This is a genomic window from Algoriphagus chordae (assembly GCF_003254055.1).
Classification (GTDB): Bacteria; Bacteroidota; Bacteroidia; order Cytophagales; family Cyclobacteriaceae; genus Algoriphagus; species Algoriphagus chordae.
The window spans coordinates 115,344-173,014 of record NZ_QKZT01000008.1 but is presented as its reverse complement, the minus strand read 5'-3'; the positions used below and the strand labels follow the sequence as shown (position 1 = coordinate 173,014).

General features: G+C 40.6%; 41 protein-coding genes and 1 tRNA gene (2 of these 42 cut by a window edge). 15 read left to right on the top strand and 27 right to left on the bottom strand.

Features of this window, described 5'->3' with window-relative positions:
- Positions 1 to 367 carry the 5' end (the start) of an MGH1-like glycoside hydrolase domain-containing protein gene (locus tag LV85_RS10780; RefSeq protein WP_111319217.1) on the bottom strand. The gene continues 2,309 nt to the left of window position 1, outside the view, so the window shows 367 of its 2,676 coding nt (coding positions 1-367); it begins with the start codon at positions 365 to 367; its stop codon lies off the left edge, out of view.
- A 312-nt stretch (positions 368 to 679) separates the two neighbouring features.
- Between LV85_RS10780 and LV85_RS10775 the strand changes: the two genes are divergently transcribed.
- Both LV85_RS10775 and LV85_RS10770 read left to right on the top strand, forming a co-directional pair.
- Positions 680 to 1,048, top strand: a complete 369-nt coding sequence (locus LV85_RS10775) for a BlaI/MecI/CopY family transcriptional regulator (RefSeq protein WP_111319215.1) — start codon at positions 680 to 682, stop codon at positions 1,046 to 1,048.
- On the top strand, positions 1,045 to 4,104 hold the full coding sequence (locus tag LV85_RS10770) for a M56 family metallopeptidase (RefSeq protein WP_111319213.1): 3,060 nt from the start codon (positions 1,045 to 1,047) through the stop codon (positions 4,102 to 4,104). Before LV85_RS10775 ends, LV85_RS10770 begins: the two co-directional genes overlap by 4 nt.
- A gap of 13 nt (positions 4,105 to 4,117) precedes the next feature.
- On the opposite strand, the gene LV85_RS10765 is transcribed toward LV85_RS10770, so the two are convergent.
- The 5 genes from LV85_RS10765 to nrfH all read right to left on the bottom strand — a co-directional run bounded on the left by LV85_RS10765 (position 4,118) and on the right by nrfH (position 11,695).
- Positions 4,118 to 5,233 (bottom strand): glycosyltransferase family protein, encoded by a 1,116-nt coding sequence (locus tag LV85_RS10765; RefSeq protein WP_111319211.1) that lies wholly within the window; start codon positions 5,231 to 5,233, stop codon positions 4,118 to 4,120.
- Positions 5,230 to 6,105 carry a UDP-2,3-diacylglucosamine diphosphatase gene (locus LV85_RS10760; RefSeq protein WP_111319209.1) on the bottom strand — a complete coding sequence of 292 codons (876 nt, stop codon included), beginning with the start codon at positions 6,103 to 6,105 and terminating at the stop codon, positions 5,230 to 5,232. Before LV85_RS10760 ends, LV85_RS10765 begins: the two co-directional genes overlap by 4 nt.
- A 173-nt stretch (positions 6,106 to 6,278) precedes the next feature.
- On the bottom strand, positions 6,279 to 9,377 hold the full coding sequence (gene ccsA, locus LV85_RS10755) for a cytochrome c biogenesis protein (protein WP_111319207.1): 3,099 nt from the start codon (positions 9,375 to 9,377) through the stop codon (positions 6,279 to 6,281).
- Between the two features lie 84 nt (positions 9,378 to 9,461).
- On the bottom strand, positions 9,462 to 10,958 hold the full coding sequence (gene nrfA, locus LV85_RS10750) for an ammonia-forming cytochrome c nitrite reductase (RefSeq protein WP_111319205.1): 1,497 nt from the start codon (positions 10,956 to 10,958) through the stop codon (positions 9,462 to 9,464).
- Between the two features lie 98 nt (positions 10,959 to 11,056).
- Positions 11,057 to 11,695: a cytochrome c nitrite reductase small subunit gene (gene nrfH / locus LV85_RS10745; protein WP_111319203.1), complete on the bottom strand. Its 639-nt coding sequence runs from the start codon at positions 11,693 to 11,695 to the stop codon at positions 11,057 to 11,059.
- A 245-nt stretch (positions 11,696 to 11,940) separates the two neighbouring features.
- Here nrfH and LV85_RS10740 point away from each other — a divergent pair, with 245 nt between their 5' ends.
- Together LV85_RS10740 and LV85_RS10735 are read left to right on the top strand one after the other, a co-directional pair.
- Complete coding sequence (locus tag LV85_RS10740; RefSeq protein ID WP_111319201.1) at positions 11,941 to 14,418, top strand: S9 family peptidase; 2,478 nt, start codon at positions 11,941 to 11,943, stop codon at positions 14,416 to 14,418.
- A gap of 238 nt (positions 14,419 to 14,656) precedes the next feature.
- Complete coding sequence (locus tag LV85_RS10735) at positions 14,657 to 15,307, top strand: bifunctional 4-hydroxy-2-oxoglutarate aldolase/2-dehydro-3-deoxy-phosphogluconate aldolase (RefSeq protein WP_111319199.1); 651 nt, start codon at positions 14,657 to 14,659, stop codon at positions 15,305 to 15,307.
- Between the two features lie 318 nt (positions 15,308 to 15,625).
- Here LV85_RS10735 and LV85_RS10730 read toward each other — a convergent pair whose 3' ends face one another.
- Entirely contained in the window at positions 15,626 to 16,486 is an 861-nt protein-coding gene (locus tag LV85_RS10730; RefSeq protein ID WP_111319197.1) for an ROK family protein, read from the bottom strand.
- A gap of 87 nt (positions 16,487 to 16,573) precedes the next feature.
- Positions 16,574 to 18,901 carry a PIG-L family deacetylase gene (locus LV85_RS10725; protein ID WP_111319195.1) on the bottom strand — a complete coding sequence of 776 codons (2,328 nt, stop codon included), beginning with the start codon at positions 18,899 to 18,901 and terminating at the stop codon, positions 16,574 to 16,576.
- Between the two features lie 408 nt (positions 18,902 to 19,309).
- On the opposite strand from LV85_RS10725, the gene LV85_RS10720 reads away from it, so the two are divergent.
- The 5 genes from LV85_RS10720 to LV85_RS10700 all read left to right on the top strand — a co-directional run bounded on the left by LV85_RS10720 (position 19,310) and on the right by LV85_RS10700 (position 24,671).
- Positions 19,310 to 19,804: a gluconokinase gene (locus tag LV85_RS10720; RefSeq protein WP_111319193.1), complete on the top strand. Its 495-nt coding sequence runs from the start codon at positions 19,310 to 19,312 to the stop codon at positions 19,802 to 19,804.
- 288 nt (positions 19,805 to 20,092) lie between these two features.
- The gene (locus tag LV85_RS10715) at positions 20,093 to 21,454 is read left to right on the top strand and encodes an amidohydrolase family protein (protein ID WP_111319191.1); all 1,362 of its coding nucleotides are present in this window, start codon (positions 20,093 to 20,095) and stop codon (positions 21,452 to 21,454) included.
- 148 nt (positions 21,455 to 21,602) lie between these two features.
- A complete protein-coding gene (locus tag LV85_RS10710) occupies positions 21,603 to 22,739 on the top strand; it encodes an aldose epimerase family protein (RefSeq protein ID WP_111319189.1) in 1,137 nt (378 codons plus the stop codon).
- 60 nt (positions 22,740 to 22,799) lie between these two features.
- Complete coding sequence (locus tag LV85_RS10705; protein ID WP_111319187.1) at positions 22,800 to 23,930, top strand: hypothetical protein; 1,131 nt, start codon at positions 22,800 to 22,802, stop codon at positions 23,928 to 23,930.
- 150 nt (positions 23,931 to 24,080) lie between these two features.
- Complete coding sequence (locus LV85_RS10700; protein WP_158531168.1) at positions 24,081 to 24,671, top strand: DUF4142 domain-containing protein; 591 nt, start codon at positions 24,081 to 24,083, stop codon at positions 24,669 to 24,671.
- Positions 24,672 to 24,963: 292 nt separating this feature from the next.
- Here the strand turns inward: LV85_RS10700 and LV85_RS10695 are convergent, their stop codons facing one another.
- From LV85_RS10695 to LV85_RS10675, 5 genes are all read right to left on the bottom strand, one after another.
- Positions 24,964 to 26,472, bottom strand: a complete 1,509-nt coding sequence (locus LV85_RS10695) for a glycoside hydrolase family 3 protein (protein WP_111319183.1) — start codon at positions 26,470 to 26,472, stop codon at positions 24,964 to 24,966.
- Between the two features lie 122 nt (positions 26,473 to 26,594).
- Complete coding sequence (locus LV85_RS10690; protein WP_111319181.1) at positions 26,595 to 27,860, bottom strand: MFS transporter; 1,266 nt, start codon at positions 27,858 to 27,860, stop codon at positions 26,595 to 26,597.
- Entirely contained in the window at positions 27,857 to 28,336 is a 480-nt protein-coding gene (locus tag LV85_RS10685; RefSeq protein WP_111319179.1) for a GNAT family N-acetyltransferase, read from the bottom strand. The genes LV85_RS10690 and LV85_RS10685 overlap by 4 nt, the downstream gene beginning before the upstream one ends.
- A 10-nt stretch (positions 28,337 to 28,346) precedes the next feature.
- Positions 28,347 to 29,981: a glycoside hydrolase family 10 protein gene (locus tag LV85_RS10680; protein ID WP_245942258.1), complete on the bottom strand. Its 1,635-nt coding sequence runs from the start codon at positions 29,979 to 29,981 to the stop codon at positions 28,347 to 28,349.
- Between the two features lie 10 nt (positions 29,982 to 29,991).
- Positions 29,992 to 30,675 carry an N-acetylmuramoyl-L-alanine amidase gene (locus tag LV85_RS10675; protein WP_111319177.1) on the bottom strand — a complete coding sequence of 228 codons (684 nt, stop codon included), beginning with the start codon at positions 30,673 to 30,675 and terminating at the stop codon, positions 29,992 to 29,994.
- 187 nt (positions 30,676 to 30,862) lie between these two features.
- Between LV85_RS10675 and LV85_RS10670 the strand changes: the two genes are divergently transcribed.
- A complete protein-coding gene (locus LV85_RS10670; protein WP_111319354.1) occupies positions 30,863 to 31,612 on the top strand; it encodes a DeoR/GlpR family DNA-binding transcription regulator in 750 nt (249 codons plus the stop codon).
- Positions 31,613 to 31,827: 215 nt separating this feature from the next.
- Here the strand turns inward: LV85_RS10670 and LV85_RS10665 are convergent, their stop codons facing one another.
- From LV85_RS10665 to LV85_RS10650, 4 genes are all read right to left on the bottom strand, one after another.
- On the bottom strand, positions 31,828 to 32,184 hold the full coding sequence (locus LV85_RS10665) for a heavy-metal-associated domain-containing protein (RefSeq protein ID WP_111319175.1): 357 nt from the start codon (positions 32,182 to 32,184) through the stop codon (positions 31,828 to 31,830).
- Positions 32,185 to 32,188: 4 nt separating this feature from the next.
- Positions 32,189 to 34,402: a TonB-dependent receptor plug domain-containing protein gene (locus LV85_RS10660; RefSeq protein WP_111319173.1), complete on the bottom strand. Its 2,214-nt coding sequence runs from the start codon at positions 34,400 to 34,402 to the stop codon at positions 32,189 to 32,191.
- Positions 34,403 to 34,561: 159 nt separating this feature from the next.
- The gene (locus tag LV85_RS10655; protein WP_111319171.1) at positions 34,562 to 34,996 is read right to left on the bottom strand and encodes an HYC_CC_PP family protein; all 435 of its coding nucleotides are present in this window, start codon (positions 34,994 to 34,996) and stop codon (positions 34,562 to 34,564) included.
- A 33-nt stretch (positions 34,997 to 35,029) separates the two neighbouring features.
- Positions 35,030 to 36,025 (bottom strand): c-type cytochrome, encoded by a 996-nt coding sequence (locus tag LV85_RS10650; protein WP_111319169.1) that lies wholly within the window; start codon positions 36,023 to 36,025, stop codon positions 35,030 to 35,032.
- A 234-nt stretch (positions 36,026 to 36,259) separates the two neighbouring features.
- Between LV85_RS10650 and LV85_RS10645 the strand changes: the two genes are divergently transcribed.
- A complete protein-coding gene (locus LV85_RS10645; protein ID WP_111319167.1) occupies positions 36,260 to 37,681 on the top strand; it encodes an amidohydrolase in 1,422 nt (473 codons plus the stop codon).
- A gap of 105 nt (positions 37,682 to 37,786) precedes the next feature.
- Positions 37,787 to 40,135 (top strand): patatin-like phospholipase family protein, encoded by a 2,349-nt coding sequence (locus tag LV85_RS10640; protein ID WP_111319165.1) that lies wholly within the window; start codon positions 37,787 to 37,789, stop codon positions 40,133 to 40,135.
- A 119-nt stretch (positions 40,136 to 40,254) separates the two neighbouring features.
- On the opposite strand, the gene LV85_RS10635 is transcribed toward LV85_RS10640, so the two are convergent.
- Positions 40,255 to 42,699 (bottom strand): zinc-dependent metalloprotease, encoded by a 2,445-nt coding sequence (locus LV85_RS10635; protein WP_111319163.1) that lies wholly within the window; start codon positions 42,697 to 42,699, stop codon positions 40,255 to 40,257.
- 293 nt (positions 42,700 to 42,992) lie between these two features.
- Positions 42,993 to 43,081 (bottom strand) — tRNA-Ser (locus tag LV85_RS10630).
- Between the two features lie 384 nt (positions 43,082 to 43,465).
- Here LV85_RS10630 and LV85_RS10625 point away from each other — a divergent pair.
- Positions 43,466 to 43,720 carry a hypothetical protein gene (locus LV85_RS10625; protein ID WP_111319161.1) on the top strand — a complete coding sequence of 85 codons (255 nt, stop codon included), beginning with the start codon at positions 43,466 to 43,468 and terminating at the stop codon, positions 43,718 to 43,720.
- Between the two features lie 30 nt (positions 43,721 to 43,750).
- On the opposite strand, the gene LV85_RS10620 is transcribed toward LV85_RS10625, so the two are convergent.
- Complete coding sequence (locus LV85_RS10620) at positions 43,751 to 44,962, bottom strand: S-adenosylmethionine:tRNA ribosyltransferase-isomerase (RefSeq protein WP_111319159.1); 1,212 nt, start codon at positions 44,960 to 44,962, stop codon at positions 43,751 to 43,753.
- 76 nt (positions 44,963 to 45,038) lie between these two features.
- Here LV85_RS10620 and LV85_RS10615 point away from each other — a divergent pair, with 76 nt between their 5' ends.
- On the top strand, positions 45,039 to 46,115 hold the full coding sequence (locus LV85_RS10615; RefSeq protein WP_245942256.1) for an o-succinylbenzoate synthase: 1,077 nt from the start codon (positions 45,039 to 45,041) through the stop codon (positions 46,113 to 46,115).
- Here LV85_RS10615 and LV85_RS10610 read toward each other — a convergent pair.
- Positions 46,112 to 47,251: a lactonase family protein gene (locus LV85_RS10610; RefSeq protein ID WP_111319155.1), complete on the bottom strand. Its 1,140-nt coding sequence runs from the start codon at positions 47,249 to 47,251 to the stop codon at positions 46,112 to 46,114. The genes LV85_RS10615 and LV85_RS10610 overlap by 4 nt on opposite strands.
- A gap of 291 nt (positions 47,252 to 47,542) precedes the next feature.
- Here LV85_RS10610 and LV85_RS10605 point away from each other — a divergent pair, with 291 nt between their 5' ends.
- Positions 47,543 to 50,077 carry a phosphoenolpyruvate carboxylase gene (locus tag LV85_RS10605; protein ID WP_111319153.1) on the top strand — a complete coding sequence of 845 codons (2,535 nt, stop codon included), beginning with the start codon at positions 47,543 to 47,545 and terminating at the stop codon, positions 50,075 to 50,077.
- A gap of 365 nt (positions 50,078 to 50,442) precedes the next feature.
- Here LV85_RS10605 and LV85_RS10600 read toward each other — a convergent pair whose 3' ends face one another.
- From LV85_RS10600 to LV85_RS10575, 6 genes are all read right to left on the bottom strand, one after another.
- Positions 50,443 to 53,076 (bottom strand): valine--tRNA ligase, encoded by a 2,634-nt coding sequence (locus LV85_RS10600; protein WP_111319151.1) that lies wholly within the window; start codon positions 53,074 to 53,076, stop codon positions 50,443 to 50,445.
- A gap of 182 nt (positions 53,077 to 53,258) precedes the next feature.
- The gene (locus LV85_RS10595; RefSeq protein WP_111319149.1) at positions 53,259 to 54,404 is read right to left on the bottom strand and encodes an ATP-binding protein; all 1,146 of its coding nucleotides are present in this window, start codon (positions 54,402 to 54,404) and stop codon (positions 53,259 to 53,261) included.
- Between the two features lie 160 nt (positions 54,405 to 54,564).
- Complete coding sequence (locus LV85_RS10590) at positions 54,565 to 55,851, bottom strand: alpha/beta hydrolase family protein (protein WP_158531167.1); 1,287 nt, start codon at positions 55,849 to 55,851, stop codon at positions 54,565 to 54,567.
- Positions 55,852 to 55,905: 54 nt separating this feature from the next.
- Positions 55,906 to 56,688 (bottom strand): GNAT family N-acetyltransferase, encoded by a 783-nt coding sequence (locus LV85_RS10585; RefSeq protein WP_111319145.1) that lies wholly within the window; start codon positions 56,686 to 56,688, stop codon positions 55,906 to 55,908.
- Positions 56,685 to 57,227 carry a TetR/AcrR family transcriptional regulator gene (locus tag LV85_RS10580; RefSeq protein WP_111319143.1) on the bottom strand — a complete coding sequence of 181 codons (543 nt, stop codon included), beginning with the start codon at positions 57,225 to 57,227 and terminating at the stop codon, positions 56,685 to 56,687. The genes LV85_RS10585 and LV85_RS10580 overlap by 4 nt, the downstream gene beginning before the upstream one ends.
- Before the next feature lie 113 nt (positions 57,228 to 57,340).
- Positions 57,341 to 57,671 carry the 3' portion of a DUF4260 domain-containing protein gene (locus tag LV85_RS10575; RefSeq protein ID WP_111319141.1) on the bottom strand. The gene runs 29 nt beyond the window's last position, so only the last 331 of its 360 coding nucleotides appear in the window; its start codon lies beyond the right edge, outside the window; its stop codon occupies positions 57,341 to 57,343.

Here is a 57,671-nt window from a genome sequence, read left to right as displayed (position 1 = left end):
TCATGTAGGAATGTGTAGGAGTGGAATCCAGGTAAAAATAAATCTCTTTGACATCCTCACCGTGATTGCCTTGATTTCCGGTCAAGCCATACAAGCGTTCTTTTACAAATGGATCTTTGCCATTCCAAAAAGCCCAAGCCAAACAGAATTTTTGCTTATTATCAGAGATTCCAGCTATTCCTTCTTCACCCCAACGGTATGCTTTACTTCTAGCATCGTCATGGGTGACGTTTTCCCAAGCCGATCCATCCGGGCTGTAATCTTCTCGTACTGTTCCCCATTGTCTATCGGTGAGGTATGGCCCCCATTTCTTCCAATGTTTGGTGTGATCCTTATCTTCTTGTAATCGTATATTTTCAGCTGACATGTAAATTCTTGAATGCGGAATGTCCGTAAAATCAATTCAATGAAGTGTAGCCCAAAAATAGACTTTCATTCAATGAATTGGTATTTATTTTTTTGATTTGGTAATAATAAAGGCCTTATGCTCAATCAATGAACAATAAGAGAGCATGGGTGTCTTTGCTCTCGTTAAAGTAAATGCCTGGGCAAAACTACAAATTGTTACTAGGAAGCAAATAAGGTACTGGTACAAAATATTTAGCTTATTTTTTTTCATCTACACTTGTAGATGTTATTTATTGTTCTACATTTGTAGATGTAATTTAATTCAAAGGTAATGAAACTATCCAGAGCAGAAGAAGAACTTATGAACCATTTGTGGAGGTTGAAGCGGGCTTTTATGAAGGATCTTATGGATGCTTATCCTGAGCCCAAACCAGCTTCTACCACAATCTCTACGCTTTTGAAGCGGATGCAGGATAAGGAATTTGTCTCCTATGAAGCTAATGGGAAGTTGCGGGAATATTATCCCTTGGTGTCCAAAGAAAATTATTTTTCAAAGCATCTAAAAGGCTTGATCAAAAATTTCTTTAATGATTCGCCAGCACAGTTTGCCTCTTTTTTTACTAAAAAGACCGAACTCTCCGAAGAGGAGCTACTACATCTGAAAAGTATTATTGATGACCAGCTAAATCACAAGAAATGATCACTTACTTAGTTAAGTCTATAGCCTGCCTTGTAATCCTTCTATTAGTGCACCGCCTACTTTTACAGCGGGAAGCTATGCATAGATTCAATCGCTTTTTCCTGCTTTTTTCGGTAGTGGTTTCTTTTCTGATTCCTCTATATACGATTGAAGTTCCTCAGGAAATAACAGCTCCAGTGGAGGAGGTGATTTCTGAACCTGTCTTCTATGAAGCTAGCCCATCCGAAGTGATTTCTGAGCCTGTTTATTCTGGAGAGGTAAGTCCGGAATTCAACCAGGAGCAGGTATTTACTGCAGTAGCAGAATCCTCTTTTAATTGGGAATACTTACTATTTGGGCTTTACACGCTGATTTCTCTCGTGTTTTTGTATCGATTTGGGCGCAACATCAAGGTTCTGGTCAATAAGATTCAGAGAAATATTAAGATTAATTACCGAGGTCAAACTCTAGTTTTGCTCAAAGAGGATTCTTTACCTTTTTCATTTTTGAAATACATTTTCGTGGCGGAGTCCGACATGGAAAATGGCAAATTCACAGATGCTGTGTTCGCGCACGAATGCACGCATATCGAGGAAAAACACAGCTGGGATAACCTGTTTATAGAGGCCTTACTTGTGCCACTATGGTTTCACCCTGGACTGCACTGGGCGAAAGCAAGCATCAAGCTCAATCATGAATTTATAGCGGACCAGATAGCTTTGCGGAGCACTCCTATAGAGAAATACGAAAGTCAACTTCTCGCTATGATGCTTTCGGAGCAAAAATTTGGCTTGGCCAGCAGTTTGAATTTTTCATTAACCAAAAAACGATTTGAAATGATGAAAAGAAAATCAAAGAATTCTAGTACCTGGATCAAGGTGTTTGCATTGGTTCCTGTTTTGGGAGCGTTAGTTTACTTTTTCTCTGAGAGAGTGACGGCAAAGTCCGATGAAACTAATCAGGAAAGTGAAGTTTATGTAAATATTTCTAATCAGTCCTATCTGGAAGATATGGACTTTGATTTGACTTTTTCTCTAAAGCCTAATGGAGTAATTGAATATAGAAATGAGATTTATGCCTTGGATGCTGTAAAAGAGTTAATAAGTGAGTCCAAAAAATCCCAAGATGCAGTAAAGATTAATTTAATCACTGAATCGGGACTTTCTATGGGGGATCTAAGTGATTTTCAGGCAGTCTTAAGAGAGCTAAATATTCGAAGGATTTATTACTATGGGACGCAGGATAATGATTCACTTGGAGATAATGCAAGTCATGTACTTGAAAAAGAAAAGTATTTTGGAAATGTAATGTTCTTGATCGAGAATGATCAGCAGGGGTATGCTGAGAAGAAGTACGCACAACTTTCAGAACGCGAGAAAAGTTTGCTTCGTCTTCCTCCAAATGCACCTACAAAAAAGACTCCTTCTGATTCAGTTTATGACGGATTCAGAACAGATAAAGATTTGAAAATATGGTTTGATGGAGAGGAAGTTTCAAAACAGAAATTGGAAGCCATCGAGGTATCTGATATAGCTTATTATAAAAGTACTCCTATTTACGAAAATTTAAAATCTAATAAGTTTCCTCAACTTCCTATAGGCTATAATGTATCCTTATTTACTGATAATTATTACCAGAAAGTATATGGTCCTGATGCTGATATTTGGAAACCTAAGAAGGGAACAATTACTATAACTCCAAGAGGGACTTACGGAGTTGATATGTCAATTTACCCTGATCCGGTAAATGCATACAACGAACATTTAGATGAATACATAAAACTAAGTGATCAAGCGGATAGTAATTTTACTCACATCTTAGAAAAGCAACTCAAAGTTCATGCATCATATTCTCTCTTGGTAGGAATGTATTATCAATTGAATGCTGGGGACAAGTCAAAAGTTGTTCTTCCAGTTGCTCCTCCATCACCAGTTATTACTGTAGGAAAACGGGAGGAAGCTGCAGAACAAATTGAAGAGAATGAAAAGCATTATAGGAATGCTTCATTTTTTGTAATACAAGAATCAGGGGAATTACTAGAGAAGACCTATCAAATGCTTTCCGATCAAGAAAAGAAGATGTTGGTGCCACCCCCACCTCCCACTAAGAAATCTATCCCAACAAGTGAAGAATTTGAGTCGTGGAAGAATCCTGACACCTTTGCTCTTTGGCTAAACGGTACAGTGATTTCAAATGATAAATTGAATCAAATGAAAAGTAATGACATTGTGTATTACTATAGTGGCGCTGCTCGATCCAATAAAAACCTAAAGGAGCATCAGGTGTATTTATATAATCAGAAAGGCTTTGATAAATATTACGGAGGAGAATCTGGCTTTACAGATCCATTAACCAAAGAAGATACACTTTATCTCAACCCAACTAAAAATGAAATTTCTAGAGGAAATGCTTGGGTAAAAAAAGAAAAGGATCCTGTGGCCGCACAGAAAGTAGAAACTGCAGACAAATGGCCTCCGGGAGTAAAAGCAGCTCAGATAAAGAATGATCTTGAATCATACATAGATGCCTATGCAGCATACGAAAAGCTTCGAAAGCAAGCTCCGCACTTTGTAAACAGAAGCAAAGCTGAGCAAGAGAAGTTAACCGAAATGTATTCTGAACTCAGAAGTATGTACTTCCAGGTTGCATTCCATGACAAGCCAAAAGTCAGGCGCGCAGTGGTTCCTTATGTTCCTTACATTAAATTGACATCCAAAGGCGAAGTTTATTACAAAAAGGGGGAGGATCTAACTGCTGAAGAGCTAAGTATAGTGGGTCCACCACCTCCTCCACCTACTCCTGCAGAACTTTTAGAGTCTTACAAGAGGGTCTCTTACCAATATGAATTTATGCGTAATAAAAGTAGAAATGATGCTTCTTTATCCATGGAGGAGCGAAATACCTTGTTTCTAATGTACAATGAGCTTCAAGTTATATTCCTGAATATGGGTGCTCCTGAGCGCCGACAGGTTAAAATGGTCAATTTCCCTTATTATCGAGTAGAAGAAAATGGTAAGTCAGTGTTCAAAGCAGTATCTGAACTTACTCCAGAGCAAAAAGCATTAAACAACTGTTAGTAAAAAACACAGTTTATGAAAATGATTGAGTCAGGATGAAATCTGGTTCAGTCATTTTTGTTTCTGAGATGAGTTGCTGGAAGGCCTGAGGCCAGGTGTTTGTCCATTCTTTCATGGAATTTCCAGTTTCAAGCTGTGTTTCGATCAATGCTTCCAATTTGGAGAAGTCAAAGTTGCCTGAGGTAATTCCTGCGCCTGACTTTACCGTATCCAGGGCATTACAAGCCTGCTCGTATTGTCCTTTCACAGGGATTACCATGACGGATTTACCAAGGTATAGCGCTTCGCAAATCGATTCAAATCCAGCTGTACTCACAAGTCCCCTGCAGGCGGCCATATCTCGAAGGAAGTTCTTGTCATGAATGCGATGAAAACTCAAATTTGGAAGAGGATGCTCAGTCTCCGCAGCATCTTTTTTGTCCCAGTAGGCTCGTATCTTTAGATGAGGATTTGCTTGCGCATAAGAGATAACTTCCACACCATAACCGCTATTCACTATATAGGTCAGGAAAAAGTCTCCAGAATTTGGTGTTAGTTTTTTGATTTCTTCCCGCAAAAGTGGAGGAACTACCCTGATTTGATCTGTAGATTCCAATTCGTAGAAGGAGAGCGCCAGTTTTTCTGAGGCTCCGATGGCCGTCATTCTGGTGTTGAATTTGAAAAAGAACTTGTCTAGTCCTTTGGAGGGAGCAAATTTGAATTGTGGATGATAGATCAAATACTGATGTCCGATGACCCAGTATTGAGCTTTTGGACGAAAAACAGCATTATATATTCCACCCAATAAGTCATAAAAATTCAAAATTATATCCGGTTGCTCAGCTTTTACTACCTGATGAATCTCCTGTATACTTCGCCAAAAAGTAGCTGATTTTGCGAGATTGTGACGGATCGTTTTACCTATCATAATCTGTTTTTCATTTTTATCACAGGCAAAATTCGGACTTTCTACCAAATGAATCGGAGCTGAAATTTCTCTGGATAAAAACTCAGGAACAGCTCTACGTTTGCTTTTTCCGAGAATGAGGCCGGCTATTTCATGCCCTTGCTTCTCCAGCATTTTGGAAAAAGCTATTGCTTGGGTCATATGGCCCCGTCCTTCACCTTGGACTATAAATAGAAACTTCATTGTATGGAAGAGATTGCTGGTGGCTCCAGATCATCCTTTGGTTTTTCAAAAGAAACTTCCCTCATCGGGATTACGCTAGTTTCAACTTTACCAATGAAGAATTGATGTAGGCTGTCGTCTTTGGCCTCCTTGAAATTGATTTCATTGTAATAGATCAATTGCCAATTCCCTTCATAGTCTTCTGCCAAAGCACTCATGGTTTCGACCCAATCGCCGGAATTCATGTATTCTATTCCATCGATAATTCGATTTTCTGCCTTATGAATATGGCCACAAATGATTCCATCACAACCTTTTGCCTTAGCCATTTTTGCCAGTTCTTCCTCATATTGATCTATGTAGGAGACGGCTGATTTTACTCTCCCTTTTACGTATTGGGAAAGGGAGAAATAGGGGAGTCCGCGCTTGATTCGGTAGTAATTGACCAGACTATTGAGCCATAGCAGGAAGGTGTATCCCATATCTCCTAGATAGGCTATCCACCTAAGGTTAGTCGTAATGCTGTCAAATACGTCACCGTGCGTTATGAAGTACTTTTTACCGTGACTTTCGTAGATCATGTCTTTCTGAATCGATAGATTTCCTATTTGAAATGGTAAAATCTGATCCAAGAAATCATCATGATTCCCTCGCAAGTAATAGACCTTGGTGTTATGGTTCTCAATCATTTTCTGGATTCTATTGAAGAAGCGAGTGTGCTTACGCTTCCAAGAACCTGATTTTTTGAGTTGCCAGCCGTCAATTATATCCCCATTGAGAATGAGGTTTTCGCAGTGGTACTGCTTGAGGAATCGGGCGATTTCCTTGGCTTTCGAACCTTTAGTGCCCAGATGTACGTCTGAAACGACGATTGTTTTGAATTGGGTTTTCACTTTATTGGTTTTGGTTGAAAGGTAGCCCCTCCAATTAAACTCAGTGTCAGCTCATTATTAAAAAAATAGTAAGATTATAGCGACTTATAGCTCTACTGTAATCTTACTGTTAAAAAGATGTGAAAAGCTTTATGACCCCGTTTAAATGTGCTGCTTTTAGATAGGTTTGGCTATCAAACGTAAAGATCAATCTTCTCGGAAGCAGTCAATTTTTTGTAGCGGAAAATTGCTACTACAGAGATCACCAATAAAGCTGCTACGGCAAAATACACCCAAGTAGGTACAGGAACAGGATCTCCTTTGGCATAGGAGTGAAGGCCTGTGAGGTAGTAATTCACCCCAAAAGAGGTCATGACAATGGAGCTGAAAGCCCACAGAGAAGCGAGGTTGTATACAATAGAATTTTTGGTAGCGGGTACCAAGCGTAAATGAAGCACGATCACATAGGTAAGTACAGAAATCAGCGCCCAAGTTTCTTTTGGATCCCATGCCCAGTAACGTCCCCAACTTTCATTCGCCCAAACTCCCCCTAGGAAAGTGCCCACTGTCAACAGGAATAAGCCGACGGTGATTGCCAGTTCATTTACCACGATTAACTCTTTCATCGAAAGCCACCAGCGCGGGTTTGGAGTATTTGGTTTGAAAATGATTAGAAAAAGACTGAGCAAAGCGATTACTGCCGCCAATGCTAATGGAGCATAACTGCTTACGATGATTGCTACGTGGATTTTCAGCCAGTAGGAGTGGAGCACAGGCATGAGGTTGGTGATCTCAGGATTGAGCCAATCCAGAAATCCTACGAAGAGTAAAGTGCCAGAAAACAGTAAGGAAAGTGGAATAGTGAATTTGGATTTACGAGAAAATATCAATCCAAAAAGCAAAATCCCCCAGGCTACAAAGACTAGCATTTCGAAACCATCGCTCCAAGGTGGATGCTTGGCAATGTACCAGCGAAGTGATAAGTGGAAGGTGAAAACTATCCAGCCCAACCAGGTTAGTATAGTTCCAATTCTCCAAGAAAGATCCAATGCCTTACTTGATTTAAATAGTTTGACTATACCAAGAATGAGCATCAGTAGCCCAAGAATCCAAAAGTATCCGAATAATCGATTTCCAAGATTCAGCTTAGTGTAGAATAGCTCTGCCTCAATTTCATTTTCAGAAGGATATACTTCTTCTCCAGCTTTTTTCTGATACAAGGCGATGTAGTCCAAGGCTTCATCTGCCTCATCCCAATTACCTGTTGTGATCCCCTCGTCTAGATTGGCTAGGTAGAGATTACCGATGTTTTGTACGAAGACAGCATCCTCTTCTTCAAATCCCATAGCGAACTGTTGGCTGGTGTACCAGGTGTTATTATCATCGATGCGATTAGGGTAAAGTTTGAGGAAATCACCGATTAGTAGTCCATAGAAAATATTAAAGCGTTCATCCGTCTTAAGCAACTCCTTGTGTCCTTCATTTCGTTCGGAAGGCTTGAGTTTGTTGGCTTCTTCCACGAGATCAGCAAGCAAATATGCGCCGGCATCATCCACAAAATCCATAAAACTAAGTCGATCTGTCGGCTCTATTCCTAAAGCTTGAAATGCCTCCAAGGATTTTACTTTGTCAATTTTAATAATTGGAAGCTTTCCATATCCTTCAGGATCCAACTGAACAGCCAGGAGAAATTGCTCTGGACTCATGGTTATCATTTCCTCACCAAAAGGAATTTCTATGGTGCTACTTCCACATAGTTTTCTTAGAATTTCATTTGCCAAGGTGTTTAATGGCTTCATTCTACCATCGAGATCTTGCACAATCAGCCGACCATAGGCTTTGGCTTTAGCCTGCGGAACTAGGTAGGTGGAGGCTGGCTCATTAGCCAAACTTTCATTTGCAATGAATAGTAAGAGTAGGATTCCAGCTGCCTTGGATAGTTTGGATAATTTCTTCTGAAGAATGCTGAATCTGCTTCCCGGAGCAAAGAGTGTTAAGAACATGCCGAGCGTCAATAAGGTGTATCCTATATAAGTCAGGTAGGTTCCTGGTCTATCTTGATTGATGGATAATACGGTGCCTGCTTCATCAGAATCGTAGGAGGATTGATAAAACCGGAAGCCTTTATAATCTAATACATTGTTCATATAGATTCTAACCGGCCATTCCTCTCCTGCATCTTGAACCATAACTTCGCTAGCGTAGCTGGAAGGACTCTGAGAACCTGGATAACGTTCCAGTTCAAAGGCATTTAGGTGCAAGGAAAAAGGTAGTTTTTGAGCTTTAGGTCCGTAGGTCATGCTATAATTTTTGCCCTGATAGTTGAAGCTGTGCCATTCAGGCTTATAGGTGACTTTAGGGAAATAGCCTTCTGAAAGCCGATTGCCTTGCGGATCCGAAATGGATACTTTCAGCACATCAGCAAAGTTGTCCGCAATCTTTTCGTCCTGCTCAGATTCGTAACTTACCGTTACATTTTCATGAATAGACTTGATCACCATAGCGCCAGTTTCCCACTGATAGAGTGATCTCAATTTTAATTTTTCCACACTGCCTTCATGGATGACTCCCATCTGCTGCGTACTCATTTCCATTACTTGCAGATGCAGCTGACTACTGATCATCCAGGCACTGTCAGTTTTCCAGATTTTGATGGCATGATCTCCCGGATTTTCAATTCCTAATGATAACCCACCCATGTCGAAACTTTGTCCAGGGTGCATCACAAAGTCATCTCGATCCCCATCTTTCAGCACAGACATTTCAAAAATAGTCTCATCGCCATCAATGTATTTCACACGAGCTGCTGGGATGTATTCTTCATAAGTCACTGTGAAATCATTGCCGTCAATAGTGATATCTGTGTCCTTTTTCTGGAATGTTTTTGGGATAAATTCTGCTTTTTCCAGTTGAAGGCTACCGGATGCTGAGGCAACTTGAAGGTAGTTTGAAGCGGAATAGTAGGTGTCTTCTGCACTGCCAGTTCGGATGTGAATTACTCCTTCTTTGGAGAAGATCCTAGTAACTCCCGCGCCGATTATGATAATGATAAAAGCAAGGTGGAAAATTCCCAGCGGAAGTTTTCCCTTACTGAAAAGTCTATACTGCTTGATGTGCGTAACGAAATTCACACATAGCCAAATCATCACAACTTCAAACCACCAAGATTCATAGACTAAAGTTCTTGCGGTGGCAGTGCCATGATCATTTTCTATAAACGTTGCCACGCCCATTGATCCTGCTAATATGAGAAGAAGAACCAAAGTGATTCGGGTGGAAAGAAGGTATTTCATTCTAGGGGATTAAATGCCTGAGCGGATAAAACCGTCAGATTAATGTTAGCCTGTGCTCAGGTTTAAATTGAGCTAAGATCTGGTTTAATTGGAGCTGCTGATGGTTTTGACTTCCATCTTAGCTTCTCTTTCCTTACCGGCTTTGAGCCATTGAGGAACTACTTGCTCCAAGAATTCTGCTTTAGAAGCCTTGTCAGCAGGAATGTCCCAGCCTACATATTCTTGAAGAGCTTCCTTGTTTTCGAAATCTGGCATCGGCACTGGCTCATTGAAACCTAGGCTAGAAAGTAGTCTTGCTAGTTCAAGCCGGGTATCTTGGATGATCGCCATGCCCGAACTTACGATTCTGCTAGTTTCCAAGGGAGCATGGAATGCTGCTCCATGGGATGCAACTGAGTAATCCCATCTCCACTGTGCGTGACGGATACCCATTTGGATGTCTTTCATTTGAGCTTCAGTAGCTCCAAGTTCCCAAGCTTTCTGTGCTTCTATATGCGACATTGCTACTTGACGCTGAAGTGTGGAAGTTCCTTCTTTCACTTTTCGCTGGCGCTCATATACATCCGAAATAAGATCGTCCACTTTCTCTCTGTGACATACGAAACAAGAATTTTCTACATTGGAAAGCGGAGAGCCGATATGGTGATTGGTAAATTTCTGACCGCCCTCAGTCTGATAAGGCATATGGCAATCTGCACAGCTCACTCCTCGCTTTGCGTGTACACCTTGGGCATAGATCTCATAATCTGGGTGCTGAGCCTTTAGCATTGGCGTTTTGCTAAGTGGATTTACCCAGTCAGCAAATTCAATTTCATCATAATAGGCTTCGACGTTGTCTACGTCCATACCGTCTTTCCAAGGGAAAGTCAGGTAATTGGCTCCTTCTGCATCTGGCTTTTTCTTGTCAAAATAATACTCCACATGACACTGCGCACAAACCAATGAGCGCATTTCCTGATGAGAGGACTCATTGATGTCCTTGCCCATAGCTTCAAACGCTTCAATCAAAGCAGGTCTGGTGATAGTGAGCTTCATCGTTTCAGGATTGTGGCAATCGGCGCAACCTATGGGGTTGATGATTTCAGACCCAAAATCTGAAAATTTACTGCTGTAGAATTCTGTTACCCCGATTTCACTCATGAGTCTTGGTACATCTGGGCTTTTACATGTCCAGCAAGTGCTCGGCATTGGGCCATCTCCTGGCTTCATCGGCGCACCGGTACGTAAGATTTTAGTGACATCATTCACTGCGTAAGCGTGTCCTCGGGGAGCATTGTATTCCTTACTGAAAGCGTAGCCTGCCCAAAGAATGACCAGGTCAGGATCAGCAGCTAACATGTCTTTAGTACCACCACTATTGATAAGACTTACGAAAGTGGTGTCTTTGGTCTTCATATAAGATTGGTATTGTCGAGGGAAGTTTTCTCCCCATACAGAATCACGTGGCTCTATTCCTTGCAGCTGAACTTGAGGCTGATATGCAAATTTTGCTTCGTTTTTTCGATCAAAAATATTAAATGCCAGTAGGGCAAGCAGAAACACTACCACTGCTGTTCCCAAGAAAAGTATCCAGTTTTTCATGTGTTTTTAATTTAGGTTTTGGAGGTCACATGGAGTCTCGCATATTTTATTGTCATTCCTCTAAGTGAAGTTTGAATTATGCTCGATTTCATAATCGCTTATTTTGATGTTTTAGAATTATCCATTGATTCTTTGAGCCATGAGGGTACTATTGAAAGATCTTTTGGGCTATATTCTTTAATAGGTTCGATTTGTGCTCCGACGGAAGAAAGACTCCTTACTCTACCATGAGGGACTTCTCGGTGACATTCCCAGCAGGTTCTGCCAGTTCTATTTTCCATGTGATCTGATACATAGGCTTCAGTTTTGGCGTCTGTTACCTGATCCTGATGACAGCGTATACAGTTGTTTTGAATCACATTGGCCGAGGCTTGTTTGGCGACGATAACTTCAGGTTCCATCCGTGCCGTGAATACTGAGGCATGATACAGACCATCCATGGCTTTGAAGTAGTATTTGTTGACCACATTATTATGCGGTACATGACAAGAATTACAATCGGTGACTTCACGATGCGAGCTGTGTGTCCAGGTAATGTACTGTGGAGTCATGATGTGACAGTTCACACATGCTTGTGGATCATCAGAAAGGTAGGAAGCTGCATTGCTCATTTTCAAAATAAAAAATCCTAAACCTATAATTGTTGCCACCAATACTATAGCAGCTTTTCGCCAATTACGTGGGGGAATTAGGCTTGATTTGAAAAGAAATCTCTTAAAAGTATTGGGCAGCGCCATGTGCTTAAATTCTAATTCAGTTAAAAATACAAAATTATATAGTTAATAATATGTAGGAGTCAATTTTATATTTTGTCTAAATAATAGTAATAGAATTTCTATGTGTAAATGACTTAGCCTTCACTTCTAGTTGTTTTATATCTGTTGTTTAATCAACTGCTTAAGGGCTAAGTCTAGATTTTACATTAATGGTGCTAACAGTTTTTATGCTTTAAATTAGATTCGTTTACTCAAATAGCACAACTATGAAGCAAACATTACTCGCATTAGTATTTTTGATGACTTTGCAAACAGGCTTTTCGCAAGAGCAGGTTTACAAAGGCAATTATGAATTGGTAGCTCGATTTTCTCCTGAGAAAATGAAAAAACTGGTTTTCTCTACTCGAGTTGATCCACATTGGTTAAAGAAGTCCGATCGGTTTTGGTATGAGTTTGAAACTAGTAATGGTAAAAACTGGTATCTGGTAGATCCAGTAAAAAAGACCAAAACTCAATTGTTTGATAAGGATAAACTGGCGATGGAGATCACTAAAATCACCAAGGATCCTGTAGATGGTCAGCATCTGGAGTTGGATGATTTGAAGTTTCTAGAAGATGAAAACACCATCAAGTTCAAGGTGAAAGGCACAGAAGAGGTGCTGAAAAAGGACTGGGCGGAAATCAAGGAGAAAGATAAGAGCAAGAAAGATTCAATGGAGAAAAAGACCTTTGTTTTTCATTACTCCATCAGCAATCAGCAGCTCACAGAAATAGTAGATGCAGAGAAAGATCCTAAGCGTCTGGCTTGGGCGAATATATCTCCAGATTCTTCCAAAGTACTTTTTGCGAAGCAAAATAATCTCTACTGGATGGATAAGGAAAACTTCCTGAAAGCTGTTAAAGATGAAAAGGATAGTACAATTGTAGAACATCAGTTGACTGAGGATGGGGAGGAAGACTTCGAATACGGCTTTAGCGGAAGAGGTGAGGATAACGAAGAGACAGAAAAAAATAAGGATAAGCGCAAGCGTGCAGGGGCATATTGGAGTGCTGATTCGGAGCAGTTTGTAATGACCAGAACTGATCAGCGCAAAGTGAAAGAGCTATGGGTACTTCATAATACAAAGAACCCAAGACCTACTTTGGAAACCTATAAATATGCAATGCCTGGCGATAAGGAGCAGCCGATTACGTATTTGCTTCATTACTCGTTTGGTTCGGAAGAATTATCCAATTTACCTGTGGCTACCTTCAAGGATCAGTCTCTCAATATTTATAATACCAATGCCACTGAAAGCTCCAGAGACGATGATTTTCGAGCAACAACTTGGCTTGGCGACTTGGATGAGTTTTATTTCTCCATCACTTCCAGAGATTTGAAGCGTGTAGATATCTGTAGGTGGAACCTGAAAACCAATGAAAAGGAAGTGGTGATAGAAGAGCGTAGTAACACCTACATTGACTTCTTGAAACCTGAGATTTTGGACAATGAAATTGTCTGGTGGTCTGAGCGTGATGGTTGGGGGCATTTTTACCTTTATGGCAAGGACGGCAGCTTGAAGCGTCAGTTGACCGAAGGGGCTTTTCACACAGATCGAGTAGCGAGAGTGGATGAGAAAGGCAGGAAGTTGTATTTCGTAGCAAATGGCCGAGAAAAAGGTGAAGATCCATACTACGAGCATTTATATAGTGTCAGCTTGGATGGAGGTTCGATTTCTCTGTTGAACTCTGGAGATTTCAATCATTCCAGTGAGATCAACGATGGGGCCAGCTTCTTTGTAGATAATTATTCCAGAGTCAATACTACCCCAGTAGCCGTGCTGAAAGATAAGGCTGGTAACAAGGTGATGGATTTGGAGACAGTTGATTTGTCTAATCTTTTTGCCACAGGCTATCAATTCCCAGAGCCTTTTACCTTCAAAGCTGATGATGGTATCACAGACCTGTACGGTGTGATGTATAAGCCATTTGATTTTGATTCAACCCGAAAATATCCAATCATAGAATATGTCTATCCTGGACCGCAAACTGAAGCTGTAGACAAGGCTTTTTCGGCAAGAATGGATAGAACGGATCGATTGGCACAATTTGGTTTTGTGGTGATCACGCTAGGAAATAGAGGAGGACATCCTGGGCGCTCCAAGTGGTATCATAATTATGGCTATGGAGATTTGAGAGATTATGGTTTGGCGGATAAAAAAGCTGCTGTGGAGCAGTTGGCAGATCGATATGATTTTATCGATAAATCAAAAGTGGGAATTCATGGGCATTCAGGTGGAGGATTTATGTCCACAGCGGCAATGTTGGTTTACCCAGATTTCTTCAAAGTGGCTGTTTCCTCTGCTGGAAATCATGACAATAGCGTGTACAATCGCTGGTGGTCGGAAAAACATCATGGCGTCAAAGAACAGATCAATGCTAAAGGAGATACGACTTTTATCTATCAGATAGACAAGAATCCAGACCTGGCCAAAAACCTAAAAGGACACTTGATGCTTTCTCATGGAGGAGCAGATAACAATGTGCATCCAGCCAATACCATACGCATGGCTAGGGCGCTGATCAAAGCAGGTAAGCGATTTGAATTGGTTATTCTTCCAGATCAACGACATGGCTATGGAGATATGACAGAGTATTTCTTCTGGAGAAGTGGGGATTACTTTGTGCAGCATTTGCTAGGAGACAATACTCCTCCGCCTGTAGATATGATGGAAATGCAGCGTGATAAACCGCTGACGAAATAGTGAAAAAAGAGTTGAAGTTTCTAATTTGAAATTGAACATCAAACTAAGCCCGATTCTAATTTAGGATTGGGCTTTTTAGGTTTTGACGCTGCCCTGGACTTTCTTTGAAATTGATAGGATTTGCTTTAATCTGGAAAATTTAGCTTTCCTACCTGCCTTGAATATATTACTTGAACTTCAGCTGGCAGTTTTTATCTTGTAGAATCAACCACCCATTTATCAAGCAACCCAAAACCACATGGAAACTTCAACTTCAATTTTTTGGAAACGCTATAAGGAGGCACCAATTGTAGGGATCATTCGAGGGCAAGCGCTTGAAACTGTTCTGAAAATAGCTCAGGCTTATGAAGATGCTGAATTTACTACGCTGGAAATCACCATGAATACTCCTGGGGCTGCTTCGATGATTAATACGCTGAGAAGCAAATTCCCATCCCTAAATATAGGAGCTGGCACGGTGTGCAAATTGAGCGAACTTAGAGAGGCTATTGATGCAGGGGCACAGTTTATAGTGACTCCGATTATAGATGAGACGGTCATCGAGCATGCAGTAGATGAGAATATCCCGATTTTCCCCGGTGCTTATACTCCTACCGAAATCCATAAAGCTTGGTCTCTGGGAGCCTCAGCCGTAAAGCTTTTCCCTGCTACCCAATTGGGGGTTCAGTTTATCAAGGATGTGCTAGGGCCTTTGGATCAAGTCAAATTGCTTCCTACTGGAGGAGTGTCAAAGTCAAATATCAAATCATTCTTTGAAGCGGGAGCGATAGGGGTAGGGATGGGCAGTTCATTGATAGATAAAAAGTTGGTAGAAGCGGGAAATTACGAGGGTTTGAAAAAACACTTTGAAGGTATCAAAGCTGAGATAGCTGCATTTATTGAGGAATGAGTTGTCAATTCATCTGACTAAAGAATCGCTTTTAGGGATTTTTGAAGCGTTCTGATATACTGGGAATATGATTATCCGCAATGAAGCCAGTCACCTTAGATTCTTTGCTTATCAGGCTGGAAGACCGATGACCGAAGACTCCCGTACTAACGGGACAGGCTGAAGTGGCCTCAATTTTTAAGTTTAACATATCTTACATTGCTTTTGCCACCTTACTGGTAGAAAAGCGGATATACATAACTGGGGAAAAAGCTTTTAGGCAAAAAAAAAATGGCCCTATGAAAAGCCATCTTTCTAAACCACAAACCAAATTAACCTTTAATTAGTAACAACTTCCTTTTCGAATTCTACCAAGGCTACAGCCCCATGAATTCCAGTTTCATCCATTTCTGAAGGTAAAATCTGTAGTCTTTCCAGTACGGTAGGATAGCTGAATGTTGACAATGATTTGAACATTGATTTTTTGAATAGTGGGTAGGTCTTTCTGATCGAACCTCCCAAAATTATAGCTTCTGGAGCCAAGGCATACAATATATGCTTGATCAATTCCCCTAAATGATGTCCAAATTCATCGAATGCTTGAATGGCAACTGGATCACCTTTGAGTGCAAGTTTGGCAAGCGCTTTTGGTTTACTCTGGTAGTATTTTTCAAAAAACTTCCCACTACAATAATGCTCAAAGTCATGCTCTAAATACGCTGCACTACACCATTCTCCTGCCGCTGAATTGACTCCGCTGTATAGATGGCCATTGATGACGATACCGCCTCCAATGCCAGTTCCTAAGGTCAGTCCAACTAGATGATTGAATTGGCGTCCCACACCGAATTTATGGACACCAGAAGCAAAGCAATTGGCATCATTATTTATGAAAATCGGCTTTGAAAATCGCTCCGATAAAAATTTCTTTAGCTCCACATGCTGAAAAGCTGGGATATTGGATAGTCCTAAAACTATACCTTCTTTCACATCGACTAAGCCTGGTATACCAATACCTATCCCCGCTAGATCATATTCCAAATATGTTTCTATGAATTCTGCGATTGTCTCGAGAATAAAAGCTTTACTTTCCTTCGCAGGTGTAGCAATGGATCGGATATCTTCCAAGTGTCCATTAATTAGTACACCACCTTTAATTCCGGTGCCTCCGATGTCTAATCCTAAAATGGCTTTTTCCATTCGCTACTAATAATAAGGTTGTTAGGTTTATTACAAAAGCATTGGCTGATCGAGTTTTCAATCAGCCAATGCCTGGTTTTTTTTCTATTAAAGCATTCCTTCTATAGACTTTTCTAGCTCTCTTGCGGTAGCTAGGAATTCTTCCACATTCATATCTCGGAAGAAAATCAATCCATGACTAGATCTAACTTTGGCTCTCTCATGCTGGTAGAAGAAGTTTTTGCCTAGCAAAAGCTGAATAGCATCAAGCTGATCCACCCAGATTCTCTTCGCTACGGTACTGAATTTACCATTGTGAGAGTAACTCGGGAATGAAGCGTTTACCTGGCTCATATAGCAATTGGCAAAGGAATCTTCCATTACTGACATATCACCAAGAGAAACAGGAACGATTACATTGGCCTCATGTGGCTCAAACTTGAACCAGACATTTCGGTAACCGATGATTCTTAGATCAGAAATATCTTTTTCCTCTCCCCACTTTTTCACCGCTGCAGCAGTTGCCTGAAGCACTTTGTAGTGAGTGTCTGGACCAGAACCTTCTGGATCGAGCGTTAAACTAATCTTCGTAGGGTTAACTTTTCTAAACATTTCCACGATCGGTTCTACATCGCGATCTTTGTCTGGTTGTTCTGTGAAAATATCCCCAGTATAGAAACCTAGTCTGAGGTGATGCACATTCTTCACCTGAACACCAAAGTGAGCCCATACCAGTTCTTCTTCAAATTCCCGAATCATGCCCTTGAGCTTCTGGATTTTGGAAGAGTTTTTCTCACCATCATAGCTATTCTTTAGAATACTGATGACCTCATTGATTGTTTCTCTAAGTTGAGTTTTGTTTTTGATGTCATAGACGATCACCAAAGCTCGAACTACTCGATGGCAAAGTCCTCTCAATCTAGCATTTGCATTTTCAGACGCTACATTGGTTAGGTAGTGATAAACATCCTTGTCAGTCTTTAGTTTGTAGCCGACATCAAAGAAGTCATCGTAGTGGACCATTTGAATTTTTCCCTCATCCAAAAGTCTCTTGGTTGACTGGAGCGTATCGATTACAAATGTGTTGGTCACAGCCGTGAAACCAGAAGTCAATACAGAGAAGTGAGCTTCGTTAGTTGGCTCATGCAGCTGGTTGGTGATATGCGGAAGGATACCTAATGAAATATCATCGTGGTGTGGTCCTGTATGCAGCAACACCTCGTTTCGTTCTTGTTCAAGCCCTTTGGAAAGCTTGTTTTCAATGCTTGTGATCACTTGATTTACAGTGTCCTCAGACAAATCAGGAATCAATTTGGTGTATTTATCAGCTTTAAGATCTGATAGTTTAATACGATGACCGTATTTGCCTAGCTTCTTACACAGGTCAATTACTGATCGTTCTGTCTTTTCCCAAGTCCATTCGCCTTTCTCATAGTATGCATCTACCGAATCTGTCAGTTTTACACCAGCACCTTTGGTGACGTAAAATCTACCATTTTTCAGCTTTTGTAAAACTGTACCTGGGAAGACGTTGTTAAGCGGTGTTTCTAAGGAATCTTTTACGATGCCTGCTTTTGCTTCACCGGCTGCGATGATAATTGCTACTGCATCTGGATTGTAAACAATAGTGTCTAGGCCGATCGTAATTACAAGTCTGTTGGAAGAAATCTCTATTCCCCCAAGATCACCAGCTGCTACCGCCTGAGTTTCAAAATTGGTTTCTGTCAATCTAGTAACAGAGAACATGTGAGAACCTCTTGTGTTGAAGGCAATGTGACCATCTGGGCCAATACCACCGAGGAAGAAGCCTATTCCGCCAGCATCTCTAATTTTTTGCTCGTATTCTCCACACCACTGGTCAATCATGTAGATAGATTGCTGCTGTAGTTTTTCTTCTTCATTCTGAGGATCTCTGAATCTCAAGGAAAGATCAACCTTCAAGTCTGGGAATACCTTGCTGAAGTGAAGACCATTTGCCAGAGGGATCTCATCAGAATTGATTAGGATTGCCTTTTCTTTGGACAAACCGAAACCTTGGATATAGAACTTATTTACGTAATCGTAAAAGCTATTATTCTGCTTGGAAGAAATCGGATAAAATTCATCAATCTGTACAAAAGTCAGATCTTTCAAAACAGGTTTTTTGGTGTCACCTAAACCATATTTTTCGCGAACTTCTTTACCTTTTTTATTATCCCAGTTTTCAAGTAGGAACTGCGTCCACTTGATAAAAAATTCGGGTGTCTTACCAGTTGGTAAACTGATAACACCTTCTGGATTTGCAGCTGCCCATTCCAAAAATCGGCAAGCAGTTAGCAAGCCTAGTTTAGGAAAATTGTCAACTTGAAGGTATGGAATAAGTGTGCTGATCTTCTCAACACCAGATTCCTTAAGAAAACTTTTTTCAACTTCTGAAAGCGGATACTTACTTAGCATACTGTTTGAGCAGGTTTATTTAGTGGGACTATTTATTGCATTCTGTTATTAAGTAGTAGTCAGTCAATGTGTTATGATGATTATTTGAATCGAAAGTCTAAGAGACTATCAGGTCAAAAGCTAGCATCTATACATTTTTCACTTTGCTAACATACTTAAACAAATCTAAAAAATGTTTTTTAATAAAACGAACTTTAATAAAAATTTTATGAAAGTTTAATCTTGAAAGTTCTAAGACTTGTGTTTGACTGCAAATAGTTGCTTGGATTCAGCTGCATCTTTGCATTTTTCTCTGTTTGATAGGGGCTTTCTTAATCCTTAGCCATACTAAGAAAGTGTAATTGAAGTACTTTTTCTTGTCAGAGCTAGCCTTTGACTATCTGAGATTTTTTTTCTTAACTTTCGTGCATGCTAATAATCGTCACTGGAGTCTCAGGAACAGGCAAAACAACTATTGGGTCTGGCTTAGCGGAGGCCTTGGATCTACCTTTTTTTGATGCAGATAATTTTCATCCTAAAGAAAATATCGAAAAAATGTCACAGGGCCATCCTTTAAATGATGCTGATAGGATGCCTTGGTTACATGCCTTAGCGGAGCTTTTGATCAAGTCTGAGAAAAACAGCGGTGCGGTATTGGCATGTTCTGCTTTGAAAGAAAGTTACAGACAAATTCTGATGGTCAATGAAGGAGTGCACTGGATTCATCTTAAAGGAAGTAGAGATTTGATTTGGAGAAGGATGCTTGCCCGCAAAAACCACTATATGAAAGCTGGAATGCTGGATTCGCAATTTGCCACTTGGGAAGAGCCATCCTATGGACTCAAACTGAGTATTAATCAAACTCCTGAGGAAATGCTATCAGAATCGCTCAGGTATTTGAAGGTCCCAAGCAGCAGTAAATAACTGATACTGAGTTTTAATTAATCTTTGAACATACAATAATGAAATGACAGTAATTTGGTATGGAACCATAATTTGGTCACCTTGAGCACTTGAGAGACGAGAGTCTCGAATTCGAAAGGTTCTCGAATTTCTCAAACTGATCAATTTTCGGTGTCTTCAAATCAATCTGTCATTAGTAGCAATAATTTGGAAAGACTTTTTCAGTTCTAGTTGATGATTTTTTAGGAAAGAATTGCTTTAAGTTAGTTTATATACGAACTTGAATCCTTCTCATCTTCAGCTTTTTATATGAAAAAACTACTCTTGGCACTATTTTCCTTGATTTTCCTTTCTTCTGGGAATGCTCAGAATTATCTTATCACCAATGTGAATATTGTATCCATGGAGAATGAGGAGCTGCTCAGGAATCAGGCAATTCTGGTGGGGGATGGCAAAATCCTCAACATTACCTCCATGTCTGAGCCTTTCGATTTTGATGGTAAGCTGGTCATAGACGGCAAGGGAGCTTATGTGTATCCAGGATTGGCAGAGTTTCATTCCCATATCCCTGTTGCTCAAAATGGTGACACACAACTCCAAGAGGAGGCAATGTGGCTGTACTTGGCCAATGGTGTATTGCGTGTGCGAGGAATGATCGGTCATGCTTCGCATTTGCCTCTCAAAGCTAGAATAGATGCAGGCGAACTGGATGGGCCTAGATTGTTTTTGTCTGGACCTTCATTTAGTGGGGGATCAGTTTCTTCACCTACACAAGCTGAGCAGATGGTCAGAGATGAAAAAGCTACGGGATATGATCACTTGAAATTGCATCCTGGATTGGAGATGGATGAGTTTTTGGCAATTTCCAAGACTGCGCAGGAACTTGAGATTCCTTTTGGTGGCCATGTGTCTCTGAATGTTGGCTTGGAAGCTAGTTTAAAAGGTGGCTACAAGTCAATCGAGCATATGGATGGCTACATTGAAGCCCTGATACCAGATTATTCTCGAGTATTGGATTCTAAAATCGCTGGCCCTTTCACCATGCTTTTGGTCGATGAGACTGATCTGAGCAAGCTTCCGGCTTTGGTGGATTTAACTTTGGAAACTAAGGCATGGATCGCACCGACCTTGACACTTTTTGACCGGTATTTTGGCTCAACACCTGCAGAAGACTATCGAAATGTTCCAGAAATGAAATACATGTCTGCAGAGCAAGTTCAAAATTGGATCAATGCCAAGACTCCGTATGAGAAAGCTGGTGTTTTGACAAAGGAGAATGTGCAGCCTTATCTGGAATTCAGGAATGAATTATTAATGACCCTTCATGAAGCTGGAGTTCCAGTCTTGATGTGTTCGGATTCACCACAGGTTTTTAATGTACCCGGTTTTTCTATTCATCATGAGATAGCATTGATGTCGAAAGCAGGCATGTCAAATTATGAGATTTTGAAATCTGGATCTGTAAATCCAGCGAGATATTTTGAGCAAGAAGGGCAGTGGGGAGTTATTAAGGCCGGGGCCTCGGCTGATTTTGTGCTGGTAGAGAACAATCCTTTGGAAGATCTGAATACCTTAAAAGAGCCATTTATGGTAGTAATGAAAGGAAAAATATATGACCGGGATGAGCTAAAAAGGCAGCTTGATAGGATAGAAGCTAATTATAAAAGATGATAAATTGATTTAGATTTCAGGAATACTATTTACGAGGCTCCTTAGGACTACTATTCATCTCGACTTAATCATTCTTATTTAGCAAAGCACTTTTGACTTTCATCATAATTTTCCAATCTTGAATTTTCCATTTTTCCAATCACATCCCATGAATCTAAAATCCAAAATTATACTTGCAGCACTGCTTATTTCAGGCTCTGTCTGTCAATCTCAAACCAAAACAACAGTGATTCAAGAAGGAGTAAGCTTATCCATCAAAGGAGAAAAAGTAGGTACTTGGGTAGGCCAGGATGTTTTTCATTATACGCTAGACAATGGTACTATGCAGGTGGAGATGACCAATTTTGGTGGTGTGATTTCTCGAATATACACGCCAGACAAGGAAGGTAAGCTCGAAAATGTGGTGTTGGCGCTGGAGACCATCCCAGATTACTTTACTAAGAATGGCCCGCATCTGGGTGCCGCTATTGGTCGGTATGCAAATCGAATTGGTTCTGCGTCATTTAAGCTTGATGGAGACACCTTTCATATCACAAAAAACAATGGAGAGAATACCCTTCATGGTGGGACAAAAGACTTTGGACAGAAAGTATGGAAGCCAGAAATCTATAAGACCGATCATGCAATAGGAGTGAAGATGTACTATTTAAGTGTGGATGGGGAAGAAGGCTTTCCAGGTAATTTGGAAACTACACTCTGGATGGAATTGTCAAGTACAAATGAGTTGAAACTTCGTTTTGAGTCTATCACTGACAAGAAAACTGTAGTCAACTTGACGAATCATTCCTATTTCAATTTAAGTGGAATCACTGGCGATGTTCGGGATCATGAGTTGCAGATTTTCGCTGATGCCATTACTCCGGGCGGTCCAGGACAGATTCCTACTGGGGAAATTAAAGCCATTGCCGGGACGCCTTTTGACTTCCAAACTCCAAAGAATCTTGGTGCTCAGTTGGATGCCCTGGGTGAAGGTTTCGATCATAATTATGTAACGAAGAGAGAAAACTCCTCCGAACTCAAGAAAATAGCGATTGTCAAGCACCCAGACAGTGGGCGTGTGATGGAAGTTTACTCAACTGCCCCTGGAGTGCAGCTTTACACTTCTAATCATATGAAGGATTTTGCTGGGGCGGATGGAAAGTTTTATCAGCCGCACTGGGCACTTTGTTTAGAGCCAGAAGCCTGGCCAGACAGTCCTAATAAGCCTAGCTTTCCATCGACAACCTTAGCTCCCGGAGAAAAGTATGTGCATGAGATTGTCTATGAGTTTGGGGTGGAGAAATAAACGTTGGTTTACGTTTTTTTTGAAGGGCTTAGTTATATTGTTATTCAATCAATAAACCCCATGAAAAACATTCTACTGGTCAGTTCTCTAGTTGTTAATACTACTTTTTTATCATTCACACTTTCTGCTCAGGAATATACGTTCAAAAAAGTTAAAGAAATCCGTGTAGAGAGCCTTGCTGAAGTTGGAATAAGGGATTACGATCCCAAGAGAGATATTTTTGTCGGCTTTATAGATAAGCGATCTGAAGGGATAGAGCTAGCCGTTTTCGATGCAAATGGGAATATTATGGCCAGCGAAAAGCGTCAAGGAGAAGGTCCGGAAGATTATCAATCATCGGCATTGGCTATGGGTTTTTCCCCAGAGGGTGATGTATTTGTTCAGTCGTCACTGGAACTGGTGAAATATGATACCCAATTCAATAGGTTAAACAAGGTGAGATTTGAGCCTAAAACAACTATAGTTGTTTCTGGGCCAAGGTCTAAGTTTGTTCCTTTGACAAGAGGGAATGATGTTTCATTCATAGTAAATGGTTCTAACCTAAATAATAGGGGATTTAATGATGTCCCAATGAAAATGGACATGATTGAATACTATGATGCAGGTAGTCAAATAATCCAGTCAGCGATTCCATTATCCAGCAGAAAAGTATTTGAAGGGATAGAAGACGAAGTTTTCCCAGTGAGCATTAATCCAATATTTACAATTGATGCGCAGAATAGCAATTTGTATTTCACTACTTCCATAGATAATGAAATCACTGTTTACAATCCCATCAACTGGAACGTAATTCAAAGAATCCCGGTCAAACATGAATTCTTTAAAGCTTTAGATGATATTCCACTCAGAGAGGCAAATTTGGGTCTTTCTAATAAATCACCTCTTTATTCCAGAAATCAAAAAATTTTAAAGTTCGACTCCGATTTGTTGGGACTGATCTATGTGAAGGAGATTTCGGAAGCAGCGAATGAACTGAGGAAAAGTGAGGAAAAACCGTTTTGGATGTTCGATCCTGAATTTCAGAGAGTAATACTTTTTAAAGACGGAGTTCAACTACCAGGAGAGTTGACTATTCCTTCCGGACTGATTCAAATGACGCTTCCAAATAACAGAGTTCTTGTGAAGGTAGCTAATGAGGAAGAGGAGTTAGACTACTATCCATTTGAGATTTGGGAGCTCGTGGAACAATGACAGATCGAAACTTCTAATAGCGTAAAAGCTTCAACATACTGAGTAAGCTTTACACAGTGGGATTTGCTGAAGGAGGCCTTAATCGCTTTAAACACCATGGGAATGGTACTTGTAAGAATAGTGGTGAACACTAAACCAACTAATTTTCTTATGAGAACAAGTAATGTAAACCAACCCGCAGCCAAAAACTTCAGTAGAAAAGCAAAAATCACTGGAGCTGTACTGCTTTCTTCGTTTTGCCTTGTAGGAATGACTTCCTGCGAAAATGAAGATGATGATCCTATCCTGAATACCTACAATCAGCAGGATAGAAATTTTGCGATTTCCTCCTCTGAAAACCTAAACGCCCAAATCAGTTTTGGACAATTGGCACTGGATAATGGAGAGGATGACTCTGTATTAGAATATGGAACTATGCTTGCATCTGAAAATACAGAAAGTAAAGCCGAGCTAGAAGGCTTATTGGCTGATACTGATGTAGAGATTTCTAATGACCTTTCTGCTGCTATGCAGGCGAAATATGATGAATTGGAAATGATGAGCGGAGAGGATTTCGATATGGCCTTTATTGAATTTCAAATAGATTTGCTCAATGATTCCATGTCAATGTATGAAAATCAAAAGGACAACGGAGAGAACAACTCTTTGAAGGATTTTGCTGATAAAACTTTGGGCAAGGTGAAAGATCATAAAGAAGATGCTATCCTTGTAAAAGCTGAAATCGAATTAGAGGATCTTTAAGCATAAGAAGTCAGAATGTAGCTATAACTGATTAACCCAGTTGCAACTGCGTGATGATTTCTTTTAGAGCCGGTTTTCCGCAAGGGAGCCGGCTTTTTGGTTTTTACCGCTGAGGGCACGGAGGATACGCAGAGGTCCCAATTTTAGTTTTATGCTGCTTCTCCAGAAGCAGCATAGTTAGTTATTTAAGCAAATTCCATTTTCCTAAATCCGGCTTACGCAAGGGTTGAATCTGGATTCTCGGTAGCTTTCTTCGGTCCTGTTAGCTAACGGGACTCAGCGTGCTCCGTGGTTAAAAAAAATTACAGGCAACCTCCTGAGCTTCCTCGAAACTTTGAAACCCACAAATTACAGCTTCAAAATCAGTCAGGTTTCCCAGATGTTTTAGAGCCAATGGATTCCCGAAGTGAACCAACATGCAGGACGTTGCTTGAGCTAGATTTTTGATTTCAGCCAATACCTTTTCATCCATCCCGAATTGATTCAAAGGCTTGTGAGAAGGAACAAAAAGAGAGATAATGACTTTTTCGGCTTCATCAATTGAGATTTCACTTAAATCTGAAGCATATTTATTATTAAGAATTGTTGAGAAAGTTGTCTTTGCTTCTCCAAAAAAGCTCTGGTGTGCAAGCTTCCACTCTCTTGCCAGTCTCTTCAATTCTTCAGAATCTATTCTCCCACAAACTACTGAAACATATTCATTTGCAAGTTTGGTTTGCAGCTCAGCATGTCTTTCCCAATCAAATGTTGGGAGCTCCAATTCTTTGAAATCAAAAACGCCTAGCTTCTCCTTAAGCTTCCAGATCTTCTCGAAAACAGCATCAATTTCTTCATCAGAAGCATGTTCAGCGATTTTTTCTATTCCTTCTTTCACATGATCAGAAAAGCAGAGAATGTCATTTCCTGCGTTGAAGGCTTCCCATTCTAATTGTCCTGGCTCGGGAAATAAGTCAGCCACGGCTTTCATGTTCAGTGCATCGGAAATCACTATTCCCTTAAAACCCATTTCGGTTTTAAGTAAGTCTGTAATGATCTCTCGACTTATACTGGATGCGATTTCCTTTCCTTCAGACAAAGCTGGAGCGGCTAAGTGACCAACCATGATCATATCTACACCTTGGTCTATTCCAAATTGAAAAGGTAAAAGTTCTTCTTTTTCCAGCTCTTCTTTTGTTTTCTGAATTACTGGCAGTCCTAGATGGGAATCTGTCTGTGTATCACCATGACCGGGGAAATGCTTCAGGCAAGCTCCAATTCCAGCTCTTTTCATACCCTGATATATTGCGAGTGAAAGATTAGCGACTTTTTGCGGATCTGTTCCAAAGGATCTGTAGCCAATTACGGGATTGTCCGGATTCGTGTTTACATCAGAGCAAGGAGCAAGATTGAGATGTACTCCGGCAGCTTTCATATCCAGGCCCATTCTATAACCTACTTCTTCAATAAGTTCTGCAGAGTTTTCATCGATAGCACCAAGCGTAATCGCAAATGGATACTGAGGAGTTTTTTCGATGCGCATGGCCAAGCCATATTCTCCATCAATACTGATCAGCAGAGGGATTTTCGAAATAGCCTGATAGCGATTGATGAGTGCAATCATCTTCTCCAAAGTCCCACTCACATCCAGGACTTCAGCACGTTTTTCGAAGTTGGCCGCTGCTGAATGTCGGCTATGAAAAAATGTCAATCCTCCTATTTCTTGCTCTCGAATTAAGCTCTCGATAGCGAGATAGTTTTCCTCCGAATCATGAATAAATGCGGCAGGGGAGAAGCATTGAGCTATTTTTTGGTGTTGGTTCATTGTTTTTCAATTAGCATAGACTTAATGAAACTTCATCATTCTACGTTCATCATTCGAAATTTAAATAATGAATGAAAAATGATGAATTTTGAATAACGAAGTTGGATCGAGTGCTTCCGAAATCACTCAAGCTTTTTCCCAAATTCCCTCGGGTACTTAACACTCGCAGCAATCGCTAGTGCAGGAATCATAGCAATTCCCACCCAGATGAAGAATCCAGTGTAGCCAAGCCATTCTTGGATATAGCCAGATAGCATCCCCGGAAACATCATTCCCATAGCCATAAAGCCGGTCGCCAGTGCATAATGCGACGTTTTGAAAAGCCCTTCTGCTAAGTAAATAAGGAAGATCATATAGGCAGCGAAGCCAAAACCATAGCCAAATTGCTCGATGACTACGACAGTACCTGCGAAGAAAATATTCTCGGGTTGGAAATGTGCCAATCCTATGTAAAGCAGATTGGGTAGGTTGAGAGAAAGAGCCATCGGGATCATCCACTTACCCAATCCATCTCTGGAGATGGCTATTCCACCGAGAATTCCCCCAAGCAGCAAAGCGATCACGCCGATCGTTCCATACATAAACCCAACTTCCGACGTGCTTAATGCCAATCCTCCTTTTTCTTTGACATCTAGTAAAAACGGAGAAGCCATTTTCACCAATTGAGATTCACCAAGTCTATAGACAAGTACAAATGCCAGCGAGATTCCGATGTTTTTCTTGGTGAAAAAGGTTGAGAATACTTTGCCAAAACTCGCTTCTCGTGCAGGTTTATCAGGTGCTTCCTCCTCTATTTTTGGCGTAGCTAGGAAATTAATTGCTGTAAGTAAAAGCATCAATGCTCCCACGATAATCATCGTCCAAGACCAAGCTTTGCTGTTATCACCCAAACTGGTTTCCAGATAGCCCGCCACCATCACGATCAATCCTTGACCTGTGATCATCCCGATTCTATAGAATGTGCCACGAAGTCCTACGAAAAAGGATTGCTGCTCGGGTTTCAAAGCGATCAGATACATGCCGTCGGAGGCAATGTCATTTGTCGCAGAGGCAAAAGCGCCCATCCAGAAAAACGCCAAAGTCATGTAGAAGAAATTACTTCCTCCAGTAGTCAGACCAACTCCCAAAAAAGCAAGGGCTAGGACCAATTGCATACTGAGAAACCATTTTCTCTTGGTGCCAAAAAGATCTACTATTGGACTCCAGATAGGTTTGATTACCCAAGGGAGATAGAGTAAACTCGTGTACAAACCGATGTCTGCATTGGAAACGCCTAGCTTTTTGTACATAATCACCGATACGACGATGATGACTATATAAGGAACTCCTTCGGTCATATAGAGGGAGGGAATCCAGATCCATGGAGTTCTTTTGTTGGAATTACTCATGATTTTCGGATCAGATTTTCATAGATACTGACTTCTGATCCCTCTATTGTTTTTGCGTTCACTGTCTTTTCATAAAATTCTGCCGGACCGACGCCGCCTATGATAGCATAGCCATAGCCCATTTCTCGCATGGATTCCAGGGATTTGATAAGCAGAATTTTGCCTATTCCTTTTCCTCTTTCGTCTTCATCTGTGCCAGTAGGTCCGAAGAAGTTTCTTGCAGTACTTTCGTAGCAAGCAAATCCCAGAATGTCATTTCCTCTTTGCGCAAGCCAGCAAGCCACAGGTTGTCTGCTGAAAGCCACCTCGACTTCAGACTGCCAGTACTCGCCAAAATGCTCCAAAACCCACAAACTAACTAGGTGTTTCTCTGGTGCGATGGCTCTGCGAAAGACGATATTCTCTTTTTTTACGAGTCGCGCTTCTTCCAAAGAGACATCAGGTAAACCGATCAATCGGACAAGCATGTCTTTCATGTGCGTAGATTTAAGGAATTTGGTAAACTTGAGTTTGGACTATTCTGCCATAATGGTCAATCCATCGTATGGCAAGGAATTCTGTATTCAGGCTTTTGACTTCCAATGTTCTCGCACGTAAGCCTCCTACCCATACCGGATGAATTTCCGAATCAGCAAGTTGATCCAGCTCATTGGCACCTTGGATCAAGGCATAGCGAATAGCTGGGTCGAGTGGATTTGCCATACGTATGGAAGTCAATTCGGAATTTGCTTCCACAGAGAACACCACTGGGGTATCTATGATCGAGGGGCTTTTGGGCTGAAAAGCTGGTGGCAAAGTTGGCTCATTGTACAATTCAGTTTTCAGCAGCTGAGCGACATCCTGATTTTTTAATTTCATGGATTTTGCCGAGAAAAAGGCATTTCCTTGAATAGTAGGAAGCGTTCGAGTGTAGGATATTTGTTTGTTTATTTCGCGAGGATCATCCCAGGCATCATCGGAATCTTCTCGGATTTTGTATGGACCATTGCCTATATAAACATTGGTATTGTAATGATTTTTTGCCCACCAGTCATTGAGGATTCTATGTGAAGCGAGTTTATGATCCATGCTCCAGTAGAGTTGAGGCAACATGTAGTCTACCCAGTCATTTTTCATCCAAAGCAATACATCTGCATAAAGGTCATCGTAATTGGTCTGTCCAGCGCGGGTAGGAGAGCCTGTTGGATCCATACTTTGATTTCTCCATACGCCAAAGGGGGAAATTCCAAACTGTACCCAAGGCTTACTTTGCTTTATCGTTTGGTTGAGTGCAAGGATCAACTGGTTTACATTGTCCCGTCTCCAATCGTCTTGAGACTGTCCAGGTTTTTTGTACTTGTTATAAGTGGTTTTGTCAGGGAAATCCAACTTCGCGACTTTGTATGGGTAAAAGTAATCGTCAAAGTGAATAGCATCGATGTCATAATTATCGACTATTTCCTTGATCACAGCCAGCAAATGGGCTTTTACTTCAGGAAGGCCTGGGTTGTAGTAATATTTGGTGTCGTATTTCAGCATCCAGTCTCGATGTAAATTATAATCGTGTTCTGGGCTGAGATCAGAAGTGTTGAGATTCATTGTAGCCCGATACGGATTGAGCCAGGCATGAAATTCTAATCCTCGAGCATGAGATTCGTTGATCATCCAGGTTAGTGGATTTTCTGTTGTACTTGGAGCCTTCCCTTGTTTACCTGTCAGATACTTGGACCATGGAGCGAGATTACTTGGGTAAAAAGCATCGCCTGCAGTTCTTATTTGGACGATTACCGCATTGAAATTCAGGTTTTTGTAATAATCTAACAGGTTGATGAAATCTTGCTTTTGCTTAGCATAAGAATCATTAGGAGAGGTTGGCCAATCTATATTTGCTACCGTTGCGATCCAAACTCCTCGGAATTCACGTGGCATTTCGGGCATTTGAAAAGTCAAAGGCTGCAAGGCTACAGGGGCTAAGGGCAATTTTTTTACTGGAAGATCTGCGCCTGGATTAGGACTGGAAGGGGAGCTGTTTATAGTGCCAGAAGGCCTAGTTCCAGTTGTGGTGTTTTTTTGAGATTTACAGGCAGAAATTAGCAGGGCAAAGGCCAGAATAATAAAGAGATGCCTAGAAAGGAATTTCATAAGTGGGTAATCAGAGCGTTGGTATAGGTTTCAAATTTAAGTCTATCAGGTTCTTTCGCAGCTTCTTCATAAAAGCTTCTCCTGGGTCGGTTTTTACGGTGCGATAGTCTGGGTCAGCTTCTTTCCACAGATCTGTAGCTTGGAAATTTTGGTATTCAAGGTGTCCGATGACATAGTCGATTTCATACTTACTTTCCAGATATCTGATCAATTCTTCATTGGCTTTCAACTGTTCCTTGGTCAAAGGCATATCATCACTACCGATGTTTTCAACTCCAATTGCCAGGTAATTCAATCCAATGGTATGTCTGGCAAAGGTAGTGTCAGGCAATAGTCGAAAAATCGTGCCGTCACGATCAATCAGAAACTGACTTGAAACATTTAGATTGCTTGCTCCAGTCAAATCTGCTCGTCCGCCCAAAATAGGAGGATCGAACACATCAAAGGTGACTTCTATATTGTCTATAGCCGTCCAGTGAACCACCACCATTCTGGGGTTTATAGTGGCAGTTTCTTGATCCAAACCATGACGGTCTTTCAAGTATTTCAATGAAAGATCCTCTCGCTCCTGATTCCAAGTAATCGGTTTGTCTATTATTCTAAAAGTGGATTTTGGGCTACAGGAACTTTGGAAAAGTGAGATAATAACGATTCCAAGTAGGTATGAAATGTTTTTAAATGAACATGATTTCATGCTTTGGAGGGGGATTAGATCTTCAAATTCAGGGATTTCAGCATTGCTTTACAAAGCTAAACTACCTAGAAAATTGGAGGATAGAGCATCTGCGTCCGCTATTTTTTGCCAGTATTTCCTAATACCTTCGAAATCTTGCAAGTTTTTGCTGTTTTTGCTAGATTCCCAATCTGAAAGATTTTATTCCATGCTGAAAGAAGAAAGACAGAAGTATATTTTAGATCAGGTGCACCTGCATCATCGGGTTTTGCTCAACGACCTATCCGATGCTCTAAATGTCTCCATAGACACTGTGAGACGTGATGTGAAAGAACTTGATCAAGAGAAGAAACTTAAGAAAGTGCATGGTGGAGCGACTTCTTTTGGCTTTATGACCTTTACCAAAGACGATGGAAATATCTATCTGAAGTCAAAGAAAATATCAATTGCGGAGAAGACAGTTTCGCTACTTTCAGATGGGCAAGTGATTCTGATGAGTGGAGGCACTACCAATATGGAAGTTGCGAAGTTGATTCCCAAAAAACTGGTTCTAACGGTATTTACACCAAGCCTTCATGTGGCGATGGCCTTGCTTGAGCATGAAAATGTAGAGGTGATTTTTTTAGGAGGAAAGTTGCTGCATGATGCCAAATTTGCGGTGGGTGGAACGGTGGTGAATGCGCTTTCACAGCTTCGAGTGGATATGTGCATACTCGGAACGGGTTATTTGGATGCGAAATTTGGCTTGACAGAGTTTGACTGGGAAGTGATCCAAGTGAAGCAAGCAATGATACGCGCTGCCAAAAAAACGGTAATCTTAACGGTCTCAGATAAGCTTCACTCTGTTCAAAAATACAAAACATGCGATATGACGGCCGTTCATACCTTGGTCACAGAACTTGATCCTTCCGATCCATTATTGGATACTTTTAGACCATTTGAGCTGGTGCTGGTGTGAGTATTTAGTTGGACTAAGAATTAATGTTTTTTTAAAAACAATCTCGAAGAGGTGAAACGATTTTAGATAGTTCACCCTTACAGATTTTTTCAAAAACCCTGAAAGGGTGATATCTGTTTTTAAAACTCCAAGTTCTTACTATTGAGTCCTCCATGAACTTCAGCGGTTAAAAACCACAAAAAAAAACTCCCCATTTCTGAGGAGCTTCTGTATGCTTAATTATCCTTTTTCTTCGGAATGTCGTCATCGTGTGCACCGTCTTTGCAGCATTCATCAAGCTTAGCGTATGCCTTTGGATCACGTTTAAGTGAGTCTGCATTATAGCCTACCATGGTAACTCTTTTTCTGAGTTTATCTGGATTGGTTTTGGAGTCTAGGTATGCGATGTTCAATACTTTAGTGTCTAGGTCTAGATTTACGGATTTTACACCTTTTTCGAAGGTTAGATCCTTTTCCAGCGTTTCCTTACACATCTCGCAAATTGCTGATGTTTTGATGCCGATTGTTTGAACTTGGGCTTGCGCAGCAAAGGCAAAAGCCGCAATAAAGAAAGTTAAGATTAGCTTTTTCATGTGTTTATTTTATTTTGTATCTGACCCCTGTGTAAATTACTCTTCCGGCGATTGGCCCCCAAGTCATGGAAGCATCGAAATTCGAGCCAAAAGGATTTTCAGGATCTATAATTGGATTTGATTGTTTGAAGTTTAATATATTTTCTCCTCCGACGTAAATGCTACCCCATCGGAATCCTCGACTTACCTGCCCATTTAGCATAAAGAAATCAGGGGACTCAGCAGGCTGTTGAAATTCAACAGGACTGTCAGAAGTATTTGGAATTCGCATAGGACCATTCCAGTTTAGCGTCATATCAGCCTTCCACTTATCGTATTTGGTAGCATAAGAAAGATTCATAAAGAAGCGATCCTGGCTTTGCAGCGGCATCTGCTGAAGAACGCCATTTGTAGTCATCATCATTTCGTAATGTTTGTAAGCCGCTTTGGCGTCAAGTCCTTCGGTGAGAGGATAACTGACTTCCACCTGAAAACTGTTGGCATAGGACCCATGGTGTAGATTATTGATCACAAGTAGCTCAGAACTTATGTCTCGATCGTACACTAGCTGGTTTTGAAAGTCGGTATAGAAATAATCTGCCACTATACTCAAAGGGCGCTCATCTATCGTGAAATTTCCTGCTATGCTGAGTCCCATATTCCATGATTCCTCGGGTTGTAACTCGGTATTGTAAACCAATTCTCTTGATGAAATCCAAACAGAGCTGTTTTCCATCAAAGCATTTGGAGTTCGGTAGCCTTTTCCAATTGATCCCCTCAGAGTCCAATTTGGGATCGCTTCCCAACGGGCATGTACTCTAGGCGTAAAATAGGTTCCAAAGAGATTGTGGAAATCTGTTCTTGCTCCAGCTACTAAAGTTAATCGATCGTTTGGAATGAAATTGTATTCGAAGAAGAGACCAGGTACTTTTTCTGTTCGATACATCGCTGTATCTAGCCCTGTAGCAGAATTGGAATCAAAGGTTTCAACAAAGTCGTCGTAAAGAAAACTTGCTCCTGTTTTGTATTGGTGAAAGCTTGACCCTAATATGTTCTGATAAATGAAATTTCCGTAAACTGTTTTTTCTATCCCCTGGTAAATTCTTCTACCCGCTCCTCCATTGAAATCTTGGTACGAAAGCGAATATTGAAAACCCCAGCTTTGGGTCGGCTTATCAGGATAGATCATCCCAAGTTTACCGAAAATTTCAGCTTTTCGAGTATCCATTTCATAGCCATACATGCTGCTAGAAGAAAGATCACTATTGAAATCAAAACCTTTTTGCCCACCTGCATTGTCAGACATAAATAGATTGAAACCGATTTGTGCCATCAGGCGATCTCCATCATACTTATAGCGATTGAGGAAATTCACCTGCCTGGTTTTAGGTATGTCCATAAAACCATCATCATTTCCGTCGATTTCGGAACTCAATTGACTGACGTGAAATAGTAAGCCTGTGCTCCATTTATCACTGATTGGAATCTGGTGATTTGCATTGATTTCCATTCTTCCAAAGGAATTGAGGTAGCCATTCAGATACCAGGTGTCCATGCTTTCAGGTTTGAATAGATCCACATTGATCTGACCAGTCATGGACTCATAGCCATTTATGACAGAACCAGCACCCTTTCCCACATCGATGGATTGAATCCAAGTACCAGGTACATAGGTCAAGCCAAGTCTGGAATTTAGACCCCTGATATTCGGAATACCTTCTCTGCTGATTAGTACATATCGGCCATCTAAACCCATCATTTGGATCATTTTTGTTCCAGTGACTGCATCAGCAAATGATACGTCTACGGATGCATTTGTCTCAAAACTTTCAGAAAGGTTGCAACAAGCGGCTTTTTGAAGTTCATTTTCACTGATAAGAATATTGAGAAATGGGGCTTCTTCTACCACCGACTCGGATCTGCCTCTAATGGTGACTTCATCCATTGCCTCTCCACTTTCCTGTAAAGTGATGTGCATTTCTTGTTCAAAAACCGGTGCTATAGTATCTGGTTCATAGCCTAAATAGGTCACGACTAGGCGATCGGATTTTGCCACATTTTCCAACTCAAACTTGCCATCTAGATTGGTGATGACTCCTTGATCTTTTGCTAAAACTTTGATACTTGCCCCGATTAGAGGCTCGTTGGATGCAGATTGTACCTGGCCTTTTATGCTATTTTGGGCAAATAGTAAAGCTGGTGCAAATAGGCATCCTATAAATAAAATTGTTGATTTCATATGTTGAAGATTGTCTCCAATGGTTGTAAGAAACTCGTGCTATACTTTTATAAACCTGTTTTAAGGTACTGGTATACAAAAGTTTATACTTGTTTCATGAAGAATTACTTGTGTAACTAGATTACAGTTCGCCTATGACGAATAAAAATCAAGTAATTCCTAAATCAAGAAGGATTGGTGTAGGATAGTTAGATCGGGAATAGGACGATCTGGGAATAGATATTCTGGGTTGGAGATCTGAATAGATTCTGTCTGAATACCTGGAAGAATAAGTGCGTATGCTAATACAAAATCTGGAGAAAGCTGAACTTGAAAATGTGTCTTACCAAAGTAATCATCTGAATCAGAAGAAGCATATTTATCAGAACAACAATCCGAATCTGGGTTTTCGGTTAAATCTACTCCGCAGCAATCTGTTTTCTCAGGAGAGATAGTTACCTCGGCACTTTTCAACTCATCCCCACAGTAATGCGCTGCCAAAGTCAAATTGATCTGACCCGTCAGAAAAAACAAGAGCATTAAGGATGCGAGGATTGCTTTCATACTATTGGCAAAGGTCGGGATTTCATTTGATAAAGAAAAACCTACTTTCATTACGCTAAGCTAGAAAGTAGGTTTAACTATTTTTTAATCTGAAGAATCGCTTGGAGGAGAAAATTTAGTTACCTGATTGGCTATCGGGTCAATGGTTTTGAAATAAGCATAAATCGCTTTCAGATCCTCCTCTTCCATTCCTCCGTACATCGTCCATGGCATGACCGTATTGAATTCGCCAGGCTGGACTTTAGGTGAATGATAGGTAGGGTCCAGGTATTGCTTGAAAGAGCCAACGAACTTGGTTTCTGACCAGCTTCCTATTCCAGTTTCGATATCTTGGGTAAGGTTGGCTGACCGGACCACCGAGCCATCTGGGAATTTGAATTCCCTGCCACCAGAAAAATCTTTTCCTTCCAATAATGTTCCTTGAGCATCCACAGGTGAATGACATTCCATACAAGAAGCTGCATTCGTCAGGTAGGCTCCATAGGCAACTTGATCAGTTTTTGCAGGCTTCATTTGAGGAGTACCGTCCTTTGGGATAGTTTTTAGGATGATGTTCACAGGGAAATTAGCCTTCGATTCAGGGATTTCCCTCTCAATAGGATCAAGCGTTCGGATATAAGCAATGATATCGTAAATATCCTCTTTATCCATTTTGCCATAATATGGGTAAGGCATCAAAGGGAACATGGCCCTGTCTTCATTGGTGACTCCTGTGGTGATGAGGCGGTATAATTCTCCGTCAGTATAATCTGAAATTCCCACAGGGGTGATGTTTCTTGCATAAAAGACTCCTGGGAAGCCCATAGATTGATCAAAAAGATCTCCACCTTCTCCAATCGTACCAGGCTTGAGGGGGCCTGAGAAACGAGAAAAGTCACGAGTGGAATGACAATCCACACATACGGTCACATGATTGGCAAGATAAGCTCCTCGTGCTACTCGATCTGGACTGTGATCAATAGACAGTTCTGATGCTGGACTTACTTTTGGAAAGGTAAAGTTCACAAATGCGATCCCACATACAAGGAGTATAATCGCAAGTCCAATGGTGTATGCTAAAATTTTAAAAATAGTTTTCATATTAAAAATGGATTATGGTTTACCGAATTAAGGTACGCTATCTGTATGAAAAGTAATTTACTTGATGTGAAATTATTTTAATCGTATTTGAAATATTAAAGTTTATCCTGAAATATTTCTAATTATTTGACAATCAGGGATAAATAAGCTTTTGGGTAAGATATTTTCGTATGCCTGCAGTATATCTCTATGATTGTTTAATTTCAAAGCTCCAATAGTTTAAGAGTCTTACTTATGAAAAAAATCTACCTTCTAATTTGTTTTTTTACCACGGTCGCAGTCCATGCTCAAGAGAATGAAATTATTTCTGAACTGGATAAGAAAGCTGACTTCTACGGGGATATTGCCAATCAGATTTGGTCCAATCCAGAACTAGGATACTTAGAGAATAAAAGCTCTGCATTGCTTCAACAAACTCTGCTGGACGCGGGATTTATTGTGAAAGCTGGAGTTGCAGATATTCCTACCGCCTTCGTTGCGGAGTATGGATCAGGCAAACCTGTTATAGCTATTCTTGCTGAGTTTGATGCCTTGCCAGGCGTTTCCCAGAAGGCAGTGCCTTTTAAAGACCCTGTAGTAGAAGGAGGTCCAGGACATGCTTGCGGACATCATTTGTTTGGAGCTGCATCAGTGGCCGCAGGAATTAGTACCAAAGAATGGCTGGAGTCTTCTGGAATACAGGGAACAATCAGAGTGTATGGAACTCCTGCTGAGGAAGGTGGAGCAGGTAAAGTATATATGGCTAGAGCGGGATTGCTTGATGATGTGGATGCAGTGTTGCACTGGCATCCATCAAGTCAAAATGATGCAAGTGCCTCTTCTTCCTTGGCAAATAAGTCGGCGAAATTCAGATTTTATGGCGAAGCTTCCCATGCTGCTATGTCACCAGAGCGCGGTAGATCTGCGCTGGACGGAGTAGAATCAATGAACTATATGGTCAATATGATGCGAGAACATGTACCTCAGGAGACAAGAATTCATTATGTGATCACCAGTGGTGGGGAAGCCCCAAATGTAGTTCCGGCTTATGCAGAGGTGTTTTACTACGTGAGAAATCCTGATGTGGCCAATGTGAAGACCATTTTCGAGCGAGTGGTGAAAGCCGCAGAAGGGGCCGCTATAGGGACAAATACTGAAATGAAATATGAGGTGATCCATGGCCTATACAATTTGCTACCAAATGAAACTTTGGGAAGAATCATGTATAAAAACTTAGAGAAGGTAGGAGGAGTGGAATATTCGGCAGAGGAGCGCAAGTTTGCAGAGGATATAATGAAAACCTATTCTGTTAATGCCGCCATAGATGATGCTGCTAAAATTGATCCTTTTGAAGTGGTAGAAAAAGGAACTGGTGGTTCCACAGATGTAGGAGATGTAAGTTGGCTGGTGCCTACTGCTGGAATGAGTGCTGCTACTTGGGTGCCTGGTACTTCTGCACACACCTGGCAAGCAGTAGCCGCGGGAGGGACAAGTATAGGTCAGAAAGGAATGATAGTAGCGGCAAAGACTTTGACCTTGACTGCCATCGATATATTCAAAGAACCATCCGTTACAGGCGTTGCTCTAGAAGAACTGAACAAAAGAAGAGGGAAGGATTTTACCTATGAAGCGCTGACTGGAGATCGTGAACCTCCGCTAGATTATCGCAAAAATTAAAAATTATACTAAAGACAGTCAAAAGGCTGTCTTTAGTTTTTTCCTAATAATTGAGTGCGTTTGAAAAAATATACGCAGCTTTAAGAAGCTTTTATTTTCATCCAGATGCTTAGAAGTACAACTATTCTCTTTCTTTTTTTATTCCTGTCAGTATCCCAACTGGCATTTTCCCAAAGTAAACAGACTACGAGCACGAAGGCAAAGCCTGCAAAAATCGGCTTGGTACTAAGTGGTGGTGGAGCAAAAGGGATAGCTCATGTAGGTGTGATTAAAGCAATGGAAAAGGCAGGGATAAAGCCAGATTACATCGTAGGCACAAGTATGGGGGCTGTAGTAGGTGGCCTTTATTCCTTAGGATACAGTGCTGATGAGTTGGAAGAAATTGTTAGGCAGATTGATTGGAAATTATTGATTTCCAATAGAGTAAGTTTTAAGTATATCGCGTTTGAGGAGAAGGAGTATTACAACCGATATTTGGTAGAATTCCCTGTGGTAAATGGTAAAATTGCTTTTCCATCTGGCTTGATTCAAGGTCAGGTGCTCTCAGATATCTTACATTATTATGCTTGGCCGGCCAATACTTACGCCACTTTTGATGATTTCCCTATCCCTTTCAGATGCGTAGCTACTGATATTCGAAACGGGCAGCCCATAATTTTTGATAAGGGCTATCTTCAGGATGCTTTGAGGTCTAGCATTGCTATTCCTACTGTTTTTTCAGCATTTGATTTGGACAGTACTTCCGTAGTAGATGGGGGAGTGGTTAATAATTTCCCTGTTGATATAGTACGTGAGATGGGGGCGGACATTGTGATTGGTGTCAATGTAAGTGATGAGGATTTTAGAGAAGTGGATGACCTGGGAGGTTTTACTGGGATTCTGATGCAAATTGCTATGGCGCCTTCGCTTACGATCACCAAAGAAAATATTAAGCAAACTGATATCTACATCAAACCAGATCTTGAAGATTATTCTACGGGGAGTTTTAGCTCCTATAATGAAATATTAGCCTTAGGTGCCAAAACAGGAGAAAAATACTATGATCAATTCAAACAATTGGCGGATAGTCTTGGTAGAAATGATATCATTTCTGGTCTAACATTTCAGTCTGATTCTATCCAAATTGATGAAATTGATATCGTCGGCAACAAACTCTTTTCTACTGACCTGATCCGATCAAAATTGAATGTTGAGGAGGGGGACTATGTAAATAGAGATGAAATGGAGGCGGCTGTTCACGGGATTTATGGTATGAATGGTTTTTATAGAGTTGATTATAGTCTCAATAAAATGCCTTCGAATAATTATTCTTTACTCGTGCGAAATAAGGAGAAGCCAAGCACTTTATTGAGTGCTGCCATTCATTACGATAATCAATTTTCAGCAGGTATTTTATTGAATTTAACCGCTAGGGAAGTGATAGGTAGGAATTCTAGAGCTGTTTTTTTAGCTGACATTTCGGAAAACCCAAAGTTTAGGTTTGATTACTATAAGTACACAGGTACCAAGAAGAATTATGCCTTCAACTTACGATTGAATTTCTTGCGTCAGGAGATCCCTACTTATCTTGAAGGTAAAGAAGATGAGATTCAAATTGGCCGAAATTCGCGTTTAGAAGCTCAAATGATTTCTACCAATTCCCTAAAGCATGCCTTTTATTTTGGAGGTATATTTGATACAAATGTTTCGAAATTCAAGTTGTTATCCACCTCCTTGGATGGGATTAAAAACGGTCGCCAAACTTACGTAGGAGCTCGATTCAAATATTACAGAAATTCTCAAAATGATAGAAATTATCCTACTGCTGGCGCAGAGGCTCTAATTGAAGGAACATTTCATTTCAAGGATTGGATTGGTATCAATCTGAAATCTGGGATAGATACTATATTTTTAGATACAGATATTGGCCCCATACCTGTGACGAAAGATGAGTTCAATTCTTTTATAGACGATTTGGTTCCGAATCCCTATGTCTCGATTTACGGTAAATATTCTAAGTATTTAAGATTTAGTCCCAAATTCCAATTTCACCCAGATTTTGCCATGGGATATACACTTACTACAGAAAGCGATTCAAAAGTGTTTACTGATTTTTTTGTGGGAGGATATCAGAATGTGAGATTTAATGATACCCGGTTTTGGGGTTTGAATTATGGAGAAGTTCAGACACCGAATTTTGTAAAGCTAGGAGCTGAATTTCAATACATTCCATTCAGTAAAATATACTTAAGAGCTGGAGCCAATTTTCTAGGATATAGTGACCAAGTTCCAATAAATGATCCAGATTTTTTAAAGAATATTTATCAAGAGGAAAGCTATTTGGGATATGGTCTAGATATTTCTTACCAATCGATCCTAGGTCCCATAAGTGCAGGCATTAGTGGGAATAACCAGGATAATTCACTCAGAAGCTATATTTCAATAGGTTTCTCATTCAATTATTCCGATAGGTAGTTTTAAGAAAAAAATCAGTCTCAATATCAGATGGAAGTCTGGAGGCCTGAATCCATTTGGTTTAGGACAAAGATGAAAAAATGTCATTGCCCTTCCTGGGAAAGGCAATGACATGAAGTTTATTCTGTATCAAGAAGGCTGTCCACCAGTGCGTCAATATCACGAAGGTGATTTTGAACTATTCCAGCAGGGTATCTAGTGCTTGAAGAACGAGCGGAAGATTGGATCGCCTTCAGTTCTGCACGTGCAGCAGCGCTGATATCAGAGCGGCTTTTTTCATCCTGAGTCATAAGAGAAGCAAGACGTTCTACATGCGCTCTCTGAAGGTTTCTTCGGAAGGCATCTATGTCCTTGGACCCAGAAAGTTCTGACCAGATACCTTTTCTCAAATTACTTAACATCTGAGTCATGGAATAGGCTTCAGTACCATTCAGTGCCTCATTGTCAATCATACGCTCCAATCTATCTTTTCTAAGCACATTGCTCAGTATTCTTGATTGTAAGTTGCCAATGGCAGTTACGGCGCCACTTGGCTTAATGTTGCTAAGGATTTCTTTTTGAAGTAGCCAGTCAGGCGTGGTGAAAACATTTTCGTCCAAAAACTTCATTGACTTCACCTGTTCAGCTTTAGAAGTAGGCGTATAAGTGACACCAGCTTGGTCGGTAGTTTTATATTCCTCGTAAACTCCCCCGATATTTGTGACCACGTGATTTGCAAAACGAGACCATACACCGAGCAACTCTCCATATAATTCTTCCAAATCAGAATAGTCTTCACCTGGCGTAGCGGTCCATTCTGCTAGGTTTGGAGCTACGATTTTCAAATTTGCCAATCCGTAAGTACTTGCTTTTACAGCATCATCTCCTACCGATTCTGTTTGAGAACTTGGGTCAAAGGAGTTGCTTCCTCCGAAAAGATACATTGGATCACCCGCTTTTTCTCTGATCCAGCTATTTAAGGTTGGCTTTTCTGCCTCAGGAGAAGATGCATTTGGAATGTATCTGTAGCCCCAGTTGATTGCATAGTTATCGTATGGGCCTAGCATTCTCACCCAGCGAACTCCTTCATCACCTGGCTGAGCTACATAGTTATAGCGTGTGTAATCCATGATCGTAGCAGCCAGCCCCCATTTTTGAGTGAAAGTAGCTGACCGAAGCGAGTCAGTAGGGTAGGCATAAGAGGCCTTCATATTGTGAGGAAGCCCAAGGGCATGACCGATTTCGTGAGAAATCACTCTTCGCATCATTTCACCGATTTCCTCATCCGGTGTGTTCAAAGTTCTGGCAGAAGGATTTGCCGCACCCGTTTCTAGTAGGTAGCGATTTCTATAAGAGCGTAGGTGATTGTGAAACCACACAATATCACTTTCTATGATTTCCCCTGAGCGAGGATCAGAGACGCTTGGTCCCATAGCATTTCTTGTGGTAGTGGCCACATATCGTACGGTGGAGTATCTCGCATCTTCGGCACTCCAATCTGGATCTTCTTCCTGTGTAGGAGCATCTTTAGCGATAATGGCATTTTTGTAGCCTGCAGCCTCGAAAGCAACTTGCCAATCCTCGATTCCTTCACGGAAATAAGGTCTCCATTTCTCAGGAGTAGCAGGGTCGAGGTAATATACGATTGGTTTCACCGGCTCTACCAATTCACCTCTGGCATAAGCCTCAGGGTCTTTTGGTTCCAATCTCCATCTTCTGATGTATGTTTTTTCATCCGATTTTAGTGCTTCGGAACCGTAGTCAATCTGTCGGGTAGTAAACCATCCCACACGCTGATCATACAATCTTGGCTGCATAGGCTTTTCAGGCAATAGATACATCGACTGGCTCAATTCCATGGAAATAGTACCGGATCGTGAATTTGATGGGGGAGCCGCAGCATTGTAAGTCATGTCATGGCGAACTTCAATGTTTTCAGGATAACTGGCCATTCTAGTGATAAAACTTCTTTCCTTATCTAGATTTCTCACCTGATACTGTTTTCTCATATTAGAAGAAAGACCACTTAATGCTGGGATATCCGATAGGAATAAGTCGTTTACCTCTATCAGTGCAGCCGTGGAATCTGGATTGAATGCCTCGATTTTGAAGGAGGCCAAAATAGGATTGTAATTATTGGCTTCGACTGATAAGTGTATAGGCAGGGAATCTGCAGCTACATTGTCAAAGGAAATGGAACGGAGAATGATGCTGTTTTGAAGTCTAGTCCAGTGAATTACCTGTTCGTTGGACTTGGAGCCAGCAGTAGTGTAGCCACCACCAAGGCCATCCGCTATTTTGGAGATACGAGAGACTAGCAGCATGTCTTTGTCCATCAGCTCAAAAGGAACTTCATAGTAGCTTTTGTCGCCAACCTTATGCACTACAAAAAGGCCATCATCTGAAATAGCTTCGTCTGTGACAATTTCACTATATTTTTTGAAAGGGCTTTTTTTCGTAGGCTTTATAGTCTGGCTTTGGGGCGTAGGATCTGCTTTAGCATTTTTCTTATTCTTCTTTTGGGCAAAGCTGGATAGGCTAAGCGTCAAAAATAAGGCAGTTAAGAGTGCAGTGGTTTTTTTCATCTATACATTCATTGAGTTATTCCTGCAAAATAACGGAAGGCCCTAAAATTTAAAAGGAGTCATTTTTGGCGACTCCCTTTCTAAGGATGAAGGGTTTGTAAATAGTTTTACTTTGTGGGTTCTTGGTAATGACGTCTTGATGAAGGGGGATTTAGGTGAGTGACAATCTCACTAATTCCATGATTTAGGGGATGGGATTACTTAGTAAAAATGCAAGCTTTAAATAGCGTTGTTTTGAAAAGAAAATAGGCCAAAAAAAAGCCTGTAAAGAAAATTGTTACAGGCTTAATCAGTAGAGAGTGGGGGATTCGAACCCCCGGTACGCGTTGAGGCGTACGACAGTTTAGCAAACTGCTGGTTTAAGCCACTCACCCAACTCTCTATTTTTTACTTTACTACTCAAAGTTTAGCAAACTGCTGTCCCGATAGCTATCGGGATAAGCACTCACCCAACTCTTTATATAGTTGTATTTGGCTTAGTTTTTTTTGTTTTACTAGATCATCCTTTTGATGATTTTCTGGACCTTTACAGGATTTCTCCGTCTTATCCGCCTTGTAAATCGATGCAAATATAAGTCAATTGATCAGATTTTAGCAAATCATTAGCAGATAGGAATTCATTGATTTGATCTTTTCGCCTAATAGTCTGAATATCAAATAAAATAATTTGACAATAAGCTACTCAAAATGTGAAAAATACCCTGTACAGGGTATAGAAATTCAATGTCGCCCAGGTAAATTTGTTTATCATTCAACCCCGTCTACTATGATAATCCAAACTTCTACAGCAAATTTCTTAATAGAAAGGAGTGAACACAAAAGTCCTTGTATTAAAATCAGCTCAAATTCTGAGGAAGAACTCTATCGTTTTTTCGGCTCTTTGGAAATCAAAGCAAACAATGATCTTGAATATGGCTATGAGGTTTTTGCCTGTAAGCAAGAATTTGCCAATGCCATGATTATTATGGTGAAAGAAATCGACTATTCTGATTTCGCAGAATTCAGTCTTCAAATGGCTTAAAGCTAATTTTAGATTTTTTCTAGCAGGATTTTATTCTATCCAGAGTAAGCTGCTATCTCCGTAGCTCAAGAAGCGATAATCATTTGCCAAGGCTTCTGCATATACACGCTTCCAGTCTTCGCCAAGAATTGTGGCGATCAATAGGATAAGCGTGGAGCCAGGTTGATGAAAATTGGTGATGAGCCCTTCTACAATCTTGAATTCATAACCCGGGAAAATAAAAATCTCCGTACTTCCCATGATAGTTTCAAGGTTATTTTCAGTCATGTGATTCAGAATAGCTTCGTAGGACTCCTGAGCTGTGGGCACTGACTCCCTGTTTTCGTAGGGGAAAAGCTTTTCTATTATCAATTCTTCTCCTTTTCCTTCTATTAGTTTTACTCCATACCAATACAAGCTTTCTAGCGTACGCACAGAAGTAGTTCCTACAGCCACCACTTTTCCTAGCTGTGAGCTAATCATTTCGATTGTTTGTCGATTGACGTTAATTTGCTCACTGTGCATGGGGTGCTCAGTGACTTGGTCGGCTTTAATTGGTTGAAAAGTGCCAGCGCTTACATGAAGCGTGACTTGGGCTTGCTTGATTCCTTTTGCTTTTATTTGGGCCAAAATCTCCGGAGTAAAGTGAAGTCCAGCAGTAGGCGCAGCCACGGCGCCGTCCTTTTCGGAATATACAGTCTGATATCTTGATTTATCGTCCTCTACAGGTTTGCGGTTCAGATAGGGTGGAAGGGGTACTTCTCCACTAGCTTCTACCACATCTACAAAAGCAACATCAGCATTGTCCCATGAAAACTCCACCTGTCGAGTAGCTCTGTCTATTAATTTAGCGTTCAGCGTAATAGTGCCGCCTCTGAAAGGAATAAGCCCTTTTAAGATCTCTCCATCTTTCCATTTTTTAGCATTGCCGATCATAGTTTCCCAGATCACAGGATGCTTAGCCAACATAATTTCTGGAATGACAGTAGTTGGCGATATAGGCTGAAGTAAGAAAATCTCGATGCGGGCGCCAGTTTCCCGTTGGAAAATCAATCGAGCTGGAATAACCTTGGTATCATTGTACACAAGTAAGCTGTCCGCAGGAAGCAGATCTGAAATATTGCTAAAGTTCAGATGTGAGATCTGCGTATCCTTGTACAGTAAAAGTTTGGAAGAGTCTCGCTTTGCCAAGGGGAATTTTGCGATTTTTTCTTCGGGTAATGTATATTCGTAAGACTTTAAATCAATTGCTGGGATCTGCATATCGGCTGTTTATCTGCCTGCAAATATAGCTCAAGTCCCTTCAAGTACCTTCCAAATCCTTTGTTTATCCATGCCTATGTCTTCCAAAATCACCTTTGCGTATCTAAAGCGAACCCTGGTTTTCAAGTTTGATGCGGGTACTTCCAGAGGAGTGTTGAAGACAAAGGATGTGTTTTGGATCAAAGCTTTCATTACTTCTCACCCTGATGTAATTGGCTGGGGTGAGGCTGCTCCATTGGTGAAATTGAGTTTAGATGATCGACCTGATTTTGAGCAAGTTCTACAAAAGATCTTGAGCGAAATGTCTCAAGTGAACTGGGAGGCTGATGAAATGCCTATTTTAAAACAATTGGAAAGTCTAATCCCTTATGTATTACCTAGTATTCGATTTGGCTTAGAAACAGCGATTCTTGATCTGAAAAATGGTGGAAGAAAGAAAGTTCTTGGATCTGGTTTTTACCAAGGAAAAAAAGCTATCCCAATCAACGGATTGATCTGGATGGGGGATAAAGACTTTATGCTAAAACAAATCAACGAGAAGCTAGCTCAGGGCTTTGACTGTATTAAAATGAAGATCGGCGCAATTGATTTTCAACAGGAGTTGGATCTTCTCGCTTACATTCGCTCTCGCTTTTCCAAAGATCAGATTACGCTTCGTGTAGATGCAAATGGGGCTTTTTCGGAAAAGGATGCTCTTGATAAGCTTTATGAATTAGCGAAGTTCGAATTGCATAGCATAGAGCAACCTATTGCGGCCGGTAATTGGAAATCAATGAAGCAGCTTTGCGCAGCTACTCCTTTAGCTATTGCGCTCGATGAGGAATTGATTGGGGTGAAAAATAAGGGGGCGCTTTTGGATGAAATTCAGCCTCAGCACATTATTCTAAAACCTACTTTATTGGGTGGTATTCTGGAGACTAGAGAATGGATCGCCCTTGCTGAAGCCCGTAAGATAGGCTGGTGGATGACTTCAGCTTTAGAGAGTAATATTGGGCTAAATGCCATCGCGCAGCTTGCCGATAGTTTGGAGGCTTCCATTCCGCAAGGTTTGGGTACGGGGAAACTTTATTCCAATAATTTGGAATCTCCTTTGAAAATAGGTTCTGGGAAAATCCACTACGATTCCAGTATCGCTTGGGATCTGCCTACTTAATCGCCTAATCTAAATAAGTAGACAGGACTATGAAGGCTCACTTTCATCTCTGTTTGTGTGAGCATTCCTGTTTCTACATTACGTTCAAATACGACAATATCATTACTTGCTTGATTTGCAGAAAGTAGATATTTACCATCACTAGTGAGATTAAAATTTCTGGGCATGATACCACCTGAAGAAATTTGCTGTATCAGCGAAAAGTTACCATCGTCTTTTTTAGCGAAAACCGAAAGATTATTAACATCACCTCTATTTGATACATAGATGTTTTTTTCATCAGGAGAAAGTCTTACCTCGGCTGTTCCGACAGCTCCTTCATAATCTTCGGCAACCAAAGAAAGGCGTTGTTTCAAGACCATTTTCCCCTCATCAAAACTTAAGATTTCCAAAGCCGAAGTCATTTCCTGAACAAGCATGACTTCTTTACCATCTGCAGTAAAAACCATGTGTCTAGGTCCGTCACCAGGGTTAGCTTTATAGCTGTTGTTTAAGGTCAAAGGTTCTTTTGCCTCAGCTTTAAAATTATACACATATACCTCATCAGTTCCAAGGTCGGCTGCCAGCAGGTATTTGCCATCTGGACTGAATACGGTGCTGTGAACATGTGGAGAGCTTTGTCGCTCTTGGTTGATGCTGCTTCCTTCGTGCTGAATCGTCTGCAGATGAGTTAAAGCTCCCTTTTCGTCAATTTTATAGGCACTGAAATTCCCTCCGCTGTAATTAGCGACCGTCAAAAATTCCTCGTCAGGAGAAAGTGCCAAATAGCAAGGATGATCGCCGAAGCTAGGTAATTCACTTATTTTGGTGAGTGTAGGGATGTCTGAAGAGCGATTCAAGCTGATAACATTTCCACCTGGAACCTTGTCGATTTCTTCCAAAGAAAAGACCTTGTCTCCAGCAGAATTGGCCAAGACAAAGGATGGGCTTTGAATCCCAGGGAAAATTGTCCGTACTTCTAGCTTGTTTTCAGAAGGAGTGAAATCAAGTTGATTGAGCCCTTGGCTGTCATTTTCAGTATATGTGCCCACCAAAAATGAGTAGGTGATAGGTGTTGTCGTCATTTCGGTTGTTTTTTCTGAGCTGCAGGCAAAAGAAATAGCTAGAAGTCCTGCTAGGAAAAGTGATTGTTTCATCTGTTTTTAATTTATCTTCCAATGGTAATCCCTCCAATAATTCGAGGCTATAGGGAGGGAACTCGCAAGACTGATGTTCATAATTCTGTGTGAAGTTTGGGCTATGCTCGATTTCAGGTCAGAAAGATATCGAAATTACTGAACAACTGGATTTGTGATTTTATTGAAAAAAGACTGATTTGGTTAATAAAAAGGAAGAGAAAAAGATTATTTATTAATGAATAGTCAATAGTTATTTCAGTTTTTAGAATTTTTACTAATTTGCTTAACCATTAAAACGGAAGATGAATAATGTATAAAACCTATGATACCCAAGTAGCCAAGCGCTTCACCATTTACAACAGTTTATTTTTAGATCTTCCCTTCAATGACATTTACCGCACAGGAACTTTGCTTCCGATTCTAGGTACAGCATGTCAGAATGGTTTCCAAAAAGGATTAACACCTAAGGAAATTATTGCAGGGTTTTTCGATGAATTGATGCCGGAATCTACTGATTCTCAGCAGTCTGATTTGCTTTTCCAAATGATTCAATACGTAGAGCGACAGGTCGTTTTGTTTGATTCTATTGAGGATGCTGCCTATGAGAAAATCCATGATTTGAATGGAAAGGGGACGATCAAAGCCTTGATAGACCGAACTGATAATGATAACAAGCGAGAAGAACTCGTGGAAAAACTGAAAACTTTTTCTGTTCGCTTGACGCTTACTGCTCACCCAACCCAGTTTTATCCTGGTAATGTGTTAGCAATCATCACGGATCTGGAGAATGCAATCAGAAAGGATGATATAGGAAAAATAAACTCGCTTCTTCAGCAATTAGGCAAAACAGGTTTCACCAAACGTGAAAAGCCTACGCCTTACGACGAGGCGGTAAGCTTGATCTGGTTTCTCGAGAATGTGTTTTATCATAGTATTTCCGATATCATGATTCGCCTGTTGGGATCTTTAGAAATTCCACTTCACGATTGGGAGAATCCAGGTTTATTGAAAATTGGTTTCTGGCCAGGTGGAGATAGAGATGGGAATCCATTTGTCACCCATACGATTACGAAGCAGGTGGCAGAACGCTTGAAAAAGTGGGTTTTGAAGTGTTACTATCGCGATGTGCGTAAGGTGAGAAGAAGATTGACATTCAAGCACGTAGAAGAAATTCTGATAAACATAGAGCGTGGTCTTTATGCTACTTTATTTGAAAATAACCCGGTTTATAAAACCAAGGATGAACTGCTCGCAGATCTATTCGCTGCCAGAGAAGGCTTGATTACTCATCATGAGGGACTTTTCTTAGAGGAATTGGATCAGTTTATTCTTAAAGTGAAAATATTTGGTTTCCACTTCGCATGCATGGATATGCGTCAGGACAGCCGCAAACATGATGCACTCATAGAGGAAGTTTTCCAGCTTCAAGGCAAGGAACTTCAGGGTACAGAAGATGAGCAGATCGCCCAGATCATGAGCCTTACTGAACTACCTAAAGTGGCATCTTTTCAAGATCCTTTTAATCAGGAGATGTTGGAGTCATTTGGTGTTATTGATTCTATCCAAAAAGAGAGCGGTGAGGAAGTCCTCAATCGCTACATCATCTCAAATTGTCAATCTCGAAAGCATTTGCTTGAGGTATTCAAATTGGCGCAGCTTACGCTAGGTGCAGACAAGGAAAATCTTCCTTTGGATATAGTGCCTCTTTTTGAGACGATTGATGATTTAGCCGAAGCGCCAGAGATCATGACAAGTCTTTATAATCTTCCTGAGTACCAAAAGCATTTGGCATTCAGAGGAAATAAACAAACGATCATGCTCGGCTTCTCAGATGGAACTAAGGATGGTGGCTATCTACAGGCCAACTGGTCTATTCTTAGAGCCAAGGAGGAGATGACCAGAGTCTCGAGAGAGAATGGCATTGAAGTAGTGTTCTTCGACGGTAGAGGTGGGCCTCCTGCACGTGGTGGAGGAAATATGCATAATTTCTACGCTTCTCTAGGTGAAAAAGTAGAAAATTCAGAAATCCAAGTAACGATACAAGGTCAGACGATTTCTGCTAACTACGGTAAGCAGGCTTCTTGTACCTACAATTTCGAACAACTTCTAAGTGCAGGTTTGGAAAATCATCTTTATGGTGGAGCAGATAAGAATCTAAATACAGAACAGCGTGCTTTGATTGATGAGCTAGCTGGGGAGGCGTATGAATCTTATAAAAAATTCAAAAGTCATCCGATGTTCGTTCCTTATCTGGAGCATGTGACTCCTTTGAAGTATTTCGGGATGACCAATATTGGCTCTAGACCATTGAAAAGAGGAAAGGGTGAAGGTTTGAAATTTGAAGACTTGAGAGCCATTCCTTTCGTAGGATCCTGGGCTCAGATGAAGCAAAATATTCCAGGTTTTTATGGAGTAGGAGCGGCAGTGGAGGTATTGGAAAAGAAAGGGAAATTGGGAGACTTGCAAGAGCTATACAACAACTCTCTTTTCTTCAGAGCTCTTCTAGGTAATTCTATGCAGTCGCTTACGAAGTGTTTTTATCCAGCAACTGCTTATTTGAAACAAGATAAGAACTACGGCGAGTTCTGGGATATTATGTACGATGAGTACCTGAGATCTATTGAGAAACTCAAAGAAGTGTCTTCAATGGATGAGTTGATGGGCGACAACAAAGTGATTAAAAAGTCAATCGAAATTCGTGAGCGGATTGTATTGCCATTGATTACTGTTCAGCAATATGCCATTCAGAAAATCCTTGAAACGGGCAAGACTACCGATGTGCTTCAAAAGTTGATTCTGAGAAGTATGTTTGGGATAATCAACGCAGCTAGAAACGCAGCCTAAGTTCAAAAAGATAAGTACCTAAAAGCCCGACTGATTTGATTTTCAGTCGGGCTTTTTATTGGATTTTAATATCTGTTACTTGTTTGTCCAGGTTCTTAAGAAGCTAGACTATATGAGGGCTGATTTACCAGATTTCATGTCCTGAGATAGAGTTTCAGGATATTCTCGCCGCCATTAGTGTTACCACTACTTGCCGTCGTTCGTGATGACACGAACGGCCTAAATTCCCTACATACCTTTTAACTTGTTTAGAAGCTGTACAGTATTACCTACCATGAAAAAAACCGAAGACTATATTAGCCTCCGGTTTTTCAATTATTCACATTATATGTTCCTATCTGCGCTTTTGCGGGCCAATTATCATCCTACCCCAACTTCGCCAAACTCTCTTCCAAAGCCTTAATCTTGGATTCCGCATCAGCTTGCTTCTTGCGTTCCATTTCTATGACCTGAGCAGGAGCTCCAGCCACAAATCGCTCGTTGCTCAGCTTTTTCATCACGGAGTTCAAGAAGCCTTTGGTGTAATCGATCTCTTTCTGGATATTTTCTTTTTCCTCTTCCACATTGATCGAATCTCCCATAGGGATAAAGCACTCGTCAGATTTTACTACAAAACTGATCGCATTCTCCACCTTCTCGCCAAAGTTGAGTGAAGACAGATTTGCCAGCTTATTCAATACAGCTTCGAATCTTCCATACAAGCCTTCATTTTTGGTGTTGATGGTTAGATCAAGTGATTCTTTAGGAGACATGCCTTTGGATGCACGTAGGTTTCTTACTTGAGAAACTACCTCAAACACCTGGTTTGCTTCCTCGATAATTTTAGTATCAAAGCCTTTTGCCTCAGGCCAGGTAGCCAAAATCAAAGACTCTTCCACGGATCTTTCCTTGATCTGGTGCCAAAGTTCCTCGGAAATAAATGGCATAAATGGATGCAAAATCTTAAGGATATCTTCGAAAAGCGCAATTGTCTTATCGTAAGTTGCCTGATCGATAGGATGCTGATATTCCGGCTTGATCATCTCCAAATACCAAGAACAGAAATCTCCCCATACCAACTTATAAGTACACATCAAGGCATCAGAAATTCTGAATTTTTCGAAGTGTTCATTGATTTCTACCAAGGATTGGTTGAATCGGTTTTCAAACCATTCTATGCTGGAAGCATTGGCAGAACCATCCAAGTTTGGATCTATTTCCCATCCCTTCACTAGTCGGAAAGCATTCCAGATCTTGTTGGCAAAGTTTCTTCCTTGCTCCACCAACTTATCATCGTAAGGTAAATCATTTCCCGCAGGAGAGGAGAATAGCATGCCTGTACGCACACCGTCAGCACCGTTTTGCGCGATTAGGTCTAGCGGATCTGGAGAGTTTCCCAGAGATTTGGACATCTTTCTGCCCAGTTTATCACGGACGATCCCAGTCAGATATACGTTATTGAATGGCTTCTCGCCCATGTATTCATAGCCCGCAATGATCATACGCGCCACCCAGAAGAATAAAATCTCCGGAGCAGTTACCAAGTCATTGGTAGGGTAGTAGTATTTCAGTTCTTCGTTTGGTTTTCCAGTGGTGAAAACCTCTGGATCGAAAACTGATATCGGCCACAACCAAGAGCTAAACCAAGTATCCAAAACATCCTCGTCCTGCTTCAGGTCAGCTAAAGTAAACGTGCCTTCAAATTGCTCATTGGCAAGTTGCAAGGCTTCCTCAGCAGTTTTGGCCACTACAAATTCTCCGTTTGGAAGGTGGTATGCAGGAATTCTATGTCCCCACCAGAGTTGACGAGAGATACACCAGTCACGAACATTATCCATCCAAGCGCGGTACATATTCTTGAATTTTGGGGGATACAATTGAATGATATCCTCCATTACTGCCTTTTGTGCTGGCTTAGTGATGTCGTCCATTTTCAGGAACCACTGCAAAGAAAGCTTAGGCTCGATGACCGCATCCGTTCTTTCTGAGTGACCTACATTGGATTTGTAATCTTCTATTTTCTCTAATTGCTCAACCGCCTTCAGCTTTTTAGCAATCATTTTTCTGGCAATAAATCGATCTTCACCTACTAGAATCTGAGCTTTTTCATTGAGTGTGCCGTCATCGTTTAAGATGTCGATCACTTCTAGTTTATGCTTCAGTCCAAGTTCGTAGTCATTGATATCGTGGGCTGGAGTTACCTTCAAGCAACCCGTACCAAACTCCATGTCAACATACTCATCCTCGATGATAGGAATGGCTTTGTTGATCAGAGGAACGATGGCTTTTTTACCCTTTAAATGAGTGAATCTAGGATCATTAGGATTGACGCAAATGGCCACATCTGCCATGATTGTCTCAGGACGCGTGGTAGCAATGGTCAGGAACTCATCTGTTGTACCCTCGATCTGATACTTGATGTAATAGAGTTTGGATGCGATTTCCTTCGTGATTACCTCATCATCAGATAAGGCAGTTTTTCCCTTCGGGTCCCAGTTGACCATGCGGATACCACGGTAGATTTTACCTTTTTGGTGTAAGTCCACAAAAACAGAAATTACTGCATCACTTAGACCTGCATCCATTGTAAAGGCAGTGCGATCCCAATCACAAGAAGCACCTAGTTTTTTCAATTGCTCCAGTATAATTCCGCCGTATTTTTCTTTCCATTCCCAGGCATGCTCCAGGAATTTCTCTCGGGAAAGGCATTTTTTATCGATTCCTTGTTCCTTTAGCAAGTTCACTACCTTGGTCTCCGTAGCGATCGAAGCATGATCAGTTCCAGGAACCCAAAGTGCGTTTTTGCCCTGCATTCTAGCTCGACGGATCAATACATCCTGTATGGTATTGTTCAGCATATGCCCCATGTGCAAAACGCCTGTGACGTTTGGAGGGGGCATGGTGATCACATATGGTTCTTTGTTAGGATCTACTTTCGATGAAAAAAGCTTGTGCTCCATCCAATAGGCGTACCATTTGGCTTCGGTAGCTACTGGATCGTATTTGCTGGCAATAGACATATTCGGATTAGTATTTAGAGGGGCAAAAATAGGGAAAAAGCCAATTTCGGAGGCATGATTGGGAGATCAATTATGGTTTCATTCTTATTTTACCGCAAAGTTCGCGGAGGATTACGCAGAGGGCACAATTTTAGAGATTTCCTACCCCTCAAGAATCAGCTCATGAATAGAGAGTAATTGATTTATAAATTATGAAAATTACTGATCTGTATTCCATCTCGCTCGTGGTTTAGATTTCCGGCGTAAATGAGTTTCGCAGCACTTTCAGGAGCTATTTTTTGGAAGTATTTCAATCCTTTGAGGAAATCGGAATGATAAGTTTCCGATGATTTGATTTCTATAGCGGTCAACTGCCCGTCCGTTTCTTTTAAAAGATCTACTTCATTTTGGTTGCTATCCCTCCAATAATAGAACGACGGTATATTTCCCGCATTTAGCTCCTTTTTCAGGAGTTCAAGTATCACCAAGTTTTCAAACAATGGGCCTCGCGCAAAATGGACATTCAAATCTTCTGCCCGTTTGATTCCTAATAAGCTGCACAGTACGCCGGTGTCGTAAAAATACACTTTCGGTGATTTCAAAATCCGCTTATTGAAATTTCGATAATAGGAAGGAAGTCTGAAAGCAATAAAGGATGTTTCCAATACAGAAAGCCATGCATTTACAGTTTTCTGGTCGATTCCCAGTTCATTGGAAAAATTGCTTTGATTGAAGATTTGACCAACTCTTCCGGCTAACAATTGGAGGAACTTTTGAAAATTCCCTAAATCCATCACATTCAGGATCTGTCTCACATCACGTTCGATGTAGGTTTGAATGTAATTGGGATAATAATCATTAGGAGCGATGTCAAACTGATATTTCCTTGGGTAGCCACCATTTACTGTTAAAGCTTCCCATGATTGCACTTGGATATGATTTTTCAGTTCAGCCTTTGAAAATGGGAGTAAGTTCAACATAGCCACCCGTCCAGCTAGGGATTGGGTGATTTGATTAGAGAGAAGAAAATTCTGGGAACCAGTCAGAATATATTCTCCAGGAATATTTCTCTCGTCAGTCAATACCTGCACATAGGAGAATAGTTCTGGAACCCACTGAACTTCATCTAAAATAACTCCATTTTGGTAAGATCTTAGAAAAGCAAGCGGGTCAGATTTGGCAAAATTCCTTGCTTCTGGTAGTTCCAGATTTACATAAGTGTAATCTGGTTTCAATCGTCTTGCAAAAGTAGTTTTACCGGATTGACGAGGCCCCGTTATGGCTAGTAAGGGGAATTTGCTCAAAAGTGACAAAGCCTTGTCTTTTATATGCCGATCGAAATAGTCCATTTTATGTAAATTAGGAATATGATTCCAAAATTACATAATATAGACTTTAATCAAAATATCTGATTGATTATGAGTAGGTTGAGATTGACTTTTTTTGTGCTAATTGGGTTTAGGTTTCATCAAGAGATTTCCTGCTTCTCTAGAAGCTAGAATTGCAAACCTATTTGTTTGTTAAGGTCTTCAACCAATCGGTTAAATAAGGAAGGTATTCTGGTGATACTAGTTGAAAAAATGGGAACTCATCATCTACAAAGCTCATGGAATGGTTAGTGTTTTCAAAAGTCACTACTTCATAATTTTTTGAATTAGATTTTTTTAAGGCATTTTCTATTTTTCTATAACTATCTGCTGGAATGACATCATCCGATAATCCCTGAATTACTAAAAGAGGCTGCGTTATTTTTTGAAAATATGGAAGTCCACTAAAATTCAACTTGTAATCCTTGTGTACATCCTGCTCAGGAATCCATATATACTTAAGCCAATCAGGATTGTTGTTTGTGTCTTTTGCTTCAAGTAGCGATTTATAAGAAATGTTGCCTGCGAGAAAGTCAAATCCGGCCTTTTGAATTTTCAGTGCTTGGTGGATTTGGGTATCGCCAAAATGATTAGAGTTTAAGTTTTTCCAACGATTCAGATCACTTTCTAAAAGGGTGCCGGAAGGACAGCTGATAGAGATACCAAATCCTAATTGGGGCATTTCGGAAAGGATATAAGGGATTTTAACACCACCCTGACTGCTGCCCTTTATGCCAATGTCAGATAAAGGAAGGGTGGAGATTTTGGAGAAGAATCTTACCGCATTCATATCGTCAGAGCTGAGTTCTTCGATAGTTGCGGATTTCCAATCGCCTTCAGATTTTCCAGTGCCTCGCTTGTCGTAATTGAAGACAGTGAAGCCTAGATCCGCAAAATATTTGGCTTCTGAATTGTTTGCACTTCGATCATTTCCTTGGGAAGATGTGACAAAAAATAAGCCTTTGTTGATTGGGTTTTTAGGTTTCCATAAAGTGCCATATAGTATAAGATTATTCGATCTAAAGCTGAATTCTTGCTTTTCAACCATGTCAGATTCAGCTATGTTTTCTCGAATCAGATCGGTTTCAAAGCTATTTAGTAATTCTTCAGTTTCATTTGAATAGACTTTTAAATCTCCACGAAAACGTTCCTCTTGCTTGATATATTGATATTCATAAGTGTAATAATCACTGACAACATAAAAGTGTAAGGAGTCTTTGTTTAAGGTAGTATTCTGGCAAGGAATCTCATAGGCATTCATCTCTATGCTAGAAAAAGAAGCCGTTGTTTGGCCTTCTGTTTCTCCAAGCTTTATTAGGTAGCCAAAGCTATTTTTCCCATAAACAATGGTTCCTGACCAAGTCTGAGCATTAACTTTTACTGCTAGGAGGGCAAAGATTAAATATACTATGGTAAGAGATTTTTTCATTTTAAAACTGGCCCTTGACATTATGTATGGTGTTTTCAATTAGAACTATAGCTCTTAAAATTTCATGTCAAAAATGATGTTAGAGCAGTAGAAGCCTGATTTTTCAATCACCTTTTGAGAAGGTATATTGTCCACTGTGGTTGAGCAAATAGGTTTTCTATTGGATTTCAGAACTCGGTTTACCTGCATTTTCATTACCTGTGTTGCGATGCCATTGCCATGGTGATCTCTGTTTACAATGATTCCCAAATCGGCAATTTCTGGCTGTGAATCACTCATCCTACATTCGCTGGTAGCAATGATTATTTCTGATTCCCTTACCAGATAGATTTCTTTTCTTGATACTAGATTTTCGGTATATCCGAAGGTGTCGTCCATTTCTATCTGTTCCTTCAGGAATGTTTTGACTACTGGGATATCCTTTACAGAAACTAAATCTATAGAGAAGTCCGGATTCACCTCAACCAACTTATTTGAATGCTGATAACAAAATGTATTGGTCTGGGTTGACGCGGATCTACGTAAACAGGCATTAAAGGAAACAGGCTCGTTAGAACTTAAACTTGCCGAATTGATAAGTTTGGAATCGATTAGGCTGGCAATGACTTGAGCCATTTTTGCTAAATATTCGTCTAAGAGAAATAGCTGAAGCAGACTATCTTGCTCATCAATACAACAATATCCAATTGTTTTTCCTGCATCTTCAATAAGAAAAGATTGAGCTGAAGCGATGTAGAGCAGTTCCCACATGGCATCAATGGGAGCTGTCAGTTTTTGAAATAATTTTTGCCTTAGCTCAGTGATGAGGTTTGGATCAGTTGATTTAATAAAATTCATATCATAGAATATTTCATAATGAGTTGTTCCTTAGTCTGTTCTAGAGGGAATTCCTTATAAACTCCCAAATAGCTTAGTGCGATTCCGTCTAGTTCGGCAATGAATAGATGGCTTTTGACTAGCGAATTCTCAGGATCAATTTCATCAAAAATATTTCGTGTCGCCTTAAGGATAAAGGATGACCTTTCTTCGATCAGGTCGGCTAATACCTCTCTTGTGCTTGGCTGGACCATCATGTTCAGGTTAAATTGAAAAAACAGCTTATCAGACTGCAACTGTGAAAAGAAGGACTCTAGAAGTTGTAATAATCTCTCCCGTGCAGATAGTGAGACGGAGTCAATTGTATTCATTTCTACAATCAAGTCCGTTGTTCGCTGGAATATCTCGCGCAGTAATCCATTTTTTGATTTGAAATGGTGAGCAATCAATCCTTTCGACACATTTGCGGTTTCACATACTATCGATAGTGGTGTGTTCTCAAACCCTCTTTCTGAAAATAACTTCGTAGCAATTTCAATGAGTTCTGTTCGTTTATCCATACTATTTACGTTACTGACTGCACGTACGTTCAGTTTGTAAAACTAGGCATAAACCTCACATAATCAAAATGGGTGAAGTAACATTCTGGGTTTTCACGTTTTCAGCGATATTATTATCTCTGGGTTTTTCCAATCATTCCCAAATGCGTATGGTTAAAACTATCGTTGAATTTCAATCCATAGCCCATGATTCTATCGAAGGAAATGTGGGCAAAAAGGATTATCCCGGCTAATATCCAATACTCATTTGCGAAAGTCAGGCCATAAATACCAACAGCAGAAGCGACCAAACGGTGATGGAGAAGATTATAAGTGAATGCTCCAATCTTTGGGCTGATCAGATACCCGAGCATTCCAACATCAGGTAGGAGCAAGAGTGCTGGAAACCACCACCAGGCAAAATCTAATGTGCTGAACAAATAAACGGATAAGAGGAATATTCCA

Coding starts and splice junctions, on each gene's coding strand:
- LV85_RS10775 (WP_111319215.1), top strand. CDS start 680: ATGAAACTATCCAGAGCAGAAGAAGAACTTATGAACCATTTGTGGAGG.
- LV85_RS10770 (WP_111319213.1), top strand. CDS start 1,045: ATGATCACTTACTTAGTTAAGTCTATAGCCTGCCTTGTAATCCTTCTA.
- LV85_RS10765 (WP_111319211.1), bottom strand. CDS start 5,233: ATGAAGTTTCTATTTATAGTCCAAGGTGAAGGACGGGGCCATATGACC.
- ccsA (WP_111319207.1), bottom strand. CDS start 9,377: ATGAAATACCTTCTTTCCACCCGAATCACTTTGGTTCTTCTTCTCATA.
- nrfA (WP_111319205.1), bottom strand. CDS start 10,958: ATGAAAAACTGGATACTTTTCTTGGGAACAGCAGTGGTAGTGTTTCTG.
- nrfH (WP_111319203.1), bottom strand. CDS start 11,695: ATGGCGCTGCCCAATACTTTTAAGAGATTTCTTTTCAAATCAAGCCTA.
- LV85_RS10740 (WP_111319201.1), top strand. CDS start 11,941: ATGAAGCAAACATTACTCGCATTAGTATTTTTGATGACTTTGCAAACA.
- LV85_RS10735 (WP_111319199.1), top strand. CDS start 14,657: ATGGAAACTTCAACTTCAATTTTTTGGAAACGCTATAAGGAGGCACCA.
- LV85_RS10730 (WP_111319197.1), bottom strand. CDS start 16,486: ATGGAAAAAGCCATTTTAGGATTAGACATCGGAGGCACCGGAATTAAA.
- LV85_RS10725 (WP_111319195.1), bottom strand. CDS start 18,901: ATGCTAAGTAAGTATCCGCTTTCAGAAGTTGAAAAAAGTTTTCTTAAG.
- LV85_RS10720 (WP_111319193.1), top strand. CDS start 19,310: ATGCTAATAATCGTCACTGGAGTCTCAGGAACAGGCAAAACAACTATT.
- LV85_RS10715 (WP_111319191.1), top strand. CDS start 20,093: ATGAAAAAACTACTCTTGGCACTATTTTCCTTGATTTTCCTTTCTTCT.
- LV85_RS10710 (WP_111319189.1), top strand. CDS start 21,603: ATGAATCTAAAATCCAAAATTATACTTGCAGCACTGCTTATTTCAGGC.
- LV85_RS10705 (WP_111319187.1), top strand. CDS start 22,800: ATGAAAAACATTCTACTGGTCAGTTCTCTAGTTGTTAATACTACTTTT.
- LV85_RS10700 (WP_158531168.1), top strand. CDS start 24,081: ATGAGAACAAGTAATGTAAACCAACCCGCAGCCAAAAACTTCAGTAGA.
- LV85_RS10695 (WP_111319183.1), bottom strand. CDS start 26,472: ATGAACCAACACCAAAAAATAGCTCAATGCTTCTCCCCTGCCGCATTT.
- LV85_RS10690 (WP_111319181.1), bottom strand. CDS start 27,860: ATGAGTAATTCCAACAAAAGAACTCCATGGATCTGGATTCCCTCCCTC.
- LV85_RS10685 (WP_111319179.1), bottom strand. CDS start 28,336: ATGAAAGACATGCTTGTCCGATTGATCGGTTTACCTGATGTCTCTTTG.
- LV85_RS10680 (WP_245942258.1), bottom strand. CDS start 29,981: ATGAAATTCCTTTCTAGGCATCTCTTTATTATTCTGGCCTTTGCCCTG.
- LV85_RS10675 (WP_111319177.1), bottom strand. CDS start 30,675: ATGAAATCATGTTCATTTAAAAACATTTCATACCTACTTGGAATCGTT.
- LV85_RS10670 (WP_111319354.1), top strand. CDS start 30,863: ATGCTGAAAGAAGAAAGACAGAAGTATATTTTAGATCAGGTGCACCTG.
- LV85_RS10665 (WP_111319175.1), bottom strand. CDS start 32,184: ATGAAAAAGCTAATCTTAACTTTCTTTATTGCGGCTTTTGCCTTTGCT.
- LV85_RS10660 (WP_111319173.1), bottom strand. CDS start 34,402: ATGAAATCAACAATTTTATTTATAGGATGCCTATTTGCACCAGCTTTA.
- LV85_RS10655 (WP_111319171.1), bottom strand. CDS start 34,996: ATGAAAGTAGGTTTTTCTTTATCAAATGAAATCCCGACCTTTGCCAAT.
- LV85_RS10650 (WP_111319169.1), bottom strand. CDS start 36,025: ATGAAAACTATTTTTAAAATTTTAGCATACACCATTGGACTTGCGATT.
- LV85_RS10645 (WP_111319167.1), top strand. CDS start 36,260: ATGAAAAAAATCTACCTTCTAATTTGTTTTTTTACCACGGTCGCAGTC.
- LV85_RS10640 (WP_111319165.1), top strand. CDS start 37,787: ATGCTTAGAAGTACAACTATTCTCTTTCTTTTTTTATTCCTGTCAGTA.
- LV85_RS10635 (WP_111319163.1), bottom strand. CDS start 42,699: ATGAAAAAAACCACTGCACTCTTAACTGCCTTATTTTTGACGCTTAGC.
- LV85_RS10625 (WP_111319161.1), top strand. CDS start 43,466: ATGATAATCCAAACTTCTACAGCAAATTTCTTAATAGAAAGGAGTGAA.
- LV85_RS10620 (WP_111319159.1), bottom strand. CDS start 44,962: ATGCAGATCCCAGCAATTGATTTAAAGTCTTACGAATATACATTACCC.
- LV85_RS10615 (WP_245942256.1), top strand. CDS start 45,039: ATGTCTTCCAAAATCACCTTTGCGTATCTAAAGCGAACCCTGGTTTTC.
- LV85_RS10610 (WP_111319155.1), bottom strand. CDS start 47,251: ATGAAACAATCACTTTTCCTAGCAGGACTTCTAGCTATTTCTTTTGCC.
- LV85_RS10605 (WP_111319153.1), top strand. CDS start 47,543: ATGTATAAAACCTATGATACCCAAGTAGCCAAGCGCTTCACCATTTAC.
- LV85_RS10600 (WP_111319151.1), bottom strand. CDS start 53,076: ATGTCTATTGCCAGCAAATACGATCCAGTAGCTACCGAAGCCAAATGG.
- LV85_RS10595 (WP_111319149.1), bottom strand. CDS start 54,404: ATGGACTATTTCGATCGGCATATAAAAGACAAGGCTTTGTCACTTTTG.
- LV85_RS10590 (WP_158531167.1), bottom strand. CDS start 55,851: ATGAAAAAATCTCTTACCATAGTATATTTAATCTTTGCCCTCCTAGCA.
- LV85_RS10585 (WP_111319145.1), bottom strand. CDS start 56,688: ATGAATTTTATTAAATCAACTGATCCAAACCTCATCACTGAGCTAAGG.
- LV85_RS10580 (WP_111319143.1), bottom strand. CDS start 57,227: ATGGATAAACGAACAGAACTCATTGAAATTGCTACGAAGTTATTTTCA.